This is a genomic window from Clostridium sp. AM58-1XD, from assembly GCF_003464085.1.
Taxonomy (GTDB): Bacteria; Bacillota; Clostridia; order Lachnospirales; family Lachnospiraceae; genus Lachnoclostridium_A.
In genome coordinates this window covers 115,343-165,770 of the sequence record NZ_QSDR01000007.1, presented here as the reverse complement: position 1 = coordinate 165,770, position 50,428 = coordinate 115,343, and the positions used below count along the sequence as shown (strand labels likewise).

At 43.6% G+C, this 50,428-nt stretch carries 52 protein-coding genes and 4 pseudogenes (1 of these 56 only partly in view); 4 read left to right on the top strand and 52 right to left on the bottom strand.

Annotated features, from left to right (window positions below; all coding sequences use genetic code 11):
• The 17 genes from DXA13_RS06240 to DXA13_RS06180 all read right to left on the bottom strand — a co-directional run.
• A partial coding sequence (locus DXA13_RS06240; RefSeq protein WP_118242523.1) for a DUF6731 family protein occupies positions 1-868 on the bottom strand: 868 nt, incomplete at its 3' end.
• Positions 869-1,200: 332 nt separating this feature from the next.
• Entirely contained in the window at positions 1,201-1,596 is a 396-nt protein-coding gene (locus tag DXA13_RS06235) for a hypothetical protein (protein ID WP_118242521.1), read from the bottom strand.
• Between the two features lie 298 nt (positions 1,597-1,894).
• Positions 1,895-2,125, bottom strand: a complete 231-nt coding sequence (locus DXA13_RS06230) for a hypothetical protein (protein ID WP_118242519.1) — start codon at positions 2,123-2,125, stop codon at positions 1,895-1,897.
• Between the two features lie 66 nt (positions 2,126-2,191).
• Positions 2,192-2,977, bottom strand: coding sequence for a hypothetical protein (locus DXA13_RS06225; protein WP_118242517.1), 786 nt, complete (start codon positions 2,975-2,977; stop codon positions 2,192-2,194).
• Between the two features lie 117 nt (positions 2,978-3,094).
• The gene (locus DXA13_RS20930) at positions 3,095-3,265 is read right to left on the bottom strand and encodes a hypothetical protein (protein WP_181995548.1); all 171 of its coding nucleotides are present in this window, start codon (positions 3,263-3,265) and stop codon (positions 3,095-3,097) included.
• A 59-nt stretch (positions 3,266-3,324) separates the two neighbouring features.
• On the bottom strand, positions 3,325-3,471 hold the full coding sequence (locus tag DXA13_RS20925; RefSeq protein ID WP_181995547.1) for a hypothetical protein: 147 nt from the start codon (positions 3,469-3,471) through the stop codon (positions 3,325-3,327).
• A complete protein-coding gene (locus DXA13_RS06220; protein WP_118242514.1) occupies positions 3,468-3,734 on the bottom strand; it encodes an XRE family transcriptional regulator in 267 nt (88 codons plus the stop codon). Before DXA13_RS06220 ends, DXA13_RS20925 begins: the two co-directional genes overlap by 4 nt.
• 34 nt (positions 3,735-3,768) lie before the next feature.
• On the bottom strand, positions 3,769-3,975 hold the full coding sequence (locus tag DXA13_RS06215; RefSeq protein ID WP_147347997.1) for a hypothetical protein: 207 nt from the start codon (positions 3,973-3,975) through the stop codon (positions 3,769-3,771).
• Between the two features lie 124 nt (positions 3,976-4,099).
• The gene (locus DXA13_RS06210; RefSeq protein ID WP_118242510.1) at positions 4,100-4,945 is read right to left on the bottom strand and encodes an ATP-binding protein; all 846 of its coding nucleotides are present in this window, start codon (positions 4,943-4,945) and stop codon (positions 4,100-4,102) included.
• Positions 4,946-5,155: 210 nt separating this feature from the next.
• A complete protein-coding gene (locus DXA13_RS06205) occupies positions 5,156-5,545 on the bottom strand; it encodes a hypothetical protein (RefSeq protein WP_118242508.1) in 390 nt (129 codons plus the stop codon).
• Between the two features lie 12 nt (positions 5,546-5,557).
• Positions 5,558-5,917, bottom strand: a complete 360-nt coding sequence (locus DXA13_RS06200; RefSeq protein ID WP_118242542.1) for a hypothetical protein — start codon at positions 5,915-5,917, stop codon at positions 5,558-5,560.
• 88 nt (positions 5,918-6,005) lie between these two features.
• Positions 6,006-6,686: a putative HNHc nuclease gene (locus DXA13_RS06195; protein WP_118242506.1), complete on the bottom strand. Its 681-nt coding sequence runs from the start codon at positions 6,684-6,686 to the stop codon at positions 6,006-6,008.
• Positions 6,687-6,703: 17 nt separating this feature from the next.
• On the bottom strand, positions 6,704-7,282 hold the full coding sequence (locus DXA13_RS06190; protein ID WP_118242504.1) for an ERF family protein: 579 nt from the start codon (positions 7,280-7,282) through the stop codon (positions 6,704-6,706).
• Complete coding sequence (locus DXA13_RS06185; RefSeq protein ID WP_118242501.1) at positions 7,279-7,863, bottom strand: hypothetical protein; 585 nt, start codon at positions 7,861-7,863, stop codon at positions 7,279-7,281. The genes DXA13_RS06190 and DXA13_RS06185 overlap by 4 nt, the downstream gene beginning before the upstream one ends.
• Position 7,864: 1 nt before the next feature.
• Complete coding sequence (locus DXA13_RS20920) at positions 7,865-8,017, bottom strand: hypothetical protein (RefSeq protein ID WP_181995546.1); 153 nt, start codon at positions 8,015-8,017, stop codon at positions 7,865-7,867.
• Between the two features lie 38 nt (positions 8,018-8,055).
• Positions 8,056-8,202, bottom strand: coding sequence for a hypothetical protein (locus tag DXA13_RS20915; RefSeq protein WP_181995545.1), 147 nt, complete (start codon positions 8,200-8,202; stop codon positions 8,056-8,058).
• A gap of 170 nt (positions 8,203-8,372) precedes the next feature.
• On the bottom strand, positions 8,373-8,612 hold the full coding sequence (locus tag DXA13_RS06180) for a helix-turn-helix transcriptional regulator (RefSeq protein WP_118242499.1): 240 nt from the start codon (positions 8,610-8,612) through the stop codon (positions 8,373-8,375).
• A 170-nt stretch (positions 8,613-8,782) separates the two neighbouring features.
• On the opposite strand from DXA13_RS06180, the gene DXA13_RS20910 reads away from it, so the two are divergent.
• The 4 genes and pseudogenes from DXA13_RS20910 (at position 8,783) to DXA13_RS06155 (ending at position 13,744) form a co-directional block, all read left to right on the top strand.
• Positions 8,783-9,103, top strand: coding sequence for a helix-turn-helix transcriptional regulator (locus tag DXA13_RS20910; protein WP_181995544.1), 321 nt, complete (start codon positions 8,783-8,785; stop codon positions 9,101-9,103).
• A 402-nt stretch (positions 9,104-9,505) separates the two neighbouring features.
• Positions 9,506-10,372: pseudogene (locus DXA13_RS06165) on the top strand (Abi family protein); the annotation flags it as partial.
• Positions 10,373-10,552: 180 nt separating this feature from the next.
• On the top strand, positions 10,553-11,929 hold the full coding sequence (locus tag DXA13_RS06160) for a recombinase family protein (RefSeq protein WP_118242491.1): 1,377 nt from the start codon (positions 10,553-10,555) through the stop codon (positions 11,927-11,929).
• A 24-nt stretch (positions 11,930-11,953) separates the two neighbouring features.
• Entirely contained in the window at positions 11,954-13,744 is a 1,791-nt protein-coding gene (locus DXA13_RS06155; RefSeq protein ID WP_118242489.1) for a ferrous iron transporter B, read from the top strand.
• 240 nt (positions 13,745-13,984) lie between these two features.
• Here DXA13_RS06155 and DXA13_RS06150 read toward each other — a convergent pair whose 3' ends face one another.
• The 35 genes and pseudogenes from DXA13_RS06150 to DXA13_RS05995 all read right to left on the bottom strand — a co-directional run.
• Positions 13,985-14,818, bottom strand: a complete 834-nt coding sequence (locus DXA13_RS06150) for a deoxyribonuclease IV (RefSeq protein ID WP_118242487.1) — start codon at positions 14,816-14,818, stop codon at positions 13,985-13,987.
• Entirely contained in the window at positions 14,811-15,107 is a 297-nt protein-coding gene (locus tag DXA13_RS21570; protein WP_243009001.1) for a hypothetical protein, read from the bottom strand. Before DXA13_RS21570 ends, DXA13_RS06150 begins: the two co-directional genes overlap by 8 nt.
• On the bottom strand, positions 15,104-15,703 hold the full coding sequence (locus DXA13_RS06145; protein WP_243009000.1) for an ABC transporter permease subunit: 600 nt from the start codon (positions 15,701-15,703) through the stop codon (positions 15,104-15,106). The genes DXA13_RS21570 and DXA13_RS06145 overlap by 4 nt, the downstream gene beginning before the upstream one ends.
• Complete coding sequence (locus DXA13_RS22855) at positions 15,687-16,025, bottom strand: hypothetical protein (RefSeq protein WP_347559729.1); 339 nt, start codon at positions 16,023-16,025, stop codon at positions 15,687-15,689. Before DXA13_RS22855 ends, DXA13_RS06145 begins: the two co-directional genes overlap by 17 nt.
• A gap of 20 nt (positions 16,026-16,045) precedes the next feature.
• The gene (locus tag DXA13_RS22850) at positions 16,046-16,651 is read right to left on the bottom strand and encodes an ABC transporter ATP-binding protein (protein ID WP_347559728.1); all 606 of its coding nucleotides are present in this window, start codon (positions 16,649-16,651) and stop codon (positions 16,046-16,048) included.
• Positions 16,651-19,020 carry a hypothetical protein gene (locus tag DXA13_RS06135; RefSeq protein WP_147347996.1) on the bottom strand — a complete coding sequence of 790 codons (2,370 nt, stop codon included), beginning with the start codon at positions 19,018-19,020 and terminating at the stop codon, positions 16,651-16,653. The genes DXA13_RS22850 and DXA13_RS06135 overlap by 1 nt, the downstream gene beginning before the upstream one ends.
• 92 nt (positions 19,021-19,112) lie before the next feature.
• Positions 19,113-20,249, bottom strand: a complete 1,137-nt coding sequence (locus DXA13_RS06130; protein ID WP_181995543.1) for a HAMP domain-containing sensor histidine kinase — start codon at positions 20,247-20,249, stop codon at positions 19,113-19,115.
• A complete protein-coding gene (locus tag DXA13_RS06125) occupies positions 20,239-20,943 on the bottom strand; it encodes a response regulator transcription factor (protein ID WP_118242480.1) in 705 nt (234 codons plus the stop codon). The genes DXA13_RS06130 and DXA13_RS06125 overlap by 11 nt, the downstream gene beginning before the upstream one ends.
• Positions 20,944-21,536: 593 nt before the next feature.
• Positions 21,537-23,736, bottom strand: a pseudogene (locus DXA13_RS06120) (RNA degradosome polyphosphate kinase).
• Between the two features lie 3 nt (positions 23,737-23,739).
• The gene (locus tag DXA13_RS22845) at positions 23,740-24,078 is read right to left on the bottom strand and encodes a hypothetical protein (protein WP_347559727.1); all 339 of its coding nucleotides are present in this window, start codon (positions 24,076-24,078) and stop codon (positions 23,740-23,742) included.
• Positions 24,060-25,256 carry an exopolyphosphatase gene (locus DXA13_RS06115; protein ID WP_347559726.1) on the bottom strand — a complete coding sequence of 399 codons (1,197 nt, stop codon included), beginning with the start codon at positions 25,254-25,256 and terminating at the stop codon, positions 24,060-24,062. The genes DXA13_RS22845 and DXA13_RS06115 overlap by 19 nt, the downstream gene beginning before the upstream one ends.
• Positions 25,257-25,274: 18 nt before the next feature.
• On the bottom strand, positions 25,275-26,543 hold the full coding sequence (locus DXA13_RS06110; RefSeq protein WP_118242478.1) for an ATP-binding protein: 1,269 nt from the start codon (positions 26,541-26,543) through the stop codon (positions 25,275-25,277).
• A 101-nt stretch (positions 26,544-26,644) separates the two neighbouring features.
• Positions 26,645-27,768: pseudogene (gene pheA, locus DXA13_RS06105) on the bottom strand (prephenate dehydratase).
• A gap of 34 nt (positions 27,769-27,802) precedes the next feature.
• On the bottom strand, positions 27,803-28,558 hold the full coding sequence (locus DXA13_RS06100; RefSeq protein WP_118242540.1) for a lysophospholipid acyltransferase family protein: 756 nt from the start codon (positions 28,556-28,558) through the stop codon (positions 27,803-27,805).
• Between the two features lie 149 nt (positions 28,559-28,707).
• The gene (locus DXA13_RS06095) at positions 28,708-29,181 is read right to left on the bottom strand and encodes a hypothetical protein (RefSeq protein ID WP_118242476.1); all 474 of its coding nucleotides are present in this window, start codon (positions 29,179-29,181) and stop codon (positions 28,708-28,710) included.
• Positions 29,182-29,260: 79 nt separating this feature from the next.
• The gene (gene cls / locus DXA13_RS06090) at positions 29,261-30,760 is read right to left on the bottom strand and encodes a cardiolipin synthase (protein ID WP_118242537.1); all 1,500 of its coding nucleotides are present in this window, start codon (positions 30,758-30,760) and stop codon (positions 29,261-29,263) included.
• Positions 30,761-30,983: 223 nt separating this feature from the next.
• Positions 30,984-31,241, bottom strand: coding sequence for a hypothetical protein (locus DXA13_RS06085; RefSeq protein ID WP_118242474.1), 258 nt, complete (start codon positions 31,239-31,241; stop codon positions 30,984-30,986).
• A gap of 53 nt (positions 31,242-31,294) precedes the next feature.
• Positions 31,295-34,459 carry a DUF5057 domain-containing protein gene (locus DXA13_RS06080; RefSeq protein ID WP_243009005.1) on the bottom strand — a complete coding sequence of 1,055 codons (3,165 nt, stop codon included), beginning with the start codon at positions 34,457-34,459 and terminating at the stop codon, positions 31,295-31,297.
• A 20-nt stretch (positions 34,460-34,479) separates the two neighbouring features.
• On the bottom strand, positions 34,480-35,595 hold the full coding sequence (locus tag DXA13_RS06075; protein WP_181995542.1) for a hypothetical protein: 1,116 nt from the start codon (positions 35,593-35,595) through the stop codon (positions 34,480-34,482).
• A gap of 239 nt (positions 35,596-35,834) precedes the next feature.
• Positions 35,835-36,470 carry a prepilin-type N-terminal cleavage/methylation domain-containing protein gene (locus DXA13_RS06070; protein ID WP_118242467.1) on the bottom strand — a complete coding sequence of 212 codons (636 nt, stop codon included), beginning with the start codon at positions 36,468-36,470 and terminating at the stop codon, positions 35,835-35,837.
• An 11-nt stretch (positions 36,471-36,481) separates the two neighbouring features.
• Positions 36,482-36,976, bottom strand: a complete 495-nt coding sequence (locus tag DXA13_RS06065) for a type II secretion system protein (RefSeq protein ID WP_118242465.1) — start codon at positions 36,974-36,976, stop codon at positions 36,482-36,484.
• Positions 36,963-39,092 carry a hypothetical protein gene (locus DXA13_RS06060; protein ID WP_118242463.1) on the bottom strand — a complete coding sequence of 710 codons (2,130 nt, stop codon included), beginning with the start codon at positions 39,090-39,092 and terminating at the stop codon, positions 36,963-36,965. Before DXA13_RS06060 ends, DXA13_RS06065 begins: the two co-directional genes overlap by 14 nt.
• A complete protein-coding gene (locus DXA13_RS06055; RefSeq protein WP_147347993.1) occupies positions 39,062-39,322 on the bottom strand; it encodes a hypothetical protein in 261 nt (86 codons plus the stop codon). Before DXA13_RS06055 ends, DXA13_RS06060 begins: the two co-directional genes overlap by 31 nt.
• A 5-nt stretch (positions 39,323-39,327) precedes the next feature.
• Positions 39,328-40,563 carry a type II secretion system protein gene (locus DXA13_RS06050; protein WP_118242459.1) on the bottom strand — a complete coding sequence of 412 codons (1,236 nt, stop codon included), beginning with the start codon at positions 40,561-40,563 and terminating at the stop codon, positions 39,328-39,330.
• A gap of 200 nt (positions 40,564-40,763) precedes the next feature.
• A complete protein-coding gene (locus DXA13_RS06045) occupies positions 40,764-41,849 on the bottom strand; it encodes a hypothetical protein (protein ID WP_147347992.1) in 1,086 nt (361 codons plus the stop codon).
• Positions 41,846-43,597, bottom strand: coding sequence for a pilus assembly protein PilM (pilM, locus tag DXA13_RS06040; RefSeq protein ID WP_118242455.1), 1,752 nt, complete (start codon positions 43,595-43,597; stop codon positions 41,846-41,848). The genes DXA13_RS06045 and pilM overlap by 4 nt, the downstream gene beginning before the upstream one ends.
• Before the next feature lie 38 nt (positions 43,598-43,635).
• Positions 43,636-44,412, bottom strand: a complete 777-nt coding sequence (locus tag DXA13_RS06035; RefSeq protein ID WP_118242453.1) for an A24 family peptidase — start codon at positions 44,410-44,412, stop codon at positions 43,636-43,638.
• Positions 44,413-44,426: 14 nt separating this feature from the next.
• The gene (locus tag DXA13_RS06030) at positions 44,427-44,954 is read right to left on the bottom strand and encodes a type II secretion system protein (protein ID WP_118242451.1); all 528 of its coding nucleotides are present in this window, start codon (positions 44,952-44,954) and stop codon (positions 44,427-44,429) included.
• A gap of 330 nt (positions 44,955-45,284) precedes the next feature.
• Positions 45,285-45,803, bottom strand: coding sequence for a prepilin-type N-terminal cleavage/methylation domain-containing protein (locus tag DXA13_RS06025; RefSeq protein WP_118242449.1), 519 nt, complete (start codon positions 45,801-45,803; stop codon positions 45,285-45,287).
• 67 nt (positions 45,804-45,870) lie between these two features.
• Positions 45,871-46,374, bottom strand: a complete 504-nt coding sequence (locus DXA13_RS06020) for a prepilin-type N-terminal cleavage/methylation domain-containing protein (RefSeq protein WP_118242447.1) — start codon at positions 46,372-46,374, stop codon at positions 45,871-45,873.
• A 44-nt stretch (positions 46,375-46,418) separates the two neighbouring features.
• Positions 46,419-46,943, bottom strand: coding sequence for a prepilin-type N-terminal cleavage/methylation domain-containing protein (locus DXA13_RS06015; protein WP_118242445.1), 525 nt, complete (start codon positions 46,941-46,943; stop codon positions 46,419-46,421).
• A 79-nt stretch (positions 46,944-47,022) separates the two neighbouring features.
• Complete coding sequence (locus DXA13_RS06010; RefSeq protein WP_118242443.1) at positions 47,023-47,574, bottom strand: prepilin-type N-terminal cleavage/methylation domain-containing protein; 552 nt, start codon at positions 47,572-47,574, stop codon at positions 47,023-47,025.
• Positions 47,575-47,731: 157 nt separating this feature from the next.
• Entirely contained in the window at positions 47,732-48,946 is a 1,215-nt protein-coding gene (locus DXA13_RS06005) for a type II secretion system F family protein (protein WP_118242441.1), read from the bottom strand.
• A gap of 10 nt (positions 48,947-48,956) precedes the next feature.
• Positions 48,957-50,015, bottom strand: a complete 1,059-nt coding sequence (locus DXA13_RS06000) for a type IV pilus twitching motility protein PilT (protein WP_118242439.1) — start codon at positions 50,013-50,015, stop codon at positions 48,957-48,959.
• 2 nt (positions 50,016-50,017) lie between these two features.
• A pseudogene (locus DXA13_RS05995) lies at positions 50,018-50,428 on the bottom strand (GspE/PulE family protein) (it continues 947 nt past the right edge of the window).

Here is a 50,428-nt window from a genome sequence, read left to right as displayed (position 1 = left end):
TATTATATTTTGTATGAATTTCGTCTGCTATCTCTTCAAACTTGATTGTTTCTAATTTTTCTAATTTCAATGATATAAAATCATGACTTTTCATTGAAAACAAATCTACTGTATCCACTGGATCACATTCGAATTCTTTTATATTTAATTCGGCATTAGCAATTAATCCCTTATTCTCCCTTAAAATTCCAATAGTTTCTTTTACCTGTTCATCGTCTAATGTTCCCTTTTTTGCACGTCCTAATGAAATTGTTAGAACAGCTGCATTTGCCGAAAAACCATTAAAATAGTCCAATAATCTTCCAAAAGAAGAGTCTCTATTACCATTAAAAGTACTAGTAGGTATATTAGCAAATTTCATAGACAGCTTTCTATATATTTTAGCCCTATTTAATTTAATATCTAAATCCAACGGGGCTATAGGCCTAAGGTGAATTTCATACTTATCAGAACTCAACGCTTTATTTAAATAATGTTCAACACCAACTGAGCTTAAACTATCACGATTTCGTTGAAGCGCCATAATATGATTATTAGTGTCATATATAGCAGTTACCTCTTCACCAATATATTCATTATCTAATAAAATTAGCGGTTCCGTTTGTGAATCATCTTTTGCTGTAGAGGGGATTTTAGTTTGCCTAAGTCTGGCAAAGTTTAAATACCAATATTTATCAATGCTATTATATTTAAGCTTATCTAATCTCGCTTCTTCTTGATAATAATCAAATGTTCTTTCCCTCAAAGTATATTGGTCTATCTTTACCAATAATTCTTCTAAATCATATAAGTCTTCACAATTGGCCTGGTCTTTCAAACAGCTTACTACTTGATAGTATTCTACTCTTATCTTACGAATATATGACATAACGCCTCTCCCATTGACATTTTCTTATATTATATCATATTCCTCTTGTAAAATACTACTATATAAGCCCATTTCGTATATTCAAATTATAGAACAAATGTTCTGATTTGTAAAATTAGTAAATTTAATAAGTAAAAGACACCCTATTTCTAGGATGCCTCTTATGCATCTGGAAAATGTCTTGGGAGAATATAAACCAGATACCAAATCAGCAGCCAAGCTATAGCACCTGACTGCCATAAATTTCAATTAGGGGAGGATTACAAGCATTACCTCTAACGTTTGCATACTACCATAATATCACGGAAGCTGCCCCTTCTAGTGCACATTTTTTATCTTTTTTTAGAAAGTAGATAGAAAAAATACTTTCTGGAGCAATAAAAGTCTGTTCTATTCATTGGCACATCCAACCACTCATACGGTACACCTTCCGTTATATTCTTCATCAACCACTGGTAGATATCCGAATCGGCCTCCCTTGCTGTACGCTCGATCAGATCAATATCTCTTTGCAGAATAGTATTTTCTACTGCAATGCTCTCTGTCGGTTTCCCTGGAAGGTTCCCTTTCGGCTGTCCGTCGCTTATCACCGCCCTTAATCCATATCTGCTCTGCAGTTCCCTCCTCTTCTCGTAGTACTGCATGCAAAAGTACTTCAGTTCATTATATTTCGCACGAGATATATTATAATCACTTAGTTTCATATCCCGCTTTTTGATCTTGTCCATTGGTTTCCCCTCCTTTCAACATAAGGCTTCTACAAACACCTGTCGTATATAAGCTGCGGCCGCAAGTACACACCTTCTTATCAAAAGAATATCTTGTGCGGCAGACCAAACATATTTTATGTACCTCAATCGGTCTTACACTTTCCATTATAATCCCCCTAAAATATCAGTTTTCCTGACTAATGTCATTCTCAAAGGCAGCCCTTATACGCTCCGCAAATGCGGCACACATGCCATCAACCGTATCTCCACTTTCTCGGATGTCCTGGCACCCGTTATACCTTAAAACTATTGATTATTAATATCTTGCTTTTTCTGCTTCTTCCTTCGATGTGTAATACTCCGCCACGTTGCTTATTGTTCCATTAGCTTCTTGGACTTTTATATATCCTTTAAATTCCCATCCAGCAAAAAATGCGTCATGGCTAATTACAACAGCTTTTTTTATTTTTTCGTATGTAAGAAAATATACAGTGCTTCCTATTGGAGGCGGTTGCCCCAAAAACTCAAATATACTTATCTGTCCCATAATCCTCCAAAATGCTAATTCTAAACCCGTCGAATCCGACCAGTTTAAAATGTTAAAATGTTAATTTTATATAAATCCATCTCTAAACATATCCATCTGCACAGCCGGGTAATCTTCCCACCCAACACCAATATAATCCAGCACTCGTCCCCAGCCATAGCGTTCACCAGTGACTTCATCAACACAGCATTCATACATCCAATACTTCCATGCCTTTGGATTGTCCTCCCTGAGCCGGTCGAACCTGTGTGGCCGCTTCTCTATATGGATTCCAAATCCACAGATATCACATCCTGTCCTTTTTGCCTTGGTAGTATCCAGTTTGCCATTGACTAGCTTTATTTCTCCATATGCTTCTGGTACAGGTGCGTGTAGGTCACGATTCAGCTGTAGCACATCTTCCCGCAAGAAGGGCGCGAATGGCGCCGATCGGATAACATTCTTTCCATAGTAGTTACAACCATTCTTCATGAGTGCAAATTCTCTCTGGCCTCCTTCGCAAGCCATCAGACCAAGATATGGATAGCTGTTGTTTTCTTTTGCCCAGCGGTCACAGGGATCTTCTTTCATATGCTTGCAGCAATCTGCAGATACCTTAAAGCCTGCACATTGGCAGCACAAGTCTGGTCTATGCTCCTGGTACAATCCTCCAAATAACTTGATCCACTTATCCGGAAGTTTTATCTTATTGGAATGCTGCCACTTTCCCTGTTCTCCCATATCGCCTGTCATGATCGCATGGATAAATGTCTGCTTTTCTGAGTCAGGTGTCTGAAGGAGATTGATTTTATGTGCCTTTGCCTTACTGATTACTGGAAATCCCAATTCCTGAAGAACTTTGTGTTTTGCCATATCCGGGTAAATAGGCTTGACTCCCAGTTCTTTATGTATTTTCCGAATGCTCGCATGCTCTACTGAAGTCACCCCTACTGCAGGTATGTCATATCCCAGGGAACGAATAAAGCACAGTCATGTAATGCTGTCCAGGCCTCCTACAGAAATGTGAACATTCATTCCTCGTTCATTTACGATTTCATCATAAAACTCATGTATTCGACGTTCCGCTCGTTTTACTTTTACCTCATACGGCAGGTGCTGCATTGCTACAAAACGCTTGATATAATCCTTTTCTTCGCTCATTTTCGAAAGGAGCCGTCATGACTTTGCCCTGCAGGAGCTCCGTCTCCTTTCTGATTAAGTTAATAATCCTCGTGTGTAATCTTGTCCAGCTGTCTGATAACCGGATCCATACTGACTCCGGTCAGCTCCCCGATCTCCTCCAGACAAATGACCATTTTCTCATAATCTCCACCAAAATATAAAAATACGATCTCAAATAAACTCATCTCTCCTCTGGTCCCTCACCATAATCAGCCAGCAAATCCATACAGTCAACTTCCAGCGCCTCTGCTATTGCCCGAAACTGACTTGCCTTAATATGCTGCGTATTGGCTTCAATCTTGCAAAGAACAAAGATATTTATGTCCACACCAGACAACTGGACCTTGATAACCAGGTCGGATGTTTTTAACCTCTTTTGCTTTCGGATCCTCTTTATGTTTGTCCCGATCTGGATCTTATCATCGTTCCTTATCCTGGTTTCATTCATATCTGGCCTCATTTCTGTATGTACGACATTTGACTCAGTTCTTAATTTCACTCTCTGTTACTTTTGGTATCAGTTTAATCTTCTTGATCTTCTCCGGGTATCGTTTCAGAAGCTGTGTTACTCTGATCCATTCTCTACCGGTTTCTTCTCTTGATCGGCAGCCTGCCGCCCTTGTGATCTGGTATTTTTCTCTGTATGTGTACCCGGCATTCGCATATGTGGCTGCACTCGTTTTGGGCAATCCGATTGCCGCGTTCACTTCTTTTGCAGTTAGATTCTCATAAAGGTCATTTCCTGTCTCTGCGTCTAGGACATCATATTGATAAACGATTATTCTCCCCTCCTTTTGGCTTCATCGCCTGTTTTTATTTTTGGTTCATTCCTTCAATTAAGCTTTTTCTGTTCTCATCTGCTATCAGCTCTCTCACCGATTCTTCCGGAAAGGGCAGCTGAAATGTACGTTCTTTTATTCGGTTGGTTATCCGGTCATCATATTTGAGATCCTCAAGGTTCATATTGCTGGTGAAGATCGTAATCACTCTGTCCTGATACCGGCCATTAATTATGCTGTAAAACCGTTCCCCAATCCAGTCCTTCGGCAGTTCTGTACCAAAATCATCGATTACCAGCACCTGTACGGATGACAACGCAGAAAGTAGATTACTTTCGCTTTTACTCTTGTCATCCCATGTAGACTTTATCTCATTTACGATCTGCATGGAGCCTGCAAACTTGACCTGCAGACGATGGGTGTATATAAGCTCATTTGCAATGCTGGCAGCCATTCTGGTCTTTCCTGAACCTTTTGTTCCGGAATACAGGTAAAGTCCCATTCCTTTTGCCCTCATATCTTCCAGATGATCCATATAGTATTTAATTGCTGCACATGTCTGTTTGATGATTCGCCGGCTGTCCTCCTGATGATATACCCCCAGTTGAAACGTCTTTAAGGACATCTCCTTAAAAGCTTCTGGTATATTGGCAAAGCTCAGTTTCCGCTCCATGATCTGACGTTCCACTAAGCCGCAATCACAGCGCCGTCCATAATCCCTGCCGGCTTCATCCACCCAGTATATCCAACCTTTTCCCTGACAAATGGGACAGACATCAGAATCCCTGGAAGTCTGTTCCGGCGTCTCCAAAATAATCGTCTGAGCCGTACGTTCTGCCTGTATCCGGCTTACGGCTTCTTCCAGCGTCTTCACCCGCATGTTCTCCCTTCTTCCGCTTCTGCTCCCAAGTCCGCACAGCTGCTTTCCAATCGCTCATTTTGTTTTTTCCAACCATCCAACCCTTGGACTGATAGAAATCAACAAAGCCCTGAGCGTCAATGCCGTTATTCCGTGCATGGCAATATGCTGCTACCTCATCGACTTTCGGCGCAGTGAAGCGTTTTTCTTTGGATACGTTAGTATCTTTCTTTAATTGTTTAGTTTTAGTTTATTTATGTCTGAACTTTGTACGGTCGTTTGCACTGCGTTTGTACTGCCGTTTGTACTTTCGTTTGTACCTCCTTTTGTACTGTCTTTTGTAGGGTACAAAATGCTGTACTTCGTGCATTCCCCTCTTTTTTTCGATGGGATGAAATCAATCAGGCCGATCTGTTTCAGCTCTGCTCTGGCTCGTATCAAAGCCTTTTCACTTATTCCCATCATCCCGCTGATATTTACGTTTGTCCTCGAGAACCAGTCCGACCAACTACATTTGTTGTTTATTGCCAGTAACGTGTAATAAAGCAACTGTGCGTTATTGGAAACCTGGCTGCACTGGATGAATTCGTAAAATTGATTCAGCAGCTCTATATAATTCATGCAGGCAGTCACCTACCCTTCTATTTTTTGTCCGGCTTCCCACTCCCGGTAAAGCTTGATCCACTCCTCTAAGGGCATGGTAACAAGCCATTCTGCCCTGTCCCGGCGGTGAAATACCGCTGGCAGTATTTCCTCTGCAAATGGAAGCTTAACTGCCTCTGCGTCTCTTACAGACTGCTCTACCGCTTCCTGCAGGTTCAGGCGTTCCACCCGCTTGCATTCGATATGGATACCAGGCAGCCCGATCACATCCGCCGATCCGTCTGCTCCACAGTACTGCTGGCCTCTCCGGCAGTCGTATCCGTATTCCTGCAGCTTCTTAGCCAGCTCACGCTCGCCGCGCTTTCCTTTTTCTCTCTGCGCTTTTCCCATTCCTCCCTCCTTCCCGGCCGGCAGACGGTCAGTCAGCACCGGCCTTAAAGGTTTATCAGCAATGGCTTTTTTTGTCGTGACACAAATATTAACCATTTAGAGATAGCATGTTTTCAAAATTCCCATAGTTCTCCGGAGCCATAGCCTGGAACCTCTTAATTCCATAGACTTTATACATACCCATAAATCGGATATTTCCAAGGCTGTGCGCCTTTACATGGTGTTCTCGGCACAGGGCAATGATTTCATGGTTCCGGTCATCGTAGTGCTTCCGGTCATTTCCCATTCCAACCGCGTCCACATGATGAATATCCGCCTTCTTACCACAAATGCAGCATCTTTTATAACGAATGCACTGGATCAGGTAGGCGTTGATATCATCCGTCCGCTTTAAGCCGCTTTCTGTGAGGATAATGCCGTGATACAGGCAGTAATCCATTAAGACATTGATAAACTCCCGCGCGGTTGTTACGGAGCAGTCAGACAAGGAAAAATAATCATTTCCCGTCAGCTCTATGTATCGATACTTCATCCATTCCTTCGCGATCTCCGGAGGATATCCGGTATAATCAGCGATATCCCGGATGGTTGCATAGATTTTCTTACGCTGCTCCGTCGATATATGACGGCTGTCATCCAGTCCGATCTCTGCAAATCGGATGTGCTGCAGGTCGATCTTATAGCGGATATCCTCGTCCAGATGCACATACAGATCACAGCCATCTCCTGATTTTCGATAGCCTGTTATTTGGCTGAAATAGTTTGGCATAGTCTTCACCTACCTTATCAGTCATCACCAAATTTTGCTTTTAAGCTGTTTAACAGTTTGCCCGACTGAACATCGGTCAGTGTATCCCAGGAAATCGCATTAACCTTACACAGCTGGTCTACCTTTATCTTGTGCTTTGCACAGATTGCTTCAATTATTTTCTTTCTGGCCGGATCAGCTGGATTGTCATCCTGCTCCTGAAGGTATTCTTCCGTATCCGCGTCTTTCGTATCGTCCAGAAGCAGAAGACCATTCAGTGCGTATTTCCTGGCATAGGTAGAAGCCGTTCCGGTGATTTGGCTGTCATCCATTCCTTTTCTACTCAAACTTTCCCTGGCAAAAGCGTTTGCTGATATCTCGTCTCCCGTTTCAACATCGTAAATTGTTGCTGTTGCCTTTATGTAATGCCTGTCCCCAATCTGGACCATATCATCATCCAGCTTTAAAAGGACATGATATTCTTCTTCAAATGGTTTGAAAGCTTTTATAATGCCTTCCATTGATCGGTAAGTATATCCTCCAAATGTATTTGTTAAATCTTTTGGTGCTTTTATTCTTTTCTGGATTTTCATCAATTTTTCCAGTGCCTGATTCATTTCTCATCCTCCCTCAAATAATTTCCAGAAAAATACCATTCCTCAATCGATTTGCCAAACTCTGCCTGAAACGCTTCCTGTTCCTCTGGCGTTCCATGAAGACAGCATTCCAAGGCATATGTATATGCCTCTTCAAATGGAATGTATTTTCCCTTTTCTCTTCCAATGCCGACATATCCTCTTGGAAACGCCTCTTGGCTCTTCATTTGCGCAAGACAATCATCGCAAAGCCGTTCATCAAACGGATCGACATGAATCGGTGCGCCGCATTTGTCGCATTTATAGCCAAACATCTTGACTTTTCCTCCATTTTCCCCGATAATAAGGGTGACTAAATTTTTATTTGTTCTTTTGATTCCCCGGCTGTTCCCGCAGCTGGGGATTCTGTTTTTCCTGCTTTTTTTTAGATACTGAATCCACGTAGGAATCGCGCCCTGAGCCAGCTCTGCAGCTGCATTATAATTGGATGTGGCGCTTAATTCCCTTACCTTTGCAGCTTCTCTCTCCAGAACTTCAATGTCGGTATGTAAAAGTGAAAACCGCGCCTCTACTCCGTTTTCTAATATGATGCGTCCTGTCACCTTAAACACCTCCCTTCCACGCCAATGCTACAGCCATAATGACCAGACACACGAGCAATACTTGGCAGACGTCTTGATACAATCGCCGACAGCGCCGTTCCTCGCGGTACCGTTCCCGGTAATCTCTCTCATCTGATATGATTCGAACTCTCATTTTTTCTCCTTCCTACAGCTTGTCCAGCGTTACCGCCATCAGGCGGGCTTATCTTCCTTTCCAGTCTTTTTTTGGACTGAAACGACTGTAATATCGACATTTTCACGATCACCTATTATCTCTGCGATTGCTTTGAAGACCTTTTCAATGTCCAGTGTTCCTTCAACTGATACCTTACCGTTCATACCATCACTCCTTCCTGGTTTAATGTATGCGATACTGTTTGTACAGCTTTCCATATGATTGTTATGTATTATATTGTCTCTGGTAAATGCTATGATCTGAGTACGGTCTACCTCTAATACCTCTTTCTCTATTTCTATATAATGATTGTTCTATAGTACACTACGAAATCTTACTTATTACGTAAGAGCGGATTAAAAAAAATTTGCCCAGCTTTTTCTGGGGTCAGCTTTAAAGTTACAACCAATTTATCCATTACGCTCGATGATGGTTGCACTTCTTCATTAATTATCTTTGATAGTGTATTTCTGTCTATACCTGATACCTCTGAAAGATTAACTAATTTATCTAATCCTACATCAATCATAGCTTTTTTCAATTCTATAATATCTGTTTTATATATACGCGCCATTTTTATCACCTTCTTTCTTACGTTTTAAGTAAGTTTAGATTACCACTATATTATAATCATGTCAATAGTATTTTTGCATATCGCGTAAGTTTTTTAATCGTGTCATTAATTTTCGTTGCATTTTGCGTAAGTTTATGTTATTGTAAATATATAGACAGCGAGGTGATGGTATGGGTATACTGAATGATAGAATCAAGGAAATGCGTACCAAAAAAGGTTACACTCTGGCGTATGTTGCAGAACTGCTTGGAATTAAAGAGGCTACAATGCAAAGATATGAAAGTGGTGAAATAAAAAATATTAAGCATGAAACTATTGCTAAACTTGCTGAAATTTTTAATTGTACCCCTGCTTACTTAATGGGATGGGAAGATTCTCCTAATCCTGAACCAACATATGCGGATGTAGAAAAACTGTTAGCAAGAAATGGTAGGGACTTATCTGTAGAACAAAAGATGCGGTTAATTAAACTGTTGTCAGAGCTTGATTAATACCAAAATGCATTTATCGTTGATTAAACGGGAGATATGTAAAATGGGCGATATGAAAGAAACCAATTTTCAATAACAAAGCTTAAAAACAAAAAAGAATACTTGACAAGATTTTTGCATATGCTATAATGCTAGTAATAGCGAATGACTGCTGTGCGGTTGCAAAAGGGTCTTGGAATAGTATTCCAGGGCTCTTTTTGTATATACAAATGAGGGGACAATTATGAGTGATATAAAATATGCAAGCGTTAATAAACAGATTGAAAAGTTGAAATCGCACAACCTTATTATAAACAATGAACCATTTGCCAAACAATGTTTAGAAATATATGGATATTCTAATCTTATCAAAAGTTATCGTGATCCATATGTCATTATTTCAGATAACGGCATAAAAAATTCGTATCGGATATTACATTTGAACAAGTATTTTCATTATATATTCTAGATAAAAATTTAAGAGTTGCTGTAATGGCTGCTATGTTGGATTTAGAGGAATATATTAAAGAAGCTGTTGCAGATGTTGTCGCTAAATCTTTTGGCATTGATCAATTCAACTATTTGCAATATAGAAATTATCAAAATAAGAAAAAATACAAACGCCGTTTTACCTTAACAGGCATTTTGGAAACCCTTACAAGTACACTAGAAACAGATAAGGAACCGATTCATCATTATAAATCTAAATATGGAATAGTTCCTCCTTGGATATTATTTAAAAGTGTATATTTCAGCACTATCATCAATTTTATAGATCAGCTAAAAATCGCAGAACAACGCATGATGGTGAATAAATTATACTCAAATATAAAAGACATCTCAGAAGAAAATCAAGTAAAACTGATGATGGATACCTTATTCATTTCCCTTGAATATCGAAATATTGCAGCACACGGCGGACGAATTTACAATTATAAACCTAAACGTGATTTGCACTTTGATAATAATGATAAATTTACCACTGAAGGTTTTTGTAAATTGTTACGTTTATTAAATACAATTAATTATTATGGGCCTTACAGGTATTTAGACGATGTTTTAAATCGCGAGTTAAATAGACATTGCAATGCGTTCCCTCAAGATATTACATATCTTAGCCAAATACTTAACATAAATATTTCTTCACATCAGGTTGTTTGGATCACTGATAAGAGCAACAAATATCATGATCACAGATTTTGTAGCGGATTAAAAAATGCTAAAGAAATGGATTTAGAAAAAGCTATAAAATTGGGATACACTAAGTGTAAAAAATGTTGTCAAACATAAACGCAAAAACCGCCCTGGTGCTACCAACACCAAAGCGGCTTTCACATAGATTTTCTCTTACCGGATTGCTCCAGAAGATATACTTTATCTCGCAAATAAATTATATCATTCTTGGAGCGTCCTGGCAAGGGGCGTATTTTTTATACCCTAAATTAGTATAATTACCAAGGAGATGATAGAATGAAGCAACAACTTATGCGCTGTGCCGTCTATATCCGGGTAAGTTCCGATGAACAGGCTAAATTCGGCGACTCGCTGCGCGACCAGCGGGAACGCTGCCTAGAATACATCAACCGGCATGAAAACATGATTTTTCAGGATATTTATATTGATGACGGCGTGTCCGGCCAGAAACTGGACAGAGGAGAATTTGAGCGCCTCCTGGAAAATGTACGCAACGACCAGATCGATCTCATCTTTTTCACTAAGTTGGACCGATGGTTCCGTAATCTGCGCCATTACCTCAACACCCAGGCTGTACTGGAAGCTCATAACACAGCCTGGACCGCTATAGATCAGCCATACTACGACACCAGTACTCCTCATGGACGTGCTTTTGTCGCGCAGTCCATGATGTGGGCGGAGCTGGAAGCCCAAAATGACGGCGTGCGTATTACGGACGTTTTCAAAAATAAAGTGAAATACGGAGAGGTTATCACCGGAAAAGTCCCAAGAGGATATAGAATTCAGGATAAACATCTTGTGCTGTCGGAAGAGGCTCCGGCAATCCTCGACAGCATTCGGTATTTTATAAAAACGAACTCTCTTTCAGGAACAGTCAAATACATGCAGAACCAGCATGGGATCAGTATGTCTTTGCAGAACCTGAAGGACAGCATTCTGAAAAACACAAAGTATATCGGCCGGTACCGAGATAATCTCAATTACTGTCCAGCGCTTATATCTGAGGAAGAATTCAATCAGATTCAAAAGATTCTGGACAATAAGCAGATCGTCCGATCCAGTCAGAAATATCCTTACATATTTTCGGGTCTTCTGGTATGTTCTGACTGCGGATATAAGATGAGCGGATGCAAGATCAACCATGTCACCCACTCGAAAAACGGCATACGCAGATACAAATATCCCGCTTACGAGTGCAAGCAATACAGAGCATATAAGCGCTGCAGCAACGGCGGAGAAATCAGAGAATCCCGGATCGAAGAGTTCATGCTTTCACATATCCGGTCAGCAGTGGAAAATTATATTGCCGATTACCAGGAGGCCGGCAGAAAGACCGTAGATAACCGGACTCAGAAATCTGCCATCAATAAGAAGCTGGACCGGCTGAAAGACTTGTACTTAAACGAAATCATTTCCCTGGACGAATACAAGAGGGATCGGGCGCAGTATTTGGCCGCGCTGGAAGAGCTTCCGGACTTCCAAGAGCCGCCGGCAGATCTCACGAAAATCCAGTCTCTGCTCCACTGTGACTTTGAGCAGGTTTACACATCCTTCACCAATCCGGAGAAAAGGCGCTTCTGGCGTTCAATTATTAAAGAAATACATGTCTCGAAAAGCGTTAACCGCCATCGCGATTATACGATTATTTTTTGACTATCGTGACCCCGCTATTTTAAATTGCATACGGGGAACTGGCCCGGAGTTACCGTCACTACGGCCCAGGGCACTTTTGAAGTCCACGGGCAGGAATATCTGCTCGTGGATCTCCCCGGAACATATTCTCTTTCTGTACATTCAGAGGATGAACAGATCGCCAGAGATTTCATCTGTTCTGGCATTGCTTCCATGATTCTGGTAGTGTGTGATGCCACATGTCTGGAACGTGGTCTTCATCTTTTGAAGCAAATCCTATCCCTGGACGACATAAAAGCACATGGAACGCCTGTTATTCTGTGTGTGAATCTTTATGATGAAGCTGTGAAAAAAGGTATAACTATTGATTTCAGCCTTCTTCACGATGTACTGCAGATACCTGTCATCTCTTCATGCGCACGTTCCCAATGTGACATTACAGAAATTAAAAATGCAATCCATGATACGAAAGATGAGTCCTACCAATATGACTGTCTTGATTTTTCTCCAAAGCAGCTGGCCTTGGAAACCGTTACTTACACAAAAGCAAATTACCGGCGAAGAGAAGAACTTCTGGACCGCCTGATCACAGGACGTTTTACGGGGTCTTTGATTATGGTTCTTCTATTAGTGGGCATATTCTGGCTTTCCATGACAGGTGCCAACTATCCATCACAGGCTCTATGGGGAATTCTGTTCTGGTTCGAAGATAAACTTGCTGCTGCCATGACGTCGATTCATGCACCTGAATGGATGATTTCCGCCTTTGTATATGGCGTCTACCGCGTATTAGCATGGGTCGTTTCCGTCATGCTGCCACCTATGGCCATATTTTTTCCATTATTCACACTGCTGGAAGATCTTGGTTATCTCCCCAGAGTAGCTTTCAATATGGACCACGCTTTTCAGAAATGCCGTGCCTGCGGAAAGCAATGTCTGACAATGGCAATGGGCCTGGGCTGCAATGCTGCCGGAGTAGTCGGCTGCCGCATTATTGATTCTCCAAGAGAGCGGCTCGTCGCGATCCTTACGAATGCTTTCGTACCCTGCAATGGGCGCCTTCCAACTTTATTTACGCTGATCACACTGTTCTTTGTGGCTGGAATCTCCAATTCAGCCGTCAGCTCCCTGGCCTCTGCTTTATTTCTTACATCATCGATTTTGCTAGGCATACTGGCTACCCTGGGCGCTTCATGGCTGCTGACCCATACATTATTAAAAGGGATACCATCCTCTTTTACACTGGAACTTCCTCCATACAGAAGGCCGCAGATCGGCCGCGTCATTGTCCGCTCTATCTTTGACCGTACACTGTTTGTACTCGGTCGTGCTGCTGCTGTGGCTGCCCCAGCCGGACTCATCATCTGGATTCTGGCTAATATCTCCTGGACCGGACCATCCGGAGGCTGGTTTGTATTCACTGCCTCAACCACCGCCCCCAGCCTGCTGACGTCATTTACCCAATTCCTGGATCCTCTTGGGCGGCTTATGGGCATGGATGGTGTAATACTTGGTGCATTTATTCTGGGATTTCCCGCAAATGAAATTGTTCTGCCCATCATACTGATGACGTATCTTCAGACTGGCATATTGACCGAAATGACAGGTACTCACGTATTAAGCGAGTTGCTTCTGTCTCATGGATGGACCTGGGTAACTGCCTTGTGCATGCTTATTTTCTGCCTTTTCCACTGGCCGTGTTCTACAACTTGCCTGACCATAAAAAAAGAAACAGGAAGCCTCAAATGGACGGTAACCGCCATGCTGCTTCCCACTCTTATTGGAACGATTCTCTGTATTACCATATCGGCTATTTGCCACCTCTTATTCTTCTAGCATTTAAGGAGCCTCAAGAGGATGTTACAAAAAGGAATAGAGCATTACCGCCGATACCAGATGTAGTGACTTGGCTACTGCCTGGAACGAAATCTGGTATCGGCGGCAATAGTTCCGTGCTTTTCCGGCGCATCACTATTTTTTATTGCGCTCGGCCCTCGCTCCATAAAAACACGCGGGAACCGCCTTGACCTTATGGTCAAGCCGTAGCAAATAGTTCCGCGCTTTTCCGGCGCGTCACTATTTTTTATATTGCCCACGTAAAAATGATATTTCTTCTGCATATCCTGGAAGTTCATTCGGAGTCTCCAGATTAAACGGAAGCCTGTACAATTCCGGATGATTGATCACCCGTACAAGTGCTTCTGATCCGATACAGCCTTCGCCGATCCTGGCATGGCGGTCTTTGTGTGCTCCAAGAGGATTCTGGCTGTCATTCAAATGTATGGCTTTCAGCCTTTTCAGACCAATTACTCTGTCAAATTCTGTCAATACCTCATCCAGGTGATTTACAATATCGTATCCCCCATCCCAGACATGACACGTATCAAGGCATACGCCCATATGATCTGACAGCTCGATCCTGTCAAGTATCTCCCTGAGCTCTTCAAAATTCCTTCCGACTTCGCTCCCCTTACCCGACATCGTCTCAAGAAGAACGATCGTTCTCTGTTCCGGTTTTAAAATTGCATTCAGCATATCTGCAATATAGCCGATTCCAATCTCAACTCCCTGTTTTACATGGCAGCCCGGGTGAAAGTTATAATAGTTTCCGGGTGTATACTCCATTCTCCTTAAATCGTCCTCCATTGTTTCTCTGGCGAATTCTCTCAAATGTTCGTCGGCCGCGCAGGCATTCAATGTATAAGGAGCATGTGCAATGAGGGGCGTGATATCGTCCTTCTTCTGAAGCTCAAGAAATTTCGTCACATCTTCTTCATTAATTGCTTTTGCCTTTGCTCCTCTCGGATTCCGGGTAAAGAACTGAAATGTATTTGCGTCAATGTCCACAGCCATTTTCGCCATAGACACGTAGCCCTTTGATGACGATAAGTGGCATCCGATTCTAAGCATGTTTTCTTTTCAACCTTTCCGGGTCCATCATCTTAACAGCTATAAATATGAAGAGAGCTGCCGCTGCAATCTGAACAGCCATGCTGACAGGAACCCAATATTCTGTAATAATATTTGCTTCTCTTACACCGAACCAATTTTCCACATGAATCTGTGAAGGCTTCATCTGGCCGTTCAGTATCATCATAAACGTTGCCGACGGGTTAAAGAGCAGCAGGTAGAGCAATCCGCCCGATCCCGTCTGCCTTGCCGTTTCCTGTATAACCATACTGCTGTTGATACGGCTCATCCCTGCAAGGGAATTTGCAAATAAGTTAACCGCATAGGTCCTATCAGCATCAGCGCCGTCATACCATAAGCGATTACGGTGGATACGGTAGAACGCCTGAAAATAGCGGAACAGCAGATGCCAATCCCCCCAGCCAGCAGAGCGGATGTGATATAACACAAAATCAGAAGCCCCAGATCCAGCCAGCTGATTCCCCCATATACAAATACAAGCGCAAGGACAGGAAAACTGGAGATGATCACAAGGAACATAACCATAAGAGAATATGTCAGCTTTCCTGAAACAATATCCCATCTCGTCACTTTCGTAGTCATCATAATATCAAGGGTCTGTCTTTCCCTTTCACCGCTGATCGCTCCGGCTGTCAGCGCCGGCATTAGAAAAACAAGCATAAGGAATTCAATAACGGCAACAAAACCATATAGTTCCAGGAAGCTGCCATACTGAAGTTCAGCTGTCATTTTTACCTGAGCTACGTTTAAATACATGCTTAAAAGAGCCACGAGCGCCAGTATGCTGTTAAAAACAGTGATGATAGCCGGCAGTCTCAAACTTCTGGAAGCCACTCTCGTTTCTCTGCTACAGATCGGATTCATTCTCAAACCTCATCACCGTCCTTTCCTCTTCTTCTCCTGTAATCTCCATAAACAAGGATTCCAAGCTCCCTCTTTCTCTGCAAAAGCTTCTCACCGGAATATCTGCGTCTACAAGCTGCTGAAGGAGAACAGCTTCGTCTTCATCGTCACCGGAAAACCGGACCGCGATATCTCCTCCTTTAATTGTAATTGTCTTCGCATATGGATGGCTTTTCAGCAGTGTGACTGCTTTATCTGTACATCCTCCATAAATAGAAATCATCAGTGGATTTGATACGTTTACCTGGGTCAGGATATCACTGATATTTCCGCTCAATACCATTTTTCCTCTGTCGATAATTCCTACATCCGTGCAGAATTCAGATAGCTCTGATAAGACGTGGGAACTGATAAAAACGGTCTTGCCTGATCCTTCAGTTCCATTAGAATTTCTTTGAATTCATATCTGGTCCTGGGGTCCAGCCCCGAAGACGGTTCATCCAGAATAAGGAAAGATGGATCATGGATCAACGCACGTGCAAGGCACAGTCTCTGCTTCATTCCTCTAGAAAGGCCGTCAACATAAGCACTTCTCTTATCGCCCAGACCCACCTGCTCTAAAAGCAGGCCGCATCTCTTTCTTGCATTCAATCCTTCAATGCCGTAGCAGGATGCAAAAAATTCCATATACTCACTGACTCTGAGATTATCGTAAACGCCAAAGAAGTCCGGTACGTATCCAATCTGTTCTTTCCACGACGTATCACCTTTTCCAATTTCCCGATCTCCAAGAGTAATAATGCCTTCGTCTGCCTTTAAAAGACCTACCATAATCTTGATGGTGGTCGTTTTCCCAGCCCCGTTAGGCCCTATGAATCCATAAAGGGCGCCATCTGGCACGTCCATATCCAGGCCGTCGAGTACATGGCTCTTTTTGTATTTCTTTTTTAATCCGCGAATACTGAGCATTACTTCTCCCTTCCTTTCACCATAGGCATCGGCAGTACTGCATCCCAGCCGGATTCTTCTTGGCGATCATCAATGTATTTGATCGTCATTGTATTACCCGGAGAAAGATATGGATGCAGCTCATCCACTGTAAAAATACGCTTATCCCTCTCCATTCTGTCGTATATACCCGTATTATAATTATAAAAATACATGTCGCCGTTAAAAAGCGATATTCTTCCCATCAGCTTATTTTTAATCAGCTCTTCTGAAACCTGGAAGAAGGTGATCTCTTCCACATCAATATCATTTCCTATGGAATACTCCAGCGTCACAGCGTCTACGCCATACATGGAATTTCTCGTATAATCATAGCTTCCTTTTTGGACCTTCGGGGCTTTCATAAGAGCTGAACGGTAAATCTCCCCATCGCTTGTATCATTGTAAACGGTAACCGCAGAAGTAAACATGTCAAGTCCATATGCTTCAACTTTCTGATCGCTCATAAACTGTCTTTCCATTTTTCTCGCGAAGCCCACGACTCTCGCTTCACGGCGGTACCCTTCCAATTCGCTTCTCATATAAAACGCCAGGAGATTTGCACGTTCCATATCACGCACATATTCCTTATCATTGATATCAGCCTTGTCATATGCATCGAGCCCTGTTACTCTTGCCGCTATAAACTGTTCCTTCCCCACCGGGGAATGGTAGGAAGGGATGGCCGCTAAATCTTTCGTCTCACCTGGTTCCATATCTCCCAGAAGAATCAATTCTCCATACATAAGCACTGCGCAGTCTTCCAGCATAAAATCATACTGATTTGTAACCATCCCGGTAATTTCACCGTCAAAATATTCAATCTCTCCTGCAATACCGCCCTGATTCACATTGTCATCTGCCTTTCTGAGCTGAAGATAGTTGGAATCAAAGGCAACACTGTCGTGGAACGTGAGCCTTGTCGCCGACGGATTATGGCTAATTGTCACTTTGGGCTGATTTGTTTCCATGAATTTCGGAATTGTGCTGTAATCATAGACCGCATTCCTGCTGATTGGCCGGATCGAATAATTAGGCGCCAGTTCGAGTGCATATGGCTTATTATAAGGATTTCTTACATTGATATAGCTCGTTTCGATTACCGTATCCGTTGAACTGTCCTGTATCGTCGCATATGTCAGGAACGTCGTTTTAAATCTCGTCTGCATACCCAGAAGATAAATCACAGCCATAAATATCAGAGACAGCATTGTAACTGCTCCCCAGTAATAATTTCTCAGTTCACGTCTTCTGAGGAAAAGATACGCACCAGGACCTATGAGAAGGATATAGACGATAATCACCATAAAATAAACGGATACTTTTGGAAGACGGCTCACATTTCCGCTGTTAATTACATTTTGTATGGCCCAGTATTCTTCACTGCTCCCCCCATAAAAATAATCCGTAAGGCTCTGAATTCTCTCTTCTCCCAGCAAATTCGTAAACATTTCATCCACATAAGTCGGCTCCTGAGATGCGAAATCACTGATCTCTGTAAAATCATAGGCTGCTACGGCAACCACGCCCTTTTCCAACGCCGCTGCCTGAAACAGAGGAAATCCCGCTTCAGAATCAAGAACAGTCGCTCCGTGAAGCGGAATATCCACACATAAAAGCCCCTGAACCAGAACAGTTTCATCTTCATCCTCGGTTCCCAGGTGAACATTCATCACTGCCGGAGTTCCATAGTTGTCGTCCAGAAGTTCCGGAGCAAACCTTCCAAGTGTGTCATCCACACGTTCGCCGGTCCCAAGAATCAGAATTCCTCCATCCTTCACCCAGTCCATGATAGCCTTGGTCTGCTTTTCTGACAGGTCTCTCAGCCTGTAGTTGCTCACCAGAAGCACATCCATCATATTCAGTCCGATCGTTTCCACCGGAAAATCTTCCTTTTTAAGAGGGATCACCCGCGTTCTGACGGCGCTGTAATTAATGCCTACGCCGTCCAGGTAGTTCAGGCTTTCAGGACTGTCACTAAGCACTCCGATAAACAGCTCCGGAATCTCCTTGCTCACATTCATTTTCAGCCTTTTTCTAGCTGCCTTTACACCGTTCTTATCCGACAGCGTAACAAATATCTGATCGGATCCCTGTCCAAATGGAATAATGCATGACTGGCTCAGCGTATCCATACCGTCAATCTCGACAGGAAACTCATAGGAATATACGCGATAGTCAGATTCCATCGTCGATACAATTATATTTCCTGTAAAAGAAGCCTCTTCATGATTTTCCATTGTAATTGTCATTGGAACATATCGTCCGCCCTTTGCGACGTCGCCATAGCCATAACTTACCTCCAGAGTAATCGGTCCCTGTACAAGACTGTTTTCCTCTGATTCTATCATTTGCGCCGCCGACTGTAATACAAACAAAAAAGAAAGGGCGATTATCAGTCCTGACAGCATAAATCCCTTCCTGGTTCTGAACTTCATATTTATCACCCAATCTTTCCAAAATTCTCTTTATTAATATCAAAATGAACCCTGAGGCATATCGTAAATACAGTTCCGTCTGTATCGCTCTCAACGCTGATCGAACCGCCGTGCATGTCCACAATATTTTTAACTATGGCAAGTCCAAGCCCTGTTCCGCCTGTACTAACCGACCTGGAATGCTCCACTCGATAGAACTTGTTAAAAATAAGAGGCAGTTCATCCTTCGGAATCACATAGCCGTAATTGACAACAGATATGGTAACTGTTTCTTCTTCCGCATGGATCTTTACTATGACCCTTTTTCCGTCTGCACCATACTTGATGGCATTGTTGATCAGATTGTCAAACAGCCTTGCCAGAAGATTGCCGTCAGCTGCAATAATTTTAGCCGGAACATTAGATTGAAGCTCATAAGAAAGGTTTTTGGCTGCAAAACTGGGATAGAACTCTTCCAGAAGCTGGCTGAGCAGCTTTACGATATCCAGTTTGGCTACCTTCATGGAAATCTTTCCGCAGTTAAGCTTCGTAAATCCAAACAGATCTTCAATCAGCTTTTCTAAACGCTTTGCTTTTGTATAAGCGATATCTATATACTTGCGCTGCATTTCTTCCGGCAGAGCCACCTTTCCGGACAGCAGCTCCAGATATCCGATCATGGATGTCAAAGGTGTCCTCAGGTCATGTGCCACATTGGTTATCAACTCGTTTTTCGTCCGTTCAGACTCACGCTCCTTATCCATAAGATCCCTGATTTCAGCAACCATCTTATTCAGATTCTCTGCCATTCCTGAAAGTTCATCGTCTCCGATTACTTCTACTGTCGTATTCAAGTCTCCGTCTGAAACATTTTCGATTGCTTCGGATATCCGGCAGATATAGCTGATCGTCTTTTCCTGGAGAGCCATAAAGGTACAGGAAAATATAACAATTCCCGCCAGCACATAGATCAATACAATAATTGTATCTGAATTGGCAATCATAAGAAGCAATGCGTTCGTATTTCCTCTGGAAGTTACGTAATCAGCCAACATGGAAAGGTTCGTCACAAGAAATACCTCAATTAGGCATGTGACGACCGTGCAGAACAGAATATTTGTCAAAATTCTTGTATGGAATTTCCTGTTCATACTATTTTTCAATTTTGTATCCTACCCCCCACACTGTGGTGATAATTTTATTCTGACGTTCATCCTCTTTCATTTTTCCGCGGAGACGTCTGATATGTACCATTACCGTATTATTGGCTTCATAAACTTTTTCATTCCACACGCGTTCAAAGATTTCATCCGTGCTGAACACCTTGCCGGGATTGGAAGCCAAAAGGTAAAGGATATCAAATTCAATCGGGGTCAGTTTAATTTCCTCGTCATAAACAAGTACTTTATGATTATCTTTATTAATTACTAATCCTCTAATTGTAATTTCATTTTTACTCGTCTCATGTGCCGTGCTGTTAGGATTCAATTTCGTGTAGCGCCGCAGCTGGGATTTTACCCTGGCTGTCAATTCCAGCGGGTTAAACGGTTTGATCACATAATCATCGGCTCCGATTCCCAATCCCATAATCTTGTCGAGATCCGTTGACTTGGCGCTCAGCATAATAATCGGTATATTATTTGTCTCTCTGATAATCTTACACATCTCCAGGCCGTCCATTCCAGGCATCATAATATCCAAAAGGATCAAATGAATTGTCTCCTTATCCAGAATATCGAAACCATCCTGGGCATTGCTCGCTTTAAACACCTTGTAACCGTCACTGACAAGGTAGATCTCCACCAGTTCAGCAATCTCTTTTTCATCATCAATAACTAAAATATTGGTTTCCGCCACGAAAAATCCCTCCTCTTTCCGTAATATGTATCATAAGTGCAAATTATTCAATCGATAGAAATAAAACAGATGCCCTTCTGTTTATAGATCCTTGGCTTCGTACTTTACTGCGCTCTCCGCCATGATGTACCGTCGTACTATAACAAAGAGTTCCGCTTGCGGAACTTTCGCGCCTGCGGCGGGTCGCTTCAGCGACCTGATTCCCTTCCGCCGCAGTGCGCCTCCATAGCGGAGCGTTTTTTACTTTCCAGGAAATTAGATACTTTAACACTTTACAATAGCAAGGTCTTTCCCAGAAAGTAAAAAAAGAATGGGAAGTATCGGCTTACATGTAAGCATGACGCCGTTACTTCCCATTTTTTCCTGCACGGCTTATTGCTTACGTGCACATTATACCATAAATCCCAAGGGGTAGTTTTAAATTTCTCTTACATTTATGGGAAAAACTTGTTATAAGGAAAAAGCCTGCATAACAGACATTTCAGCTGTATAATTCAACGTAATATGTTACAGCTTTTTTCAAATATAATAACGGCGGCGACAATTCTGGCAAATGTCTCCGCCGCCTGTTTATGCTCTTCTGCCAAATATTATTAATTATTGCTTTCCACCGGTATAAAAACCCTCTCATTCTGAGGCTGGCTGTTCTTCATTGCCTGTTCTGCCATAGCGATTGCCTCCTCGCAGAACTGCTCCTGAGAATTCACTCTGGCCTTTCCCCGGCGATCTACCTTTTCATAAGTTCCGCCAGGCTGAAGAATATGAGCCTTTACATTGTCCTCAAGTTCTGTCTTCAGGATATGGCAGACCTCTTCTTTCAGTTTCTCATCCTCGACCGGAAACGCGATTTCAACCCGCTTATCCAGATTTCTCGGCATCCAGTCTGCACTTCCCATATAAACTTCCGTACTGCCTCCATTATCAAAGATAAAAATCCGGCTGTGCTCCAGGAAATTTCCAACGATGGAATGCACGCTGATGTTCTCGCTGAGCCCCGGCACTCCAGCCTTCAGACAGCAGATTCCTCTGATCACCATTTCGATCTTCACACCGGCACAGGAGGCCTCATAAAGGGCCGCAATCACTTCTTTATCACATAGGGAATTCATCTTTGCGATGATATGAGCCGGCTTGCCTTCCCGCGCATGAGCAGTTTCACGGCGGATCAGCTTAAGAAATCTCCCTCGCAGCCACAGAGGCGCAACGATCAGTTATTCCATGCGAGCGGCTCTGAGTAACCGGACAGCATATTGAATACGGCTGTCGCATCTTCCCCAATCTGAGTGTTGCATGTCATCAGGCCGCAGTCTGTATACAGTTTGGCCGTAGAATCATTGTAGTTACCCGTTCCCAAATGGACGTACCTGCGGATTCCGTCCTCTTCTCTCCTCACTACAAGCGTTATTTTACTGTGAGTTTTCAGCCCTACCAGGCCATATATGACATGACAGCCTGCTTTCTCAAGTTTCTTAGCCCAAATAATATTATTTTCTTCATCAAATCTGGCCTTTAATTCCACCAGTACAGAAACCTGCTTCCCATTGTCTGCCGCCTCTGCCAATGCTGCAATAATCGGAGAATTTCCGCTGACGCGGTAAAGTGTCTGCTTAATGGCGAGGACTTTCGAATCTCTTGCGGCTGCTCTGACAAAATTCACCACAGGATCAAAGGTCTGATATGGGTGGTGAAGAAGAATATCTCCCTTTCTGATATTTGTGAATATATCATCTTCATTCATCAGCGCCGGTACCGGCTGCGGCGTATATTTCGGAGCCTCAGATTATCAAAACCATCCAGTCCATACATCTTCATCAGAAATGTCAGATCCAAAGGACCTGCAATTTCAAAAATATCATCGCTGCTCAGGCGAAGCTCCTTTTTTAATATTTTAAGAAGACGTTTATCCACTCTTTCTTCAATTTCCAGGCGGATTACTTCGCCCCATTGACGCTTTTTCAGCTGTTTTTCGATTTCAGCCAGCAGGTCTTCGGCCTCATCCTCATCAATGCTGAAATCTGCGTTCCTCATAATACGGAAAGGATGGGCACTGATGATATCATAATTAAGAAAAAGGGACTGAATATTCCGTTCAATAATTTCTTCCAAGAGAATTACTTTCCTTTCCCCTTCCTCTGTGGGAATCTCTACAATTCTCGGAAGCACGCTGGGAACCTGAACCATTGCGAACTCCAGGTCCTCCTGCTTATCTTCTTTTTTCTCTTCCTTTTTCTCTTCCTTTTTTTCCTCTTTGCTCTCTTCTTTCTGCTTTGCTTTCTTCTGAACAAGCGCTGCAATATTCAGCGTTTTATTGCGGATCAGCGGAAATGGCCTGGAGGAATCCACCGCCATCGGCGTAAGCACAGGATAAACATTTTTTTTGAAATATTCGTCCGCAAATGCTGCTTCCTCTTCACTCAGCAGTTCGTGATTCATGATAACCTGAAGCCCGTTCTGTTTTAATGCCGGAAGCAGGGATCGGTTATAGGTAGAATACTGCATTCCTACAAGTTCATGAGTTCTTATTGCAATTTTTTCCAGCTGCTCAGAGGGTTTCAAACCGGCAATATCCGGTTTGCTGTATTTTGCGTGAACCATATCTTTCAGAGATGCCACACGCACCATAAAAAATTCATCCAGGTTGGAGGCTGTAATGCTCAGGAATTTCAGTCTCTCGAACAGGGGAAGTGTTTTGTCCCTTGCTTCGCTCAAAACACGGTAATTAAATTCCAGCCAGCTCAGTTCACGGTTTACATAATTTTTCGGGTTTGTATAAATTTCTTCCATTACTCCCATATCCTACACCCTCCTTTTCTGCTTCAGCACAGGACGAATTCCGTATATTTCTTCAAAAAAGTCCACCTTATTTTCAAATGCCAGGCGTTCGAGAGTGATATCCCCTTCATATCCCGTACTGACAATGAGCTCCCCGTCACGCACGGAAATTCTGCAGTCTGCCAGCTTCTGCCTGTGACTTCTGTCCATGGAATTTGCCAGACGCAGAATCGCCACCAGCTTAGCAATCAGCATTGTGTTATTCTTGGATGCCTCATAAAGAAATGGTTCCATGTTGTAGCGCACCGTATTTGCTATAATCTCCCGCTCTTCATGGGAGAGTCCTATGATCTCCGTTGACATGATAATATTATAGGCACATTCACTGGTGTCCTCATACTGACGAATTTGCCGCATGAATGGAGATTAACCGCAATCTGCAGAAGCAGTCTCTCTCTTTTGCCCAAGCCGTGATACTTCTTCATGCTGTCAAAGATATCCAGGGCATACCGCTCCAGCACCTGGCTGTGGGACATGTGACATTTATATCGCTTTGCCATATTTCTTGCAGCGGCAATAATATCCCCTGAAAAATCATGGTTAAATTTAACAAGACGCTTCTCGTCCGCATATTCAGCAGCCATTCCGTCTCCAAGCCGGATGGCCGGTATCCAGAAGGTTTCTGCACCTGTCAGCTCCATTACACGTTTATAAATCATGGCGCTCGGCAACAGAAGCGATGCATACTCGGCGCTCACTCCGAATTCCTCCTGTATCTGCGCCAGATTCATGTTCTCCAGCTTTTTATAGAAAGCTACTACCTCGTCCGCACTGATAAACGACCGCGTTCCTCCCTCAATTGTTTTTCTGGCAAGATAAAGGATTTCCTCTCCGGCTCCGATCAGATTCTTAATTTCCCGGTCTTTCAGATACATCTTTCTGAAGGTGAAGAGTTCATTATCAACAATCTCCTCCAGAATATGCACACGGTCCTCCTCCGCAGTCTGCACATTGGAAATCATTTCCCGCATGCGGAGCGCACCCAGCCTTAAATTGTGAGTCGACACAAGTGCGTCTTTATCAAACAGGGACAACTGCATGCTGCCAAAGCTGACATCCACGATAGCCGTCCCTTTCTGGATCAATTTGTTAAATTCCGTTTCCTTTGCAGCAATCGCCTTATAGCTCAAAAGTCGCTGTTCCGAATTGCTGATAATCTTAACATCCAGACCTGTGTGGACCTTGATCTGATCCAGCACGATCTGGTTGTTTTTTGCTTCTCTCATGGCGCTTGTAGCGTATGCACGGTAACTGTCCGCCTGATATCCCTCCATAATCTTTACGAAGTCACTCAGTACACGGCACATCTCATCTACCAGGCTGTAGCTGATTTTACCTGAATTGTACGTATCCTTGCCCAAAGGTATCATATGGCGCACCCGGTCTATTTGGCGGATTCCGCTTTTACCGGATATTTCGTAAATCCCCAGCTCCAGTTCAAAAGAGCCTACATCAATTGCTGCAAAAATTTTTACTGCCATAAAAAACCTCCCTGTTCTTTACTGCATTTTACCTAAAAGATAAGTGATAAACTGCGCCGCCGTCCTTCCGGAAAGCCCCCCATGGCTCAACTCCCACTTATTTGCTTCTGCCAGAAGTTCATCTTCCGGCATGGTTACATGATATTTTTCAGCCAGTACCTTTACAATATTCTGGAACTCCTTTTTATCCGGAGCGCCGAAGTAAATCGTAACGCCAAACCTCGCTACGAGCGACAGTTTTTCCTGAACCGTATCATTATTATGGACATCATCATCCAGCGTCCTTTTGTCACGGAAGCTCTCACGTACGAGATGGCGTCTGTTGGACGTGGCATAAATCAGTACATTCTCCGGTTTTCTGCCCAGGCCGCCTTCAATAATCGCCTTCAAATACTTATATTCCAGCTCTGTTTCTTCAAAAGAAAGGTCGTCCATATAAATAATAAATTTATAATTTCTGTCTTTAATCTGTTCAATCACATCCGACAGGCAACGGAACTGATGCTTATATACCTCAATAATTCTCAGTCCTCTGTCATAATATTCATTTAATATCGCTTTTACACTGGAAGATTTGCCTGTACCGGCATCTCCGAAGAGCAGAACGTTGTTTGCCGCCTTTCCTTCAATAAATGCCTCCGTATTATCAATGATCTTTTTCTTTTGAATTTCATATCCGACCAGATCATTCAGGTACACATGCTCGATGTTGACGATCGGTTCAATATCTACCTCCTCGCCTTTCTCTGCGATGCGAAAGGCCTTATTGAGACCGAACTTTCCTACGCCGAATTCCCGGTAAAACTCCGTTATCATCTTGTGAAAATCTTCCTCGTCTCTCGCATGTTCCAGAGAAACGGCAAGCTCTACGATCCTGTCACGTATTCTTTTATTAAACATACGGCTGTTGCCGTTGGCTGCCTTGTAATTCTTAAGTTCCGCCCATACCGGTTCGGCCCCGGAGATTTCGTCCAGCTTCCTAATGTCACAGTCAAACAGTTCTTTGATAATGGCAAAATCATGCTTTACAAGGCGGTTTAAACTGCCCTCTACCTCTCCCACAATCTCGCATGAAGTGCTGTATGCATTTTCATTATTTGCCAGACACAATGCCAGAAAACAATGCCACAGGTTACCTTCCAGCCCATATGCCGCTGCCAGTTCAATCAGGTCATTTGCGCACGCATAGGAATCGCCGTCTCCTTCACCTGATAAAAGGGCCGCCATCCTGTCAAATAAATCCTGATACCTCAGATTTTTGTATATTACTAACTGTGCTGTCTTCATCGTCCGCTTTATCCTCTTTTCTTTCGTTCTAAAACTATGGCGGTTCAGGACGACGCTGATTCTATTCCCTCATGTTTTACCGTCCTGAACAGTTATCTGAATTAATAATTGCCAATAATCCTCATGTTTTCTGCCTCTTCATCAATTCCCTTCAGCGCGCTGCACACAGCTGCATCACCAAGGTTGCCCTCAATATCCACAAAGAACCGGTACTCCCAGTTTTTGTCTTTAATCGGGCGGGATTCTATCATCACCATATTGACGTTGTTATAGATAAAATGGCTCAGCATATTGTAAAGGGAACCGCTTTTATGGGGCAGTTCGAAACAAATGCTCACCTTTCCTGCATCTTTTTTATAAACGGCCTCCCTGGCTACAATGATAAACCTTGTCGTATTACTCTTATTATCATTCACCTGGGACTGCAGAATTTTGAGACCATAAAGTTTTCCTGCTATTTCACTGGCAATTGCTGCCTCTGTCGGATCCGCACCTTCCAGAACCTTCCTGGCCGCTACAGCGGTATTCTCCACGCTGATCTGTTTCCAGTCCGGATGGCTGTTCAGATAATCGGAGCACTGCATAAGCCCCTGCAGGTGGGAAAACACCGTTTGTATATCTTCGATTTTTGCCTCCGGCAAACCAAGCAGCGCATGGCTGACCGGAAGAAGTGTTTCCGCAACAATATGGTTGTGATATTTCATCAGCAGATCATAGTTATCCGCAACGACGCCTGCTGAGGAATTTTCAATCGGAAGAACTGCATAGTCCGCTTTCCCTGCTTCTACTTCCTGCATCGCCTCTTCCCATGTTTTCACATGATATGTATCTGCATCTTTTCCAAAAAACTGCAGAGTTGCGCCATGGCTGTATGCACCTTCAATTCCCTGATAAACCACGCGGATCCCTTCTGTATTCAGGCTGTCTGCCTGCCTGAAATGAATCCCGGCCCCTTTCCCTTTTCGGAAAGCAGCTGGTACTGCAGTCTTCTGCTCAATGTCATAATCTGAGAGAACAGCTCCTCCACACTCTGCTTGTTCTCTTCTCCTGCGAGGGCCCGCACTGACTCTATCTTCTGCTTCTCCCTCTCCCCGTCGAATACCGGCTTCCCAGTATCAATTTTATATTCTGCCACGCTCCTGCACAATTTCATCCGCTCTTCAAAAAGCTTCACCAAATCGGCATCTATAACGTCCAGCTGTTTCCTGATTTCCTGTAAATCCATGGTGTTCCTCCGATGTTTTCCATATGCTCTGGAATTAAGCTTTCCAGCTTTCCCGTTCTTCCAGCTGGTCTTCCAGCATCCCTTTAATGATATCTCTCGTATATGCCCCCGCAAATTTTTTCTTTTCCGGTTCCAGCTCTTTAACATAAAACGGAGTGCCGAATTCTATAATCACGTGAGACGGCTTCATAAACGGAATATGAGACTCAAAAATTTCAGCCGTTCCGGTTATTGCCACGGGCACCACCGGACAGCCTGCTTTTTCTGCAATCTTCAGGCTCCCTTCCTTAAACGGCAGCATTTCCAGCACATCCTTATTTCTATTGCGGGTTCCTTCCGGAAATATCCATATGGATATCCCGTGTTTTACTTTCTCGATGCCGGTCAGGATTGTTTTCAATCCTTCTTTCATATTTACCCTGTCAAGAAACAGGCAGTTTACATTGCGCATCCAATCTTTCAGAAGCGGATAACGGAGCATTTCCTTCTTTGCCACAAACCCGGTCAGAGACGGCACTGTAACATACCCTACAAGGATATCGAAATAGCTCCTGTGATTTCCGACAAAAAGCACTGCTGTTTTTGTCGGAATGTTCTCTGCTCCTTTCACAGTAACCGTTACACCGGTCAACGCCAGGAGATAGCGGAACATTCCCTTCACAATGTTCAAACTCTGCCAGTCCCTCTTCTCCGGATTTGTCTTTCCTATAAACCACTCTATAATAAGAATCGGGATACTAAGCACTAAAAACAGAATGACACTCAGCGAAACCAGAATAAATCGTATCATTGCTTTCATTTCCTTTCTGTCTGGTAAAATACTGATTTTCCGTCCATTTGGCAGCACAAGGCCATCTGCGCCGCCTTGCGCTTCGTGAAACATTTCCGGAAATCCGAACTATAATTCATTATATAAAACAAGCGGCCAGATTACAAGCTCTAGCCGCTTTTCTTTTTCGTAATTTGTTCAAATAAAAGTCCTGTTCCAAACCACAGAGGAGCAAAATCCAGCCGGATCAGGCCGTTAATATTGCTGTGCCGTCCCGAATAATCCCACGGGCACATCCCATGGGTACGCAGCCAAAGTCCTGAGCCATACTCTACAATAAAAATCAACACCATATAGAGCATTCCATGGCGAATCGCACGATCCCCCGGTTTCAGGCTCTTAACTGCCGCCTGCTGCCTGGCGCTGACTGTAACTGCTGTTTTGTCATCTCCGATCCAGCGATCCATTCCTGCTCCGATCGGACCGAGAAGCGCGCCCAGTCCATAAATCGGAAACATGAGCAAAGAAGTTTTTCCCATCAGCCTCCAATCTCCAACCATAATAGATTCTACAGAAGTAAACATCACTTCCAGACACCATCCGGCTACTCCGCATTTTAAAAAATTCTGTACAATGTCTTTCATTCTTATTATCATCTTCATGGCACTAGTATGTACCATGCCGCAGGCATTTTATTCATCTTTTTTCTGTTTTTATTCGATTCTAAAGCAGCGGAGAAAGCAAGCGGCAGCATTGCTCCTTAAAGCGAATCCACAAAGGCCGCTCATTATATTCTTCTAAAGTAATTTCATGACAACTCTGCAGATCATACAGGAATATCTGTTCCAGTTTTTCTGTAGTCTCCTCATCATATATCGTAGCATTGACTTCGAAATTAAGCTCGAAGCTTCGGATATCCATATTGGCTGTTCCATAGCAGCTCACTCTTCCGTCAGTCATAACACCCTTGGCATGGAGAAATCCGTCTTCGTATTTGTAACATCTGGCTCCCGATTCCAGAAGATCGCCCACATAAGAATATGTCGCCCAATACACAAACGGATGATCGGGCATACAGGGAATCATGAGCCTGACATCCACGCCGGACCTGGCTGCAATCTGCAGAGCGGAAAGCACTGCATCGTCAGGCACAAAATACGGGGTCTGAATATAAATATGCTTTTTGGCCTTATGGTACAGTTCCAGATAATTATTGCGGATCTGACGGCTTTCCACATCCGGTCCGCTTGTAATAATCTGAATTCCAAGAGGCAGCTTTTTGCCTTCCAGGATTTCCCGCGTCTCCCTGCGTATTTCAGGATCCATATTAAAATATCTGGCATCCAGGAAAAGATTCTCATGAGCTGCATAATTCCAGTCCAGGGCAAAGCGGATTTCCAGGCTGATAACGGCCTCTCCCCTGATCTTTAAATGAGTATCCCGCCAGAAGCCAAATTTTTTATCCTTTCCAATGTATTCCTTACCAATATTAAATCCGCCTACATATCCTACTTCGTTGTCAATCACCACTATTTTACGGTGATTCCGGTAGTTTACTCGAAAATTCAGCCTTCCTAAAAATGCAGGAAAAAATTCACCGATCTGTATTCCTGCCTGTCTCAGCTCTTCCCACCGCCTTTTCGGCATAAAGCGACCGCCCATGCCGTCATAAAGTATACGCACTTCTACGCCTTCTTTTACTTTATCCATCAGGATCGGTACGAGGGAATCAAAAACCTCATCATTTTTAATAATATAGTACTGGATGTGTATAAATTTCCTGGCCATTCTCAATTCCCGGCGCAGGTCTTCAAATTTCTCTTCCCCATCACTGAAAACATCAAGCTGATTATTCACGGTCAAAACAGCGCCGGAAAGTTCCAGATTATAGAGCACCAGGTCCTTATAATCCCTTCCCATCGGTTCATCGATGCTTAAATCATGACTTCTGAGAAACAGCTCCTGGCCGCGCGCCGACACGCGCAGCTTATCCTCTACTTCCTTAATATGAAACATCTTGCTCTTTTTGATATCCTGGCATAGAAGCAGGTAGAACAGGAAGCCAAATACGGGCACAAAATACAGAGCCATCAGCCACGTCCAGACCGCTTTAGGGTCTCTTCGCTGGAAAAAGACAATTACGATAGAAAGTATTAAATTGACAACAAGCAAGTGGGCCATCAGCCATCTCCAGGCTTCGGCCATGCTTTCAATAATCTCCATATTCATTTACCCCTGTTCCGCCATGAATCCATTTATATGATTATATTTTCCAAAAATTCAGGTTTCTCTCATTATAATGGATTAATACGCAAAACTCAATACAGGGAGAGATATCCAGCGGCAGAATACTAAAACATTTTATCACTTATAAAACGGCAGCGAACCTCCCGTCCATCATGGACCGTCAGACTCACTGCCGTCATTTCCTGCTGTATATATTATTTTAGTCCAGATCAAAAAGCTCCCTGCATACCATGAGAATTTCAGCATGTACGGCTTTCGGATGTTTTATGGAACTGTCGCCTCCGTTTCCCATGACCTGAACTGCAAGGGTTTTTCCGTCCCACGCAGCAGGATTGTTGGATTCCCAGGTGAGATCAAGCCTGATCCACTGCGGTTCAGTGCCTTCCTCCGGAAACGGCACAATCGGAAAGGCCGACAGGTCCACACCTGCATCCGGATTTTCAACTTCAGCTGTCACAGTATAGCTGCCCGGATCCAGTTTCTTAAAATCTTCCGCGTCCCCATTTTTCTCTACAACTCCAATGCGGATTGCAGCTGTTTCACCGACAGCTCCTGCTTTTCCAGACAGAAGTAAATTGATGCCTGATTGTCATCCTCGTCATAGTAGTGGACATACCGGCTGCTGCCTCCCGCTTCCTTGGAGATATAGACAATCCCAGTTTCACTGTCTTCCTTTACTACTGTATAAACGGTTTCATCTTTTCTAGGATTCGAGGTTTTCAGGGCAGCAAAGATCGTATTGATAAACAGCTTCGTCTCTTCGGTCCGTCCATCCTTAGAATCCTCTGCCGAATCTCCGTATATGGAGAAACCTGTATAGAAGACATTTCCCTTTGAATACAGGTAATAATTGTTAGAGGCATCTTTTCTGGTTGTAGCAAAATACTCGGATTCTTCATCCGGAATGCCGTCTGGGCCTCCCGGCGTGCTGCCAAGGGTATACCAGACCGTTATATCTCCATACTCTTTCCTGTTCTGTCTGTTTAATGAAAGCTCATAGTACGGCGCATGGTTTTCTTTGATCTCTACCATGGCATCCGTATTGATTTCATATGGATAGCAGCTGACAATGCCGGGATTCAGTTCTTCTGCCCGTGATGTTCTGTTTTCAGCACCATATAAATATCCCTTGTTTGCACTGGAAAACGGACGATTGTCGTTAAGTCCTGACGCCAAAGAAGCATATTCCAGAAGCATGCCATCCGTAAATCCCTGCAGCTGCTTTATTTCATCATCTTTCCAGATTCCATCGTTCTTATTATCATTTCTGTAGCGGACGCTTCCAAGGTCCTTATCCTGTTTCTTTCGATCCGCTTCCGTTATGGTAATACCGAAGCGGTCCATACCCAGGGTATTTCGGAAAGACTGGGTCACATAATAATTCCAGGCTGGTTTATCCGGATACATGGCCTTTTCGTTACCGGCTACCGGCATAAGGGTAAAGCTTCTCTTGCCAGTTACTTCACCGCCGGAGGCAGATGTTTCTTCTACCGCATATTTCCATGATTCCCGGCAGGTAATTGTGGTACTTTCATCGGCAGGATATGCCAGATACTGATCATCATAAAGGTAATATGTCTGTCCGGCAACCGTTACTGGATTCATAATATCTATCCGTGATTCCGGGACAACGTCTCCTTTTGACAAAAACATCGAATAGACATCTTTCCAATAAGCCGTCCTCTTGGTCCATGATCCCCATTTAACCGTATCGCTGCTTTCCATTGCAGCCCGGAATTCTTCTAAAGTTGTCGCTCCTCTGGCCAGATTATAATATTTAATTGGAAAAAGGAGTCTGTCTACGCTCTGCATTTCCACGCTGAACCCTTTTCCATTAAAAAAGTCATATACCTCTGCACATGTTGCACTTCCATGAGAGCCTGAGCTGTTATAGAGAGGTATATCATAATCTTTCGTTGAAAACCAGATAATGACCCTATATTCCGCTCCCAACTGATAATCTGCCGTCCCCTCTTTTACAGGAGCAATTACCTTCCGGTATCCCTGTACATTCTTTTGATATTCGTCGCTCAAATAGATATGCTCATCTGAGCTTACTCCCTCTTTATCCATCTGGCTGTTTAAGTTTTCTATTGCCGATATTCCGTTATCCCCAACTGGCGTCCCAACCTCATATTCCGTCTTCTTAAAGTTCACGCCGTCGTCTGTCAGTTTCTTAGTGCCATTTGATGTAAACCGGTTATAATCTGCTACCGTCATCTGTTTCCATACAAATTTTTTCTCAACCGGCGTCATATAATTCAGGGAATTCACATAGGACATGGAATCATTTGTGAATATAACAGGCCGTTTTTCCTTTTCGATATATTCTCTGAGTTTTTCGATCGCATCCGGATCCGTGATGTCCGTTTCTCCGTTTAAAAGCTCATCTGAATCAAAGCCCATGCCGAATAGAATCATATCGTAGTCATCCAGATTCAGTCCCTTTCCTGCATCTGATATGTTTTCGCATGTTTTAGCCTCAAATTCGATCTTTCCGTATTCCGTTGAATCTTCATTTTCAGTAACATCTCTGAGAAGTTCCATGAATTTCGTATTACTCTGAAGGTTCCACTGATCGCCATCTTCCGGAATCACCTGGAGAATTTTTATATCTCTTTTCTGCTGGACCGGGCGGAAATAGCCTCTGTCCCTGCTCCTCATATCGCCGGAAACTGCCGTAAGCTGGAACTGGTAAACCTCATCATCCAGTCCCAGAGAAGAAAGGTCTATACTGATCTCACCATCTGCTTCATCTGCCGGAATTTTATACACATAATCGTGAGGCAGTTCCTTTGTCTGGTCCTGACTTGCCTGACCGCTTCCTGATGACGATGTGTCCTCATCTGACTTAGTTTCCGTAAACATCCCGTCGCCATTTACATCTATAATCAGAGTAAGCGCCGCACTGCTGTCGGCTTCATAAGTAAAGCTCAGAGAATTGGACCGCTCCAGTTCAAGGATCGTTTTTCTCTCCTCATCCCCCTCCGGCTGAACAGGCGCTATCGTTTCATTTTCATCGAAATGAATCTTTACTTCAGGACGATTATTCGGAAGTTCAAGATTGTCAATCGTCTCTGCAAAATCCGGTTCTCTGAAAATCTGTCTGTTGTCTTTTTCCAGATTCTCCGCAAGTACCTGATAAATATTTGCATCTGCCGGACTCTGCGGTTTGCTGCCCTTATTATCCAAATCATTTTTAACAGCCCAAGCCGTATCTATTACTTTTCCAGCTGCAATCACCGGCATGTCAGCCTTAATAAACTCTTCCAGCTGTACTCTCATGGAATCCGTAAGATCATTTCCGCTGAATCTGGCTTCTCCAGCCAAAGTATTTCCATTCTCCAGCTCAGGAATCAGGGACATATTTCGCAGAAAATACATCGCAGAGTTTCCATTTTTCCACTGTTCTTTCAAATTCTCATTCCAAAGAGCATCTTTATTGGAATGAAGGTCTCCTGAAAGATTAACAATATCATTTTTTCCCAAAAGGCTCTGAAATCCTTCTTTCGTGATATAATCTTCTTTCCGCAGACCATTGCTCAGCGTATCCGTTCGGACGATATCTCCCATATGGTTATATGGGAATTGCTTATAAATGGTATTCTCTCCGAAGAGATCGACATTTTCCCCGATATAGATGACGTCATAATCCGCCGCAAGGTCGGCTGTCATACCATTCAAAGTATTTGGCGTCACATGGGTAATATGAAAATACTTCTCATACGATTCGTCGCCATAGAGGTACTTTGCCAGCAGTTTACGGCCTCGATTGTCTGAAATTTGTAGCTGTTACATGGCTGGATTTCCAGGACGTGGACGGAAGCGTCTTCCGGGTTGTCGGGAATTCCCCCGCTTTCGATCTTACCATCCAAAATAATTTCTATTTTATTGAATGGTAGAAATCCTTTTGATAAAAACCCATGAGACGATACATCATTCATATCATATATCAATATATTGTCTTGGATAGGCGGTATATAATTCCCAGTTCCGTCATTGTGCCCCGGAAAGGAAGTGATATATCCTCCCTCGTCTGGCTCTAATCCCTCACTTAAGTTTTCAATACTCCACTGGCTTTTATATTGTCCGTCTTTATACAGTTCTCCGTTTTCATTAATATAGAATCCATTCCTGCCTCCAGGTTCAAACAACTCATTAAACTGACTGGGATCATCAAAAAAATTAAACATCATCTGCAGTTTAAACAAATTAAAATTACTGTTAGAAGCTTTACTCCACAACTTTTCACCTGGAAGAGCTACTGAAAGATTTCCAGACATTGCCCTCTGATATATTTCTTTTGCTTGGCCAAACGTAATATCACATGTATTAATAGAGTATTCTTCAAAGCTTGGATTACCATTTCGGTCGAGGATTGTATTATATATCAGACTAAAGTTTTCGATATCTCCATTCTTATTACCGCTGTCAAAATGGATATAATCAGCGCTTTTAATATCTTCTTCCGTCAGTTCATTTGGAGTCTTCACACTCAAATGAATCTCGTATTTTGAATCAAACTCAGTCAAAGCTATCTGGTTGTTCTGATAATTCCAATAAGGACTTTTTGAAGAATCATACTCTCCTACGCCAAGGCAAACCATTTTAAATATTTCATTATTTATTACTCCCTTATTTTTCCCATTCTCTTTTAAGAGAGTATATGGGGGCAGGTACCCTGAAAATTCTGTATCTTTATTTTTCGTAGGGTCCCAAAAAAAGTAATAACAGTTCGGATTATCATACCATTCATTTTTCGAACTCCAAAAAGCGTTCATTTGCTCTTCCGTCATCCCACGCTCAATCAAACCGGCCTCTCCGCCAATATAATACCCCAGCACTGCCTGCTGTTTTGTAGGCGCTACCTCTATGATATGAAACGGTATTTTTGCTCCATATGCTTGTTTCCTCTGCCACAGCACCGCTCCGACAACAAGAAGGCAGAAAGCTGCCAGTATTACAGACAGCTTCAAAAATAATATATAATTTTTCTTTTCTGTTATTATCCGTTCCTGTCTCGTCACCTTGTGCACCTTCCTGCGATTCGTTAATTTTTATAGTACCATATAAGATTCGGAGTATTCCTGGCCGTTGATCCGGAACTGCAACGGTATCCCCGACTCTCATTATTGGAAAATGTCAACTCGAACCGTACTGTCACGGAACCATCTGCTTCTTTCATCCCATCTACATTTTCCTGAATCACTCCGCCGATTTCCAGACTGACATCCATATCTTCCAGCTTATCAGAAATAAGATACTCTTTGCTGACAATTGCATCTTTTACTGAACTGCTGTTTAATGGTGCAGATATTCCTTCCGCCGAATTCACCGTAAAATCTCCGCTTCTCTTCTGATACAGGCTATGACCTGCCTTATCAAAAAAGAAAGTTTCTCCCGTGTAGTGTGTCCCACCGGACTGAACGGCCTGTTTTCCGGTAAATATTACGGTCCCCAATGCGTCCTGATCGATATAGACACTTTCCCCGTTCATTACCGCATCCGTAAGCCGCCTCATAACGCTCTGACTTTCACTTTGAATATCCGCGTATGTGGCAGTTCTCCTTCCCAGCTTTGTAGATACGTTGAGGAAAGCTCCAGCCATGAGCCCTACAAAAGCCAGTACCGTAATGCCTACCAGCAATTCAATCAGAGTAATTCCACGGTCATCCCTTTCCTTCATATCTATCACCTCTACTCAATCTCACAGCGGCCGGTTTCCTTATACACGGTCACCGTTAGTTTATTTCCCTGACCTTCCATCTCCATACTTCCGCTTCCCAATATACACTCGCCTGTATCCCGGTCAAATCGGTAAATATGGTATATTGTTCCGCCCGTGCCGCTCTCATCTGCAGGCAATGTGGTATCCTTCGTATAGGTTACGGCAGCAGCATAGCCAATAAATGATTTATTCAATTCCTGTTCCCAGCTGCCTTCCTTTTTCTTTTCCTGAGCACAGAACATTTCTCCATCCAGTTCATAGACAGTCAATTGCCACTCGCCTTCTCTTGACATAGCAATCATCTGGGTATATTCAATTTCTTCTTTGAGTATGCGGGCAAACTTTTCCATTTCCTTTCTTCTTGATGCTCCGGGACTTATTACCATCATCCCCGTTACGATTCCAAGTATAGCCACTACAATGAGCATTTCCAGAAGAGAAAATCCTTTGTTATCCTTCTTCATGAATTCTCGTCCCTCTCTTCCAGTTCTTCAGAATCAGGAAATCTTCATATCGGTCAAATGCAGAAGAGTCCGCGTCACCGTACCCATAAAAATATTTTGCAGCCTGCTCATCTTCCAGATAAGACGCCCATGTTCCCGGGTCTGCTATCAGCTTTGCTTCTCCCTTAATAGTAATCGTGCCGCCTGCAAGGATCAGTCCGTTCCATTCCTCACCGCTTCCGCCTTCAACAGTCACATTTTTATTTGTAACGATCAATCCCTGAGGCATGGCGTATGTAGCTCCGGCTTTCGCTTCCTTGCTGGATAAATTGAGTACAACATTCTGATCAGTCACAAGAATTCCGACGTCGCCTTCCTGCTTATGCAGGACTTCAAAATCTTCAATATTCCAGACGGATTCTCCATTTTCTCCTCCGGCCTTCAGGCGGGCAAACGTAGAGGCTGGAAGCGCGCCCTCTCCTCCGTCAGCTTTTACCGTCTCTGCCAGATATTTTTTCAGATTTGCATACGATAACTCACATGATCTGGACAGTTCCACTATGCCTAGAGAAGTAGGACTCTCGTTATTCATAAGATTAAAAAGCTTCTCACCAGCTCCTGATACCTCATAAAGTGAAGCTGATGTATAAAAGTTTCCTCCCTCATTCAGCGTAACAGCGCCCATCTTATCCCCGCCTGTAATTTCGCCATCCGCGTTTCCCATGCCTGCCTTTTTCAGATAACTGCTGAATGTATCACCGTGTTCCTCCAGGTACTTCCTGAAAAACTCTGTCTGCTCTTCTTTGCTTTCAAAACTGCGATAGATATACAGCTTTCCCTTAATACCGACAATTACCGCCGTGTTTTCTCCGCTCACCCTTGATGCACTGTAAGAGACAGTTCCATTCGTCTCTGATTTTGTAACTTTATAAGTGCCTTCTGCGTTCCCACTTTCCCCATCCTTTTTCACATTGAGAACAAGTTCACTTTTATCTGAAGGGAATATCAACGGATTCGACTCAGCTTCAGTGCCATTTTCATCTCCCACATGGATCTGTTCCGTTGGGACAAGGTAAATATTCTGGCTCGCCTTTACCGACATGGACTCGCCCAGTGGATAAGCTTCACTGACATCCCTGAAATTAAGATAAGCTCTTCCTGCCAGAAGAAGCGTATCCACTTCTCCAAAATCCACCGTATTTTTCTTGCCGTTTAAGAGGACTGCACTGCTGTCGGAATGCGTATTCTGATCAGGCTCAGCACTTTCTCCCTTATTGCCATATCCATAATAGCCACCTGTCAGTTTTACGGAATTCTCATCCTGCTGGAGCGTCAGATCATCCTGTACATACATGTCTCCACTATCCATAGTGAGCCGGGATGCCTGAAAAACTCTGACATTATGCGCCCAGACATGACTGGTCATGGAATACTCCTGATCCATGCCCTCTTCCGTTCCGCCTTCCGCGCCTTCTTCACTTTCATTATCGGATTCCCCCATACCAGCTGGGATAATGGATAAATCCCCTCCGTTGCTGACAGATAATTCTTCTCCTGCCGTCACCAGGTTGCTTTCCATGACAGCCTTCGCCTGGGAAATCTCTATATTGCCTCCATAAATATTTCCTTTCAGAAGGCTTCCGTCTCCATCTGCTGAATTTTCTTCAATTTTTATACCTTTATTCGCTACCAGGACATAATCATTTAACGCCTCTTTCTCGTTGATAAAACGGATTCTAGGCGTACGAATCGTCAAGTCGACCGTAATCGAGGATTCCACCTGAGTTGTTGGATTTACATAGGTCAGCTGCAGGTTTTCCAACATAATCTGCTGCCTCCCCGTTTCTTCTTCCCTATTCATATCTGTAGTTTCTTCAAAGCCCGCTGGTATACTGCCGTCAGTATAGGAAATCTCCCCAATTTTAACTGTAAGGTTCTCCTGTTCAACGGTCGCTGAGTATGATTTCAGTTTTGCTGCCAGACTGTCTTCCTCATGTGCAATCGGATTGAAATCCACACCCATACTGTCTTCCAGAGATTTTAAATACTTTTCAGCAAACGCTTCATTCGCTTTGTCGTTTGTCTTATACGTCGTATAAAGTCCTGTCAAAACCTCTTCATAGCTCTTTTCAGGCATTCTCCTGCCTCTTCGCCAAGGCCTGAATAGATTTCGTCCAATGCGGTTTCCAGAAAATAAAAATTTCTCTCTGATTTTCTGCCCAGCATACGTATCTGCCAGTTTGTAACTGCTGCGCTCAGACTCATAAACCCCAAAAGAGCGATCAGGGAAATAACGGTCAGGACCAGAAGCATGGCAGAACCTCTATTATTCAATTTTCCGTTTTCTGTCCAAAGCCGTTTTTTCATAATGTTCATTCCCTTTTTGATGAAGTGATGTTTAGCAGTTTTTCTCCCTTTTTCAATCCGGCCCCATCAGGAACCCCTTTATAAACAGTTACACTCAAACCATAAATTCTGTTATATGCGGCCGTTTTATCCACAAGCCCTCTTCCAGCGCTTCCGCTCCTGGCAGGGATGTTGGAAAATACTGTTACGATTTCATCTGTAGTCCCCGACGGAGGCAGTTTCAGCAAATCATCCAGAAAACCATACGGCGGAGGGTTCTCCGACGGAGAGATAATGTATACGGGATACGATATCTGATCACTTCTTTTTACCGCTGTGACAAATATTCTGTCGTACTCCACATTTTCAGGAAGAAATACATAGATACCATTCTCTATCTCTTTTTTTCCTTCTTTTTTGTCTTTCTTCTCAACCAGCGTTTTCACTGTGGAGAATACTCCCGTTTTGACTGACATAGCCGCCGGATAACCGGAAGCTTTATCCGGCATTTCCTCTGACACCGTATAAATCAGTTGCACCGATACCCCCATTTTTGTACCGCCGCTTTTGGAATCGATCATAATATTCAATATTCTCTTAACGTCGTCTTCGCTGTATATCGTTTCTTCCGAACCGCCGGAACCGGAGGAACCTGACCCGGCGCCCTCCTCCGCGCCACCTTCTCCATCATCTTCCGGAGGGTTCACCTTTGCCAGCAGGAGTCGTGTTAGGAATTGATCTTTATCTAATTCCTCCCCTTCTTCCCCTTCTTTATCCTCTTGGCTGGTTACAGAAAGGTCGGCTGGTGATACGACTGCATTCTGAATGCTGCTTATATCAGTAATCCTCGGCATTTCATAGAGATTCGAGTCCATGACACTTCCATCAGCAGCATCTTCGTTTGAGTACTTTCCGTAATCTGCTTCCACCTCAATCAGATAAGAGGAGGTTCCTTCTTTTTCCGACCTGGTAAATACAAATTTTCCCCCGCCTTGAACAGCCTGCCACTTATTTTCTCCAATCGTAATCTCTTTCGTATGATCTTCGCCTTCTGAAAGCTCTTTGTCTAGGCCCTCAAACGCATATCCTTTAAACGTCTCCACAGAATCTTTTGCCAAGTTCAGCACACGCTCGTCTTCTCTGGATTTTACCGATATTCTGCTGCTTACCGTAAAAGTGCGAAGGAGCACCCCAGTCATAATGGAGAGCACAGCAATCGCTACCAGCAATTCGATCAGGGTAAATCCTGCCTGTTTCTTCATAATCGGGTACTCCTTTCCTGATTTTCTTATAAGCCTGTATTACTTGGCAGCAGTTCGGATGGCAGACGGCATCTTTTCCTGGCTTAAAACCAAGAAATGTTGGATGTCCGTCTAATGTGAAAATTGGTACAGAACCGGTCTCATAAACCAATCGAACAACCGCTACTGTACCAATTTCTCCGTCGTCTGAACTGCTGCAGCTATTGTATGATTTCGATGCGCCCTTTCTGTTCTGCAACCGTAAATCTTGGATTCTGGCCATCGTCATCAGTTACCGCAATGCATACGTTCCGTTCTGTCTGATTATCGATGGAAACGTTTATTCCGCTCTCATCCCTGCTCCCTGTTCTTCCCGAACTCAGTACGTAGATATTGATCTCTTCCTTGTCCGGCACTACTACACGCTTCTCGTTGTCTCCTAACGCATAGACAATGTTGATTTCCTCTTCTCCCTGTACGACTGTTATAGAAAGATCCTCTGCTCCATTTTTCTCTGATATGAGCTTGCCTGTATCCTGCTGCCCAGCAATCACCTTGGCTGGAACATCCGAAGCCGTTCCATGAAGCATAATGTAGAGGTCATAATTCTTCTTGATATCCTGAATCTTTTCTGCAGCCGTACGACCATCGTAAGAAAGAGGCGTTCCGGACTGGAAAATGTTGTCCGTTCCGATCGGAACCAGTACATCCGGCTCGGGAAGGACCCGCTCTCCTCCTGTTACTGCAAACTGTTGAAGTGTAATATTCGATATGACCTTTCCGCTAGTCCCATCATAACTGGCTGTTATGGAAGGGATTGTGCTCTTATCCTGCCATGTAAAAACATAATCCAGTAGATGCTTCCACATGATATAATCGCATGTAACTGGCAACGTCAGCCTGCTCTCAGTCAGTGCATACGGTTCTCCCGCTTCCGGAGCGGAGTTAAGTCCGTATATCGTTGCTGGTTCTGTGTACGCCAGGGAAGTAATACCAGTTCCAAGCTCTCTTTCCAGCCCAACAACAAATGCAATCTGGTTTTCTTTTGCTATTCCGGCCGGATAGCGTTCCATCATCATGTCAAACGCTTCCGTATACTCTTTTGTTTTACTTATATATTCATCCTTTTTCGCAAGGATAGCCATTTTGTCATTGTATTCCTGTCTCAGTTCTGCTACAGAAACATCCAAACTCTTTGCCTTCGCTTTCAGCGGCCTTGCGCCGAACATCCAGGCAGCTCCCACGAGTATCAGGGATATGAGAAAATAGACAAGCCATTTGTCCCTGGAATTCATATTTCTCATCATTCACCCACCTCGCTCTCAATCAGCTCTACATCCTCGCTGGCTGTTTCTTCGGTGTCTGCAGCACTTTCCGCATTTGCTTCCACTGCCATATCTTCTTCAGCTTCTGTAAACCTGGCGTCGTCATTTACGAGCAGACATATAATTGAAAAAGAAACCGTCTCAGCACCTGTTTCATCAAAGGTACTTGAAAGCCCGCTGACATCTACCTGATAAACATTCGCTATGGTTTTAAGCTGCGTTATCAGCTTAATTACCGTGTTTTTACTGTCTGCCAACGCCGAAAATGTAATCTTTCCGTTATCGCATGCAAACGAAGTTATATTAACGCTGCTTGGACGAAGCTGTTCAAACACATCGATAAATCCGGCCAGGCTTTCGTTGTTGGTACGAACCATTGACTCAATCGCTTCCACGTCGCTGTATTTCTGCTCTGCCCGCTGGTAATTTTCAAAGATTTCATCCACATCCTGCAGTGACATCAGCTTTGATTCCAAATCCATTTTTTCAAAAGACAGATTAAAAAAGTCCAAAGCAGGTATCGTCACGATAACAAGGCCCATAAAAATGGCCAGGAGAACGAGAATACGGCATGCCTTCGTCTCAAGCTTTTTGCGGATATCCTGTTCCAGAGCCCTTGGCAGAAATCCCACCGGTTCAATCACGGCACCGATATTCGCCATAAACTGCATGGCCTCAGAAGCTGCCGGTGCTGCTGACGGACGGATAATAACACGTTTTAACGTAGAAAGTGTATGTACAGGCAGGCCGATACTTTCCTCAAGCGTCTGAGGCATGCCGGCAATCCTGGAACCTTCGCCGACGAAATAGATATTTGTAACCGGCATATCGGGATTCCTGCCGCGGTAATACTCAATCACACGTTCAATGTTCGATATAAAATAATTGATGCTGTTTTTCAGTTCATAGCTGTCCGCTGCTCTGAACAGTTCGTTTTCCTCCAGCTTTTTCTGAGCGCTATGATAAGAAACACCATATGTATCTTCTATAGTGTGAACAATATCCGCTGTACCGTAGTTGATATTTCTCTGCAGCATCATAACTGCATTATCAAAAACCGTAAGCGACGTATTGTCTTCACGCATCTGGATCACAAGGCACGTTTCCTCTCCAATTTGATTCGTGATCACCTGGAGGATGCTGTTACCCATATAATCAAGGGAAAGAAGCTTCAAATGGGCGAGTGCCGCCACATCATAATAGGATTGAACCATGCTGTTAGAGACAGCAAGCACCATAAGCCTCTGGCTCACTCTTGTATGTTTATCCCTCTTTTTGCGTTTCTCCTTCTTCTTTTTCTTATCTGCTCCGTCTTCCGGCTCCCCATGATCTTCCTCTTCGTTTTCGCCGTCCTCCTCATAGACGTTGGAAATCTTAAAGTATGAAATCACATAATCTTCCAGACCAATCGGAAAATATTCTTCCGCATTGGATTTTATCGTCTCTATGACCTTCTCGTCCTTCATACGCGGCAGGACGATTTCTCTGGACATGACCTTTCCTGAAGGTATTGTAAAGATGACCCTTTTCGTTTTTATATTGGCCTCTTTCAGGGCAGCAACGACGGCTTTCGCTACAGCTTCCGTATTGAGTACCGTTCCGTCATCCATCAGACCTTCCTGAATCTCTTTTTCAATCAGCCTCTTAACGACAACTCCCGACCGGCTCTTGGAAACTTCGCCAATCTGCATGGATTTATTTCCCAACGATATGGATAAAACCGTTCCCATCTTTTTTCCTTTCCTGCTGCATTATTTCAGTATATTAGTTACCTCAGCAGATATCCCATATACCAGTCGGTCATCTGCCGTCCCCACATCATGGAAATCCAGATTCCCAGGGAAAGGTATGGCCCAAAAGCCAGTACCCGGCTCTTATTTCTCCATTTCATTAATACGGGATGGATGATGGAACCGGCGATACAGCCTATCAGAAAAGCCCATAAAATCCCTTTCCATCCCAGCAGAAGACCAGCTGCAAACATCAGTTTCACATCGCCGCCTCCCATTGCTCTGCCCTTGGTAAGCAGAATCAAAAGCTCCAGAAATCCACTGACTAATAAAGCTCCTGTCAAAAACTCCGGCGCCCTGGAAAGGCCGCCGGCCATGCATTCTGTTATTAAGTTCCCAGTACCCATCGCTAAAATCCAAAGATTACAGGAAAAGGGTATTTCATATGTCCGCCAGTCAATCAGGCTTAAAACGATCAAAGCTGAAATACAGCCGACATACCATAGGCTCGTAAAGTGAAAGCCGAACCGGAGCACTGTCAGCGTCCAGAGCACTCCATTGGCCAGTTCGATAACAGGATACTGAACCGATATTTTTTCTTTACAGCTTCGGCATTTCCCTCCTAGTGCAAGCCAGCTGAATACGGGTATCATATCGTACCAGCGCAGCTTGTAACCACAGCTCATACAATGTGATTGTTCCCGGACGATGTCTTCATTCAATGGTATTCGATAGATACAGACGTTCAAAAAACTACCCACCGTAATTCCAAACAGGAACACAAATGGTAGAATTACAACCAGTTCTGAAGTCATTTCAATCCCTCTCATCAGTCCAGATCGACAATGCCGATTTTAAAATCAGAATCAATCACCGAACCCTTGCTGCTTCCTGCATATACGGCAATCTCAAATCCGGTTTCATCATCGTATACAACGCCGTTACTATCTGTTTCCCGTCTGATCTGAACATAAATACTCCCGTTTCCATCCGCTCCCAGCGCCCGTTTAGAAACAAGCTTAATTTCCGTTCTGTCCTCGTTAAGAATTCTTGTGATCTCTTTTGCCAGATCGCCATATTCCGTAGTATCCATAAGTGACGCCAGTGATACGCCGGCTTCCAGCTTGTTCGTCCACTCCTTGGAAAAATCCGCATATTCTCTGTAGGATTTTTCATTGGCCATCGCCGTATTCACCGCCATATAGACGGTATCAATCGTCTGCATATCCCTGGCTTCTCTCGATTTTTCCACATATTTAATTAATTCCGGCGCCAGTAAGCCGGCGAGTATCACCAGTATTGCAATGGAGATAATTAACTCCAGCATGGAAAATCCTTTGTTGTTTTTCTTTTTCATACTTATCTACCTCACTTTTCCTGATGATCTCTTATCTTTTATCGTATTATATCGTAGTGTTATATATGTAATCATCCTGCCCGCAAAGTCTTACCAGGCAACGCGTTCAGGTTGAAATATTCTAATTTAGGTTCAATGTTAGGTTCAAAAGGTCTTTTGACCCATTTGATACCAGATTGTTAATTATAATTATAACAGGTTAAACGAATCAAATCCTTATCTATTTATTTCCAGTAAATTCCGTAAAGTGGTTTTTTATCAATTAGGACGGAGCATTGCGAGAATGCCCCGCCTAATTATTTTACTTAAATATTTTTTATAGACTGATATCTACTTTGTCGTTCCTACATCGAACCCATCTACATGTGTCCCATCTTTAGCTGGTGCTACATAAACTCCTACTTCTAGGCCTTCTACCTTATCTGAACCTTCTTTGGATTGAACTATTACGAAAATATTATTCACAGTTGTTTTATCTGCATTATGACCTCCGCTTGCCCTTTTAGAATTTAAAGTCAATTCAGAAGACGATTTCCCTAATATAGATGCAACTTCTTTTGAAAATGCATCATTTTTATCCATTATATCTTTAATAGACATTCCGGAATCTATATCAACATAATTTCCACCTGTATTAGTCCCATCAACAAATTTATCATATGCCTCTTCATTAGTAAGCGCCGTATTCACCGCCACATAGATCGAATCCAGCATCTGCACGTCCTTTGCCTCTCTCGATCTTTCTACATATTTAATCAGCTGTGGTGCAAGAAGTCCGGACAGAACTACGAGAATAGCTACTGCAATGATTAATTCGATCAAAGAAAAGCCCTTATTATTCTTTTTCATTTTTAAGTTCCTCTCAATCTATAATAGTCCTTATAAAATCTACCGTTTCGGCTGAGTATCTTACTTTTTATTCTGTAGTTGTATTTTTTGTTGCAGTTACATGTCCTACTAAAAATCCGTCATTGTAGTTACCTTCCGTACCTGCATACACACCTACCTCCAGGCCGCTGACTCCATCAGCGCCGCTCGTTACCGTATTTACTTCAACTCTGACAACACCGCTCTTGGCCTTTGCCCTTTTAGACACTAACTCTACTTTATTTTTTCCTAAAATAGACTGTACTTCCTTTGAAAAGGCATCCGTTTTAGAAGAATCGAGAATATCATCATTGGCAGCTAATTTTGTTGTCGTTCCCGTATGGTCAGTTATGAACTTATCATATGCCTTTTCATTTGTTAAAGCCGTATTCACTGCCACATATACGGAGTCCAGTGTCTGCATATCCTTCGCTTCTCTCGATCTCTCCACATACTTAATCAGCTGTGGTGCAAGAAGTCCGGATAGCACGACCAGGATCGCTACTGCTATAATTAATTCAATAAGGGAGAAGCCTTTATTATTCTTTTTCATACCATAGTTTCCTTTCATTTATATATTTTGCCTTGATGTATTTTTTATGTTTCATCACTAGGAGAAGATTCAGGATCTGAAGAACCTCCAACGCTTACATTTCCAACCTTGAAGTCGCTGTTAGCCGTACCCTTTTTACCTGCATATGTTCCTACTTCCAAACCAGCCACATCATCGGCTCCGCCTTTAACTTCTCTTACCTGTACCATAATAACGCCGCTGTCCGCTTTAGCTCTTTTAGAGATTAAGTCAACCTCTGTCTTTCCTAAAACAGCCTTTACCTCTAATGCAAACTTATCTGTCTTTCCTAAAATCGTATTTATCGGCATACCATCTTTTATATCGCCGTATCCTGTTCCCGTTGTAAACGCATCATATGCATCTTCATTCGTCAGCGCCGTATTTACCGCCACATATACGGAATCAAGCGCCTGCATATCCTTCGCTTCTCTCGATCTCTCCACATACTTGATCAGCTGTGGCGCAAGCAGTCCCGACAGGACAACGAGAATAGCGACCGCTATAATTAATTCAATAAGAGAAAAACCTTTATTATTTTCTTTCTTCATAGTATGTAATTCCTTCCTTTTCTTTCATAAAGCTATTAACAATACTTTTCGTATCGTCTTACAGATGGATTTTATGAGCTTATGGATTTGTATTTGGTTTGGCATCTATATATCCCGCCTTAAAGTCGCCGTTAACCTTTCCAAGACCGCCTGCATATACGCCTACATAAAGGCCGGATACACCGTCTGTTTCAGCAGAGGCTTTCACTTGAACCATAATGGTTCCTTCTGCCATTGTCCCATCCGGCATTACAGCTTTTACCCTTGCTCTTTTGGATACCAGCTTAACATCTGCTGCATCGCTTTTTTCCAAAGTTGCTTTCACTTCTTGTGTAAAGCTGTCATCAATTTTGAATAATTCAGTAAGCGTCATTCCGGCAATCATGTCTCCATACTTTCCGCCCGGTCCGTTTTCGTCAGTAAACACTTGATACGCCTCTTCATTGGTCAAGGCCGTATTCACCGCCACATAAACGGAATCCAGCGTCTGCATATCCTTTGCCTCTCTCGACCGCTCCACATACTTAATCAGCTGTGGTGCAAGCAGTCCGGACAACACAACCAGAATTGCTACTGCTATAATCAGTTCGATTAATGAAAATCCTTTGCTGCTTCCCCTCTTTACCTCCATTGGCCCTCTCCTTTTCTTTTCCTTACCTTCCTTTCACTTTAATATACGTACAATCCTGTCGTTTCGAGACACCGGTTGGATTCATACCTTATCTCTTACGGCTCCGTGCCCCCCGCTCCCATAAGCGGGACCGTCACTTGGCCGTAATTCTCATCACCTACAGGTTTCCGGCGTTCTGATACATCGATAACATCGGCGTGTAAACCGCCATAATAATTGCGATAACAATAAACGCCATGAAAAGAATGATCAATGGCTCCAGGGCTGCGGCCGCTTTCTCGGTAGCCGCCTCCACCTCTTCCTCATAATATACGGCCAGGCTGTCAAGCATGCCATCCAGTCCACCTGTCTCTTCACCGATATTTACCATATGGTATACCATTGGAGGAAACATTCCGCAGTCTCTCAATGGAACGGCAAGGGAAATCCCCCTTGCCACCTGCTCTCTGGCATTTTTCATAGCATCCTGAAAGAGGGGATTATTCATAGTGTCGGCCACAATATTTAAGGCCTCCATAATCGGTACTCCGGCAGTCAGCAGTGTGCTGAGATTCCTGGCAAACTGAGCGCATGCACTTTTCTGATTCACTTTCCCGAAAATCGGAATTTTAAGCGCCACGCTGGCCAGCAGATACTTTCCTCTGTTTGTGTTGCGGAACATCCTGTATGCAAATATCATGGCGCCCACAAATAAAAGGAGCAGATACCAGTAATGTACCATGAAATTACTGATCGCCACTACCGCCCTTGTATACATCGGCAGCTCGGTATCCATCTCCGCAAACATATCGGAGTACATAGGTACAATATATACCATCATAACCGTAATTACAACAACTGATGCAATACCGAGAATAATCGGGTAAATCAGCGTTTTCGCCACAAGGCTCTGTATCTTTGCTGATTTTTCATAATGAATCGCCATTCGTTCAAATGACAGTTCCAGCTTGCCTGATTCCTCTCCGGCCTGCACCAGATTGATAAACATTTTCGGAAACACAGCTTCCTGGCGCCTCATACTTTCAGAAAGGGATTCTCCCCTCTCCACATAGGAGCGGGTTTCCCTCAATGCTTCTTTCAGCGTTTTATTCTCCGTCTGTTCCACGAGCATTTCCAGCGCCCTTGTTATGCTCACTCCGGCACTGATGATCGACACAAACTGCCTGCAGAATACGCTCATATCCCTGGCCTTTACACGATGTGTGAACGGCAGGTTGATCTGTGTATCCCAGATACTGGGATTTCCTACAGAAATAACCGTATTTCCGCCGGCCTTTAAGGCCGTCAGTGCGTGAGAACGGTCGGCAGCTTCAATCAGCCCCTTTTTCTCCACTCCGGAAGGGGTAACGATATGATAACGGTAACTAGCCATCCGTCTCCTCCTAATACAGCATACGCTTTTCCATCGCCAGCGGATCAACTGAGAATTCAATGGCTGACCGTTCACTGATCTGACCGCTTCTGTAAAGTTCCAGAAGGGCATCGTCCAGAGTAATCATTCCCAGCTTTCTGTTGGTCTGAATCACGCTTGTAATCTGATATGTTTTCCCTTCACGGATCAGGTTACGGACCGCAGAATTCACATGCAGAATTTCAAACGCTCCCATTCGGCCGCTTCCGTCTTCTTTTGGAATCAGCCGTTGTGAGATGATCGCCTCCAATACCATAGCCAGCTGAATTCTGATCTGAGCTTGCTGATACGGGGGAAATACATCAATAATTCTGTCGATCGTAGCTGCTGACCCAATTGTGTGCAGCGTTGAAAATACCAGATGTCCCGTCTCTGCCGCTGTGATTGCGGTACTGATTGTCTCCAGATCACGCATCTCGCCCACCAGAATTACATCCGGATCTTCTCGAAGCGCCGCCCGGAGTGCAGCAGCATACGACATACTGTCCAAACCGATTTCTCTCTGATTTACAATTGCCTTATCATGCCGGTGAAGGTACTCGATCGGATCTTCCAGCGTAATAATATGTTCTCTTCTTGTATGATTGATTTTACCAATCAGGGACGCAAGCGTTGTAGATTTACCGCTTCCCGTAGGGCCGGTGACAAGTACGAGGCCGCTTTTCTTTTTCGCCAGTTCAATAACCGATTTAGCCAGTCCCAGCTTTTCTGGTTCTGGCACCTCTGTTCCAACCAGACGGAAGGCAGCGGCTACCGTTCCTCTCTGTCTAAATGCATTTACACGGTATCGGCCCAGCCTTGGAATGCCAAAGGAAAAATCAACTTCACCCTTTTCTTCAAAAACCTCTTTTTGATGATCCCCCATGATGCTTTCAACCAACGCTCTAGTATCATCTCCCAAAAGCTTCGGATACGTGTCCAGAACCACAAGTTCTCCATTGACACGAATCTGTGGAGGCACTCCGACTGTAATATGAAGGTCGGAAGCTTCTCTCCTTCCTGCCTCTTCCAAAAGTTCTATTAAAGTCATCTCTAGTCCTCCTCACAGGCAATTTTATGCATTTCGGACAGAGATGTAATACCGTCCAGAACAAGTTTAACCGCACTCTTTCTCAGAGTCATCATGCCTTCCTTCATAGCCTGCTCTTTTATGGCAGAAGCCGACCCCTTTCTTGCAATCATGTCGCGTATCGGCTGACTGATCGGCATCAGTTCATATACTCCGATTCGGCCGTAATACCCTGTATGACTGCAAAGCGGACAGCCATTTGGCTCATAAACGGTCAGCTCCTCGTCCTCTTTTACGCCTAATTCCAGCTTCTCCCTCTCAGTAGCCTGTCTGCCGCGTTTGCATGTGCAGAGGCGCCTGCAGAGTCTCTGCGCTACAACTCCCACAAGGGCATCCGCAATCAGATATGATTCCACTCCCATATTCATCAGCCT

Bases quoted from the DNA above. Each gene is read 5' to 3' on its own strand.
- DXA13_RS20925 (WP_181995547.1), bottom strand. From the start codon at position 3,471: ATGAGTTTATTTGAGATCGTATTTTTATATTTTGGTGGAGATTATGAG.
- DXA13_RS06055 (WP_147347993.1), bottom strand. From the start codon at position 39,322: ATGAAAAAACGGCTTTGGACAGAAAACGGAAAATTGAATAATAGAGGT.
- DXA13_RS06230 (WP_118242519.1), bottom strand. From the start codon at position 2,125: ATGGGACAGATAAGTATATTTGAGTTTTTGGGGCAACCGCCTCCAATA.
- DXA13_RS20915 (WP_181995545.1), bottom strand. From the start codon at position 8,202: ATGAACGGTAAGGTATCAGTTGAAGGAACACTGGACATTGAAAAGGTC.
- DXA13_RS06135 (WP_147347996.1), bottom strand. From the start codon at position 19,020: ATGATAGAATCAGAGGAAAACAGTCTTGTACAGGGACCGATTACTCTG.
- cls (WP_118242537.1), bottom strand. From the start codon at position 30,760: ATGGAGATTATTGAAAGCATGGCCGAAGCCTGGAGATGGCTGATGGCC.
- DXA13_RS06000 (WP_118242439.1), bottom strand. From the start codon at position 50,015: ATGACTTTAATAGAACTTTTGGAAGAGGCAGGAAGGAGAGAAGCTTCC.
- DXA13_RS06220 (WP_118242514.1), bottom strand. From the start codon at position 3,734: ATGAATGAAACCAGGATAAGGAACGATGATAAGATCCAGATCGGGACA.
- DXA13_RS06235 (WP_118242521.1), bottom strand. From the start codon at position 1,596: ATGGACAAGATCAAAAAGCGGGATATGAAACTAAGTGATTATAATATA.
- DXA13_RS06015 (WP_118242445.1), bottom strand. From the start codon at position 46,943: ATGAAGAAAGAAAATAATAAAGGTTTTTCTCTTATTGAATTAATTATA.
- DXA13_RS06035 (WP_118242453.1), bottom strand. From the start codon at position 44,412: ATGACTTCAGAACTGGTTGTAATTCTACCATTTGTGTTCCTGTTTGGA.
- DXA13_RS06150 (WP_118242487.1), bottom strand. From the start codon at position 14,818: ATGCTTAGAATCGGATGCCACTTATCGTCATCAAAGGGCTACGTGTCT.
- DXA13_RS06050 (WP_118242459.1), bottom strand. From the start codon at position 40,563: ATGAAGAAACAGGCAGGATTTACCCTGATCGAATTGCTGGTAGCGATT.
- DXA13_RS06200 (WP_118242542.1), bottom strand. From the start codon at position 5,917: ATGGGAAAAGCGCAGAGAGAAAAAGGAAAGCGCGGCGAGCGTGAGCTG.
- DXA13_RS06020 (WP_118242447.1), bottom strand. From the start codon at position 46,374: ATGAAAAAGAATAATAAAGGCTTCTCCCTTATTGAATTAATTATAGCA.
- DXA13_RS06030 (WP_118242451.1), bottom strand. From the start codon at position 44,954: ATGAAAAAGAAAAACAACAAAGGATTTTCCATGCTGGAGTTAATTATC.
- DXA13_RS22855 (WP_347559729.1), bottom strand. From the start codon at position 16,025: ATGGTATTGAGCGGAAATATCAGTGATATCCTGACCCAGGTAAACGTA.
- DXA13_RS06210 (WP_118242510.1), bottom strand. From the start codon at position 4,945: ATGCGGGTGAAGACGCTGGAAGAAGCCGTAAGCCGGATACAGGCAGAA.
- DXA13_RS06160 (WP_118242491.1), top strand. From the start codon at position 10,553: ATGAAGCAACAACTTATGCGCTGTGCCGTCTATATCCGGGTAAGTTCC.
- DXA13_RS06060 (WP_118242463.1), bottom strand. From the start codon at position 39,092: ATGCCTGAAAAGAGCTATGAAGAGGTTTTGACAGGACTTTATACGACG.
- DXA13_RS06110 (WP_118242478.1), bottom strand. From the start codon at position 26,543: ATGAAGACAGCACAGTTAGTAATATACAAAAATCTGAGGTATCAGGAT.
- DXA13_RS20930 (WP_181995548.1), bottom strand. From the start codon at position 3,265: ATGAGCGAAGAAAAGGATTATATCAAGCGTTTTGTAGCAATGCAGCAC.
- DXA13_RS22845 (WP_347559727.1), bottom strand. From the start codon at position 24,078: ATGTCAACGGAGATCATAGGACTCTCCCATGAAGAGCGGGAGATTATA.
- DXA13_RS20910 (WP_181995544.1), top strand. From the start codon at position 8,783: ATGGGTATACTGAATGATAGAATCAAGGAAATGCGTACCAAAAAAGGT.
- pilM (WP_118242455.1), bottom strand. From the start codon at position 43,597: ATGGGAACGGTTTTATCCATATCGTTGGGAAATAAATCCATGCAGATT.
- DXA13_RS06010 (WP_118242443.1), bottom strand. From the start codon at position 47,574: ATGGAGGTAAAGAGGGGAAGCAGCAAAGGATTTTCATTAATCGAACTG.
- DXA13_RS06005 (WP_118242441.1), bottom strand. From the start codon at position 48,946: ATGGCTAGTTACCGTTATCATATCGTTACCCCTTCCGGAGTGGAGAAA.
- DXA13_RS06070 (WP_118242467.1), bottom strand. From the start codon at position 36,470: ATGAAGGAAAGGGATGACCGTGGAATTACTCTGATTGAATTGCTGGTA.
- DXA13_RS06180 (WP_118242499.1), bottom strand. From the start codon at position 8,612: ATGGCGCGTATATATAAAACAGATATTATAGAATTGAAAAAAGCTATG.
- DXA13_RS06205 (WP_118242508.1), bottom strand. From the start codon at position 5,545: ATGAATTATATAGAGCTGCTGAATCAATTTTACGAATTCATCCAGTGC.
- DXA13_RS06025 (WP_118242449.1), bottom strand. From the start codon at position 45,803: ATGAAAAAGAATAATAAGGGCTTTTCTTTGATCGAATTAATCATTGCA.
- DXA13_RS06045 (WP_147347992.1), bottom strand. From the start codon at position 41,849: ATGATGAGAAATATGAATTCCAGGGACAAATGGCTTGTCTATTTTCTC.
- DXA13_RS06065 (WP_118242465.1), bottom strand. From the start codon at position 36,976: ATGAAGAAGGATAACAAAGGATTTTCTCTTCTGGAAATGCTCATTGTA.
- DXA13_RS06225 (WP_118242517.1), bottom strand. From the start codon at position 2,977: ATGGCAAAACACAAAGTTCTTCAGGAATTGGGATTTCCAGTAATCAGT.
- DXA13_RS06145 (WP_243009000.1), bottom strand. From the start codon at position 15,703: ATGAATCCGATCTGTAGCAGAGAAACGAGAGTGGCTTCCAGAAGTTTG.
- DXA13_RS21570 (WP_243009001.1), bottom strand. From the start codon at position 15,107: ATGAGCCGTATCAACAGCAGTATGGTTATACAGGAAACGGCAAGGCAG.
- DXA13_RS06080 (WP_243009005.1), bottom strand. From the start codon at position 34,459: ATGACAGCCGACCTTGCGGCGGATTATGACGTCATCTATATCGGGGAA.
- DXA13_RS06190 (WP_118242504.1), bottom strand. From the start codon at position 7,282: ATGAATCAGGCACTGGAAAAATTGATGAAAATCCAGAAAAGAATAAAA.
- DXA13_RS06195 (WP_118242506.1), bottom strand. From the start codon at position 6,686: ATGCCAAACTATTTCAGCCAAATAACAGGCTATCGAAAATCAGGAGAT.
- DXA13_RS22850 (WP_347559728.1), bottom strand. From the start codon at position 16,651: ATGCTCAGTATTCGCGGATTAAAAAAGAAATACAAAAAGAGCCATGTA.
- DXA13_RS20920 (WP_181995546.1), bottom strand. From the start codon at position 8,017: ATGAGAGTTCGAATCATATCAGATGAGAGAGATTACCGGGAACGGTAC.
- DXA13_RS06095 (WP_118242476.1), bottom strand. From the start codon at position 29,181: ATGAAAGACATTGTACAGAATTTTTTAAAATGCGGAGTAGCCGGATGG.
- DXA13_RS06115 (WP_347559726.1), bottom strand. From the start codon at position 25,256: ATGGCAGTAAAAATTTTTGCAGCAATTGATGTAGGCTCTTTTGAACTG.
- DXA13_RS06100 (WP_118242540.1), bottom strand. From the start codon at position 28,558: ATGATACGATTTATTCTGGTTTCGCTGAGTGTCATTCTGTTTTTAGTG.